This is a genomic window from Cupriavidus sp. 21MJTG02-4, from assembly GCF_057798975.1.
In genome coordinates this window covers 1-57,135 of the sequence record NZ_JBYOJP010000002.1, presented here as the reverse complement: position 1 = coordinate 57,135, position 57,135 = coordinate 1, and the positions used below count along the sequence as shown (strand labels likewise).

49 protein-coding genes, 1 tRNA gene and 1 rRNA gene (1 of these 51 only partly in view) are annotated in these 57,135 nt (G+C 66.1%); 16 read left to right on the top strand and 35 right to left on the bottom strand.

Going from position 1 to position 57,135, the window contains the following annotated elements; genetic code table 11:
• On the bottom strand, positions 1-205 hold the 5' portion of the coding sequence (locus tag AC3FKH_RS03490; protein WP_488672972.1) for a hypothetical protein. The gene continues 2 nt to the left of window position 1, outside the view; only the first 205 of its 207 coding nucleotides appear in the window; it begins with the start codon at positions 203-205; only part of the stop codon is in view: it crosses the left edge, with 1 base visible at position 1.
• Between the two features lie 49 nt (positions 206-254).
• On the opposite strand from AC3FKH_RS03490, the gene ispB reads away from it, so the two are divergent.
• The 8 genes from ispB to AC3FKH_RS03450 all read left to right on the top strand — a co-directional run bounded on the left by ispB (position 255) and on the right by AC3FKH_RS03450 (position 7,392).
• Positions 255-1,184 (top strand): octaprenyl diphosphate synthase, encoded by a 930-nt coding sequence (gene ispB / locus AC3FKH_RS03485; protein ID WP_483711544.1) that lies wholly within the window; start codon positions 255-257, stop codon positions 1,182-1,184.
• Between the two features lie 93 nt (positions 1,185-1,277).
• Positions 1,278-1,354 (top strand) — tRNA-Pro (locus AC3FKH_RS03480).
• 273 nt (positions 1,355-1,627) lie between these two features.
• Entirely contained in the window at positions 1,628-3,352 is a 1,725-nt protein-coding gene (pilB, locus tag AC3FKH_RS03475; RefSeq protein ID WP_488672970.1) for a type IV-A pilus assembly ATPase PilB, read from the top strand.
• Between the two features lie 30 nt (positions 3,353-3,382).
• A complete protein-coding gene (locus AC3FKH_RS03470; protein ID WP_483730435.1) occupies positions 3,383-4,648 on the top strand; it encodes a type II secretion system F family protein in 1,266 nt (421 codons plus the stop codon).
• Between the two features lie 3 nt (positions 4,649-4,651).
• Positions 4,652-5,536, top strand: a complete 885-nt coding sequence (locus AC3FKH_RS03465; RefSeq protein ID WP_488672968.1) for a prepilin peptidase — start codon at positions 4,652-4,654, stop codon at positions 5,534-5,536.
• A gap of 60 nt (positions 5,537-5,596) precedes the next feature.
• On the top strand, positions 5,597-6,223 hold the full coding sequence (gene coaE, locus AC3FKH_RS03460; protein WP_488672966.1) for a dephospho-CoA kinase: 627 nt from the start codon (positions 5,597-5,599) through the stop codon (positions 6,221-6,223).
• A 214-nt stretch (positions 6,224-6,437) separates the two neighbouring features.
• Positions 6,438-7,196, top strand: coding sequence for a cell division protein ZapD (gene zapD / locus AC3FKH_RS03455; RefSeq protein WP_488672963.1), 759 nt, complete (start codon positions 6,438-6,440; stop codon positions 7,194-7,196).
• Between the two features lie 4 nt (positions 7,197-7,200).
• Positions 7,201-7,392: a DNA gyrase inhibitor YacG gene (locus AC3FKH_RS03450; RefSeq protein ID WP_483709408.1), complete on the top strand. Its 192-nt coding sequence runs from the start codon at positions 7,201-7,203 to the stop codon at positions 7,390-7,392.
• Between the two features lie 29 nt (positions 7,393-7,421).
• Here the strand turns inward: AC3FKH_RS03450 and AC3FKH_RS03445 are convergent, their stop codons facing one another.
• The 5 genes from AC3FKH_RS03445 to secA form a co-directional block, all read right to left on the bottom strand.
• On the bottom strand, positions 7,422-9,458 hold the full coding sequence (locus tag AC3FKH_RS03445; protein ID WP_488672961.1) for an OPT family oligopeptide transporter: 2,037 nt from the start codon (positions 9,456-9,458) through the stop codon (positions 7,422-7,424).
• Positions 9,459-9,538: 80 nt separating this feature from the next.
• Complete coding sequence (locus AC3FKH_RS03440; RefSeq protein WP_488672959.1) at positions 9,539-9,973, bottom strand: NUDIX domain-containing protein; 435 nt, start codon at positions 9,971-9,973, stop codon at positions 9,539-9,541.
• Positions 9,970-10,866 carry an ATP-binding protein gene (locus tag AC3FKH_RS03435; RefSeq protein WP_488672958.1) on the bottom strand — a complete coding sequence of 299 codons (897 nt, stop codon included), beginning with the start codon at positions 10,864-10,866 and terminating at the stop codon, positions 9,970-9,972. The genes AC3FKH_RS03440 and AC3FKH_RS03435 overlap by 4 nt, the downstream gene beginning before the upstream one ends.
• Positions 10,867-10,901: 35 nt before the next feature.
• Entirely contained in the window at positions 10,902-12,128 is a 1,227-nt protein-coding gene (argJ, locus tag AC3FKH_RS03430) for a bifunctional glutamate N-acetyltransferase/amino-acid acetyltransferase ArgJ (protein WP_483709412.1), read from the bottom strand.
• A 145-nt stretch (positions 12,129-12,273) separates the two neighbouring features.
• Positions 12,274-15,051, bottom strand: coding sequence for a preprotein translocase subunit SecA (gene secA, locus AC3FKH_RS03425; protein WP_488672955.1), 2,778 nt, complete (start codon positions 15,049-15,051; stop codon positions 12,274-12,276).
• 306 nt (positions 15,052-15,357) lie between these two features.
• Here secA and AC3FKH_RS03420 point away from each other — a divergent pair, with 306 nt between their 5' ends.
• Positions 15,358-15,891 (top strand): DciA family protein, encoded by a 534-nt coding sequence (locus AC3FKH_RS03420; protein ID WP_488672953.1) that lies wholly within the window; start codon positions 15,358-15,360, stop codon positions 15,889-15,891.
• Between the two features lie 30 nt (positions 15,892-15,921).
• On the opposite strand, the gene lpxC is transcribed toward AC3FKH_RS03420, so the two are convergent.
• The 18 genes from lpxC to coq7 all read right to left on the bottom strand — a co-directional run bounded on the left by lpxC (position 15,922) and on the right by coq7 (position 36,448).
• The gene (gene lpxC / locus AC3FKH_RS03415) at positions 15,922-16,839 is read right to left on the bottom strand and encodes a UDP-3-O-acyl-N-acetylglucosamine deacetylase (RefSeq protein WP_488672951.1); all 918 of its coding nucleotides are present in this window, start codon (positions 16,837-16,839) and stop codon (positions 15,922-15,924) included.
• A gap of 153 nt (positions 16,840-16,992) precedes the next feature.
• Positions 16,993-17,499 carry a peroxiredoxin gene (locus AC3FKH_RS03410; RefSeq protein WP_488672949.1) on the bottom strand — a complete coding sequence of 169 codons (507 nt, stop codon included), beginning with the start codon at positions 17,497-17,499 and terminating at the stop codon, positions 16,993-16,995.
• A gap of 398 nt (positions 17,500-17,897) precedes the next feature.
• Positions 17,898-19,091 (bottom strand): cell division protein FtsZ, encoded by a 1,194-nt coding sequence (gene ftsZ, locus AC3FKH_RS03405; RefSeq protein WP_483709419.1) that lies wholly within the window; start codon positions 19,089-19,091, stop codon positions 17,898-17,900.
• 174 nt (positions 19,092-19,265) lie between these two features.
• Entirely contained in the window at positions 19,266-20,498 is a 1,233-nt protein-coding gene (gene ftsA / locus AC3FKH_RS03400; protein ID WP_483709421.1) for a cell division protein FtsA, read from the bottom strand.
• Entirely contained in the window at positions 20,495-21,376 is an 882-nt protein-coding gene (locus tag AC3FKH_RS03395) for a cell division protein FtsQ/DivIB (RefSeq protein ID WP_488672948.1), read from the bottom strand. The genes ftsA and AC3FKH_RS03395 overlap by 4 nt, the downstream gene beginning before the upstream one ends.
• A 33-nt stretch (positions 21,377-21,409) precedes the next feature.
• Positions 21,410-22,393 carry a D-alanine--D-alanine ligase gene (locus tag AC3FKH_RS03390; protein ID WP_488672946.1) on the bottom strand — a complete coding sequence of 328 codons (984 nt, stop codon included), beginning with the start codon at positions 22,391-22,393 and terminating at the stop codon, positions 21,410-21,412.
• The gene (gene murC / locus AC3FKH_RS03385) at positions 22,390-23,817 is read right to left on the bottom strand and encodes a UDP-N-acetylmuramate--L-alanine ligase (RefSeq protein WP_488672944.1); all 1,428 of its coding nucleotides are present in this window, start codon (positions 23,815-23,817) and stop codon (positions 22,390-22,392) included. The genes AC3FKH_RS03390 and murC overlap by 4 nt, the downstream gene beginning before the upstream one ends.
• Positions 23,818-23,840: 23 nt before the next feature.
• A complete protein-coding gene (gene murG / locus AC3FKH_RS03380) occupies positions 23,841-24,911 on the bottom strand; it encodes an undecaprenyldiphospho-muramoylpentapeptide beta-N-acetylglucosaminyltransferase (RefSeq protein ID WP_488672942.1) in 1,071 nt (356 codons plus the stop codon).
• Entirely contained in the window at positions 24,908-26,149 is a 1,242-nt protein-coding gene (gene ftsW / locus AC3FKH_RS03375; protein ID WP_488672941.1) for a putative lipid II flippase FtsW, read from the bottom strand. The genes murG and ftsW overlap by 4 nt, the downstream gene beginning before the upstream one ends.
• Positions 26,146-27,654 (bottom strand): UDP-N-acetylmuramoyl-L-alanine--D-glutamate ligase, encoded by a 1,509-nt coding sequence (gene murD, locus AC3FKH_RS03370; RefSeq protein ID WP_488672939.1) that lies wholly within the window; start codon positions 27,652-27,654, stop codon positions 26,146-26,148. Before murD ends, ftsW begins: the two co-directional genes overlap by 4 nt.
• Before the next feature lie 58 nt (positions 27,655-27,712).
• Complete coding sequence (gene mraY, locus AC3FKH_RS03365) at positions 27,713-28,882, bottom strand: phospho-N-acetylmuramoyl-pentapeptide-transferase (RefSeq protein WP_483709429.1); 1,170 nt, start codon at positions 28,880-28,882, stop codon at positions 27,713-27,715.
• A 13-nt stretch (positions 28,883-28,895) separates the two neighbouring features.
• On the bottom strand, positions 28,896-30,296 hold the full coding sequence (locus AC3FKH_RS03360; protein WP_488672937.1) for a UDP-N-acetylmuramoyl-tripeptide--D-alanyl-D-alanine ligase: 1,401 nt from the start codon (positions 30,294-30,296) through the stop codon (positions 28,896-28,898).
• Complete coding sequence (locus AC3FKH_RS03355; RefSeq protein ID WP_488673826.1) at positions 30,293-31,855, bottom strand: UDP-N-acetylmuramoyl-L-alanyl-D-glutamate--2,6-diaminopimelate ligase; 1,563 nt, start codon at positions 31,853-31,855, stop codon at positions 30,293-30,295. Before AC3FKH_RS03355 ends, AC3FKH_RS03360 begins: the two co-directional genes overlap by 4 nt.
• Positions 31,852-33,654, bottom strand: a complete 1,803-nt coding sequence (locus tag AC3FKH_RS03350) for a peptidoglycan D,D-transpeptidase FtsI family protein (RefSeq protein ID WP_488672936.1) — start codon at positions 33,652-33,654, stop codon at positions 31,852-31,854. The genes AC3FKH_RS03355 and AC3FKH_RS03350 overlap by 4 nt, the downstream gene beginning before the upstream one ends.
• Positions 33,651-33,980 carry a cell division protein FtsL gene (gene ftsL, locus AC3FKH_RS03345; protein ID WP_488672934.1) on the bottom strand — a complete coding sequence of 110 codons (330 nt, stop codon included), beginning with the start codon at positions 33,978-33,980 and terminating at the stop codon, positions 33,651-33,653. Before ftsL ends, AC3FKH_RS03350 begins: the two co-directional genes overlap by 4 nt.
• Positions 33,977-34,975: a 16S rRNA (cytosine(1402)-N(4))-methyltransferase RsmH gene (gene rsmH / locus AC3FKH_RS03340; protein ID WP_483730452.1), complete on the bottom strand. Its 999-nt coding sequence runs from the start codon at positions 34,973-34,975 to the stop codon at positions 33,977-33,979. Before rsmH ends, ftsL begins: the two co-directional genes overlap by 4 nt.
• 7 nt (positions 34,976-34,982) lie before the next feature.
• Positions 34,983-35,411, bottom strand: coding sequence for a division/cell wall cluster transcriptional repressor MraZ (gene mraZ, locus AC3FKH_RS03335; protein WP_483730453.1), 429 nt, complete (start codon positions 35,409-35,411; stop codon positions 34,983-34,985).
• Positions 35,412-35,824: 413 nt separating this feature from the next.
• Positions 35,825-36,448 (bottom strand): 2-polyprenyl-3-methyl-6-methoxy-1,4-benzoquinone monooxygenase, encoded by a 624-nt coding sequence (coq7, locus tag AC3FKH_RS03330; RefSeq protein WP_488672932.1) that lies wholly within the window; start codon positions 36,446-36,448, stop codon positions 35,825-35,827.
• 354 nt (positions 36,449-36,802) lie between these two features.
• Here coq7 and AC3FKH_RS03325 point away from each other — a divergent pair, with 354 nt between their 5' ends.
• From AC3FKH_RS03325 to AC3FKH_RS03310, 4 genes are all read left to right on the top strand, one after another.
• Positions 36,803-37,966, top strand: coding sequence for a porin (locus AC3FKH_RS03325; protein WP_488672930.1), 1,164 nt, complete (start codon positions 36,803-36,805; stop codon positions 37,964-37,966).
• A gap of 159 nt (positions 37,967-38,125) precedes the next feature.
• Positions 38,126-39,127 (top strand): Bug family tripartite tricarboxylate transporter substrate binding protein, encoded by a 1,002-nt coding sequence (locus tag AC3FKH_RS03320; protein ID WP_488672929.1) that lies wholly within the window; start codon positions 38,126-38,128, stop codon positions 39,125-39,127.
• Positions 39,128-39,226: 99 nt separating this feature from the next.
• On the top strand, positions 39,227-39,730 hold the full coding sequence (locus AC3FKH_RS03315) for a MarR family winged helix-turn-helix transcriptional regulator (protein WP_483709441.1): 504 nt from the start codon (positions 39,227-39,229) through the stop codon (positions 39,728-39,730).
• Positions 39,727-40,176, top strand: a complete 450-nt coding sequence (locus tag AC3FKH_RS03310) for a hypothetical protein (RefSeq protein ID WP_488672927.1) — start codon at positions 39,727-39,729, stop codon at positions 40,174-40,176. Before AC3FKH_RS03315 ends, AC3FKH_RS03310 begins: the two co-directional genes overlap by 4 nt.
• Positions 40,177-40,250: 74 nt before the next feature.
• Here the strand turns inward: AC3FKH_RS03310 and AC3FKH_RS03305 are convergent, their stop codons facing one another.
• From AC3FKH_RS03305 to AC3FKH_RS03290, 4 genes are all read right to left on the bottom strand, one after another.
• On the bottom strand, positions 40,251-41,936 hold the full coding sequence (locus AC3FKH_RS03305) for a long-chain fatty acid--CoA ligase (protein ID WP_488672925.1): 1,686 nt from the start codon (positions 41,934-41,936) through the stop codon (positions 40,251-40,253).
• A gap of 168 nt (positions 41,937-42,104) precedes the next feature.
• Positions 42,105-42,740, bottom strand: coding sequence for a TetR/AcrR family transcriptional regulator (locus AC3FKH_RS03300; protein WP_488672924.1), 636 nt, complete (start codon positions 42,738-42,740; stop codon positions 42,105-42,107).
• 116 nt (positions 42,741-42,856) lie between these two features.
• Complete coding sequence (locus AC3FKH_RS03295; RefSeq protein ID WP_488672922.1) at positions 42,857-43,996, bottom strand: aminopeptidase; 1,140 nt, start codon at positions 43,994-43,996, stop codon at positions 42,857-42,859.
• A 7-nt stretch (positions 43,997-44,003) separates the two neighbouring features.
• Positions 44,004-46,115 (bottom strand): molybdopterin-containing oxidoreductase family protein, encoded by a 2,112-nt coding sequence (locus AC3FKH_RS03290; protein ID WP_488672920.1) that lies wholly within the window; start codon positions 46,113-46,115, stop codon positions 44,004-44,006.
• Positions 46,116-46,438: 323 nt separating this feature from the next.
• Between AC3FKH_RS03290 and AC3FKH_RS03285 the strand changes: the two genes are divergently transcribed.
• On the top strand, positions 46,439-47,617 hold the full coding sequence (locus AC3FKH_RS03285) for an ABC transporter substrate-binding protein (RefSeq protein ID WP_488672918.1): 1,179 nt from the start codon (positions 46,439-46,441) through the stop codon (positions 47,615-47,617).
• Positions 47,618-47,629: 12 nt separating this feature from the next.
• Here the strand turns inward: AC3FKH_RS03285 and AC3FKH_RS03280 are convergent, their stop codons facing one another.
• From AC3FKH_RS03280 to AC3FKH_RS03260, 5 genes are all read right to left on the bottom strand, one after another.
• Complete coding sequence (locus AC3FKH_RS03280; protein ID WP_488672917.1) at positions 47,630-48,688, bottom strand: ABC transporter ATP-binding protein; 1,059 nt, start codon at positions 48,686-48,688, stop codon at positions 47,630-47,632.
• Positions 48,685-49,683, bottom strand: coding sequence for an ABC transporter ATP-binding protein (locus tag AC3FKH_RS03275; protein ID WP_488672916.1), 999 nt, complete (start codon positions 49,681-49,683; stop codon positions 48,685-48,687). The genes AC3FKH_RS03280 and AC3FKH_RS03275 overlap by 4 nt, the downstream gene beginning before the upstream one ends.
• Before the next feature lie 15 nt (positions 49,684-49,698).
• Entirely contained in the window at positions 49,699-50,613 is a 915-nt protein-coding gene (locus tag AC3FKH_RS03270; RefSeq protein WP_488672914.1) for an ABC transporter permease, read from the bottom strand.
• Between the two features lie 3 nt (positions 50,614-50,616).
• Positions 50,617-51,594 (bottom strand): ABC transporter permease, encoded by a 978-nt coding sequence (locus AC3FKH_RS03265; RefSeq protein ID WP_483709454.1) that lies wholly within the window; start codon positions 51,592-51,594, stop codon positions 50,617-50,619.
• A gap of 110 nt (positions 51,595-51,704) precedes the next feature.
• The gene (locus AC3FKH_RS03260; RefSeq protein WP_488672913.1) at positions 51,705-53,291 is read right to left on the bottom strand and encodes an ABC transporter substrate-binding protein; all 1,587 of its coding nucleotides are present in this window, start codon (positions 53,289-53,291) and stop codon (positions 51,705-51,707) included.
• A 315-nt stretch (positions 53,292-53,606) separates the two neighbouring features.
• Here AC3FKH_RS03260 and AC3FKH_RS03255 point away from each other — a divergent pair, with 315 nt between their 5' ends.
• Positions 53,607-54,800, top strand: coding sequence for a M20 aminoacylase family protein (locus tag AC3FKH_RS03255; RefSeq protein WP_488672912.1), 1,194 nt, complete (start codon positions 53,607-53,609; stop codon positions 54,798-54,800).
• A 15-nt stretch (positions 54,801-54,815) separates the two neighbouring features.
• The gene (locus tag AC3FKH_RS03250; RefSeq protein ID WP_488672910.1) at positions 54,816-55,844 is read left to right on the top strand and encodes a DUF2891 domain-containing protein; all 1,029 of its coding nucleotides are present in this window, start codon (positions 54,816-54,818) and stop codon (positions 55,842-55,844) included.
• 4 nt (positions 55,845-55,848) lie between these two features.
• Here AC3FKH_RS03250 and AC3FKH_RS03245 read toward each other — a convergent pair whose 3' ends face one another.
• The gene (locus tag AC3FKH_RS03245) at positions 55,849-56,766 is read right to left on the bottom strand and encodes a DUF3047 domain-containing protein (RefSeq protein ID WP_488672909.1); all 918 of its coding nucleotides are present in this window, start codon (positions 56,764-56,766) and stop codon (positions 55,849-55,851) included.
• A gap of 269 nt (positions 56,767-57,035) precedes the next feature.
• Positions 57,036-57,135, bottom strand: a 5S ribosomal RNA gene (gene rrf, locus AC3FKH_RS03240); the annotation flags it as partial.

Genomic DNA, 57,135 nt, shown 5'->3' with positions numbered 1-57,135 from the left:
AGGTCAGATCGGCCAGCAGGAAGCCCGCCAGTGCGGCAAATGCCACCCACCAGGCCGTGCGGCGGGCACTGCGGCGGGACGTGGACTTGTTCATGCCGGAATTATAGACCCCGGCAGCCGCGCCTCCCCCGAACGGGGACTGGACACTGGCGTGAACCACGATGGCATCGCATATAATCGTCCGGTTTTGCGTAACGGTGATCATCTTGACCCAGCCTTCCGCCACTGCCTTGCTTGCCCCGGTCGCTGCAGACATGCGCGCGGTCGATGCAGTCATCCGTCAACGGCTGTCTTCCGAAGTTCCTCTGATCGAGCAGATCGGTGAATACATCATCAGCGCCGGCGGCAAGCGCCTGCGCCCGGTAATCCTGCTGCTGTCGGCCCGCGCCTTCGGCTATGACGGCCACCGCCACCATGAGCTGGCCGCCGTCGTGGAATTCATCCACACCGCCACGCTGCTGCATGACGACGTGGTCGATGAGTCCGAACTGCGCCGGGGCCGCGAGACCGCCAATGCGGTGTTCGGCAACGCCGCCAGCGTGCTGGTGGGCGACTTCCTCTATTCGCGTGCGTTCCAGATGATGGTCGATGCCGGCAGCATGCGCATCATGGAAATCCTGTCGAATGCGACCAACGTGATCGCCGAGGGCGAAGTGCTGCAACTGCTGAACATGCACGATCCCGACGTCACGGTGGAGCGCTACCTGCAGGTGATCCGCTACAAGACCGCAAAGCTGTTCGAGGCCGCGGCACAGCTCGGCGCCGTGCTCGCGGGTGCGGACGCCACCATGGAAGAAGCCGCAGCCGAGTACGGTCGCCGCATCGGTACTGCGTTCCAGCTGATCGACGACATGCTGGACTACACCGCCAGCGCCGAGCAGATGGGCAAGAATGCCGGCGACGACCTGCGCGAAGGCAAGCCCACGCTGCCGCTGCTGCATCTGCTGGAGCACGGCACGCCGGAGCAGCGCGCCCTGGCGCGCGAAGCCATCGTGCAGGGCGGCACCGAGCATTTCGACGCGGTGTTCTCGGCCATCCATGCGAGCGGCGCGCTCGATGTCACCTTCGAAGCCGCGCGCCGCGAGGCCGAGGCCGCAGAAAAGGCCGCCCAGCAGTTTCCGCCTTCGGAACTGAAGGACACGCTGATTGCGCTGTGCGCGTTCTCGCTGCAGCGCCAATCCTGAAACCGCTGAAGCCCTCTTCCCATTTGGGAGAAACGCTGCTAGACTTACGTTCTTTGCTGCTGACCGGCAACGGTGAGCGACAAAGACAAAATTCGGGGTGTAGCTTAGCCTGGTAGAGCGCTACGTTCGGGACGTAGAGGCCGGAGGTTCGAATCCTCTCACCCCGACCAGAATTCACGGCCACGCAGTTTGGGGCCAGCAAAAAGCCGCACAGCAATGTGCGGCTTTTTTGTTTTGGCGCCGGCATCTCACGGCCCCGATCCGTCTTCCTTTCCTTCTCCTCCATACTCCCCGCGCCAGTAGGGTTGCATCCGTGTCGCACAAATGCCGACATGGCCCTTTGTCGCCTTTACAAAAAGTGACCCCAGCGGCAAACTGCGCCGATCCGGGGGCCCATGGCCCCAACGGGCGCTCGCGGGCGCCTGCACCACCTGGTTCCTGCCATGACACTTGGTCTCGCCCTAGCACAGAGCCGTCGCATCGCGCCCGCACTGCTCGCCCAACTCGAACAGTCGGCGCGCGAAAAGAAGACGCAGCTGATCGACGAGATCGTTGGCAGCGGCACGATGACTGCGCATGACGTTGCGCTGTTCGCGGCGGACAAATACCAGTTGCCGCTGCTCGACCTGGCGCAGTACAACCTGAACAAGGTTCCGCCAGCGCTGGCGGGCAACCGCGAATTCCACGCCCATCGGCTGCTGCCGCTTGGCCGTCGCGAGAACCGCCTGGTGGTGGGCATCTCCGACCCATCCAACCAGGCCGGCCTCGACGCGATCAAGCAGAAGTACAACCTGCCGCTCGACACCGTGGTGGTGGAGCACGACAAGCTGATGAAGCACGTGCGCTCCGCCGGGGAAGCCGCGGGGACGCTCAAGGACATCGCGCCCGGGACGTCCAACGAGCGCAAGCTGATCGAGTACGACCCGGTGGCCGCCGCCGCGCAGCGCAACCGCACCGCCACCAGCGACATCGACGACGCGCCGGTCGTGCGCTTCCTGCAGAAGCTGCTGACCGAGGCCTTCCACCGTGGCGCATCGGACCTTCACTTCGAGCCGTTCGAGACCTTCTACCGCGTGCGCTTCCGCGTGGACGGGGTGCTGCAGGAGGTGGCACGCCCGCCGCTCGATATCCGCGACAAGATCGCCACGCGCATCAAGGTGCTGTCGCGCCTGGACATCTCTGAAAAGCGCGTGCCGCAGGACGGCCGCATGAAGCTGCTGATTCCGCTGCCGCAAGGCAAGGACGCCAAGGAAATCGTCGAGAAGGCGGTGGACTTCCGCGTGTCGACGCTGCCCACGCTCTTCGGCGAGAAGATCGTGATGCGTATCCTGGAGTCGTCGAGCGACAAGCTGGACATCGACCAGCTTGGCTACGAGCCCCAGCAGAAGGCGCTGCTGATGGACACCATCAAGCGCCCCTACGGCATGATCCTGGTCACCGGTCCGACCGGCAGCGGCAAGACCGTTTCGCTTTATACGTTCCTGAACCTGCTGAACCAGGGCGACATCAATATCTCGACGGCCGAAGACCCGGCCGAAATCCAGTTGCCCGGCATCAACCAGGTCAACGTCAACGACAAGGCCGGCCTGACCTTCGCCGCGGCGCTGCGCTCGTTCCTGCGCCAGGATCCGGACATCATCATGGTCGGCGAAATCCGCGACCTGGAAACCGCCGACATCTCGATCAAGGCCGCGCAGACCGGCCACCTGGTGCTGTCCACGCTGCACACCAACGATGCGCCGACCACGCTGACGCGCCTGATGAACATGGGCGTGGCGCCGTTCAATATCGCCTCGAGCGTGCTGCTGATCACGGCGCAGCGGCTGGCGCGGCGGCTGTGCACGTGCAAGCGCGCGGGTTCGATCCCGAACGAGGCGTTGCTCGAGGCCGGCTTCAAGGAAAGCCAGATCGACGGCAGCTGGCAGCCTTACCATCCGGTCGGGTGCGAGCGCTGCAATGGCAGCGGCTACAAGGGACGCTGCGGCATCTACCAGGTCATGCCGATCACCGAGGCGATGCAGCAGATCATCCTGTCGCACGGCACGGCGCTGCAGATTGCCGAACAGGCGCGTCGCGACGGCGTGCTATCTTTGCGGGAAGCCGGCTTGCTGAAGGTCAAGCAGGGGGTCACGTCACTCGAAGAAGTGCTGGCCACAACGAATACGTAAAACAACAGACGTTCATGTCGGGGGTCAATCATGGCAACGCGCGCACCAGCTGCGGGCGCACGGGCGGCAGCGCCGTCACGCGCGAAAGCAGGACGTAAGGCACCCACGCAGTACATCTTCGAGTGGGAAGGCAAGGACCGCAAAGGCAAGACGTTCACCGGGGAACAGCGGGCCGAAAACCAGGCCGAGGTCACGGCGACCCTGCGCAAGCAGGGCCTCACCGTGGTCAAGATGAAAAAGCGCAAGGCAGCGCGCGGCAAGAAGATTACCCAGAAAGACATTGCGTATTTCACGCGCCAGCTTTCCACCATGCTCAAGGCCGGCATTCCGCTGCTGCAGTCGATCGACATCATCGCGCGCGGCCACGCCAACCCGAATTTCACGCAACTGCTGTCGGACATCCGTTTCGACATCGAATCCGGCAGCAGCATGGCGCAGGCCTTCCGCCGTCACCCGCGCTATTTCGACACGCTGTACTGCAACCTGATCGACGCTGGTGAACAGGGCGGTATCCTCGATTCCCTGCTGGAGCGCCTGTCGCTCTACATGGAAAAGACCATCGCGCTGAAGAGCCAGATCAAGTCCGCGATGATCTACCCGATCGCGGTGCTGACCGTGGCCTTTGCCGTCACGGTGATCCTGATGCTGTTCGTGATCCCGGCCTTCAAGGGCGTGTTCTCGAGCTTCGGCGCCAACCTGCCGGCGCCCACGCTGGTGGTGATCGCGATCTCTGACTTCTTCGTCTCGTACTGGTACATCGTCATTGGCATACCGGTGGGCGGCGTTGCGCTCTATATACGCGCCCTGAAGAAGTCGGAGAAAGTCCAGCGCAGCACCGACCGCATGATGCTGAAGCTGCCCATCTTCGGCAGCCTGTTCCGCAAGGCCGTGATCGCACGCTGGACGCGTACGCTCGCCACCATGTTCGCGGCCGGCACGCCGCTGGTGGAATCGATGGAATCCGTGGCTGGCGCCGCCGGCAACTGGGTCTACTACGACGCCACGCGCGAGATCGAACAGGCGGTGCGCATCGGTACCAGCCTGACCAACGCCATGCAGGCCACGCACGTGTTCGACAACATGGTGCTGCAGATGACCCAGATCGGCGAGGAGTCGGGCGCGCTCGACAACATGCTGCTCAAGGTGGCCGAATTCTACGAACGCGAGGTCGACGATGCCGTGGCGGCCATTTCGAGCCTGATCGAGCCGCTGATCATCGTGGTGCTGGGCGTGCTCATCGGCGGCATGGTGGTGGCGATGTACCTGCCGATCTTCAAGCTGGGACAGGTGGTGTAATCGATGAATCCGGTATTCCCCGCCGGCGGCTCCGCTGTGCTGCCGGCGCTGGCCGCGCTGCCGCCGTCGTTCCTGCTCGCCGCAGCGGCCATCCTTGGCTTGCTGGTGGGCAGCTTCCTGAACGTGGTGATCCACCGGATGCCGCGCATGATGGAGTATGACGAAGCCAACTACATCGCCGAGCTGCGCGGCGATCCCCTGCCCTACCCCGAACGCTACAACCTGATGGTGCCGAGGTCGGCGTGCCCGCATTGCGGCCACGCCATCGCCGCCTGGGAGAACATTCCCGTCATCAGCTATCTCTTCCTGCGCGGGCGCTGCGCGTCCTGCAAGGCGCCGATCGGCGTGCGCTATCCGCTGGTGGAACTGGCTTGCGGCGTGCTCAGTGCGCTGGCCGCCTGGCACTTCGGACCGACCTGGCAAGGCGTGGCCGCCCTGGTGCTGCTGTGGTCGCTGCTGGCGCTGACGATGATCGATGCCGACACGCAACTGCTGCCCGACCAGATCACGCTGCCGCTGGTGTGGCTGGGGCTGCTGCTCAACCTGGGCGGGCTGTTCGTGCCGCTGGCCGATGCGGTGATCGGTGCCGTGGCGGGCTACCTGCTGCTGTGGTCCGCCTACTGGGCGTTCAAGCTGGTGCGCGGCAAGGAAGGCATGGGCTATGGCGACTTCAAGCTGATGGCGGCGCTGGGCGCCTGGTTCGGCTGGCAGGCGCTGCCGACGCTGGTCTTGCTGTCTTCGGTGGTCGGCGTGGTGTTTGGCGTGGCCAGCATCGCGCTGCGCCGCCAGGGCCGCGACACGCCGTTCCCGTTCGGCCCGTTCATTGCCGGCGCCGGCGTGCTGGTGCTGTTCTTCGGGCCGGGCGTGCTGCCGCTGCCGACGCCGTGAGGGACGGCCCGCGCCGCGCCAAGCTGGTATCGTTCGGCCATTGGAACCACGGAACCTGACATGCTGGAGATCGGACTGACAGGCGGCATCGGCAGCGGCAAGACGCGCGTGGCCGACATGTTCGCCGCGCGCGGCGCCGCCTTGATCGACACCGACCTGCTTGCCCACGAGATCACCGCGCCGGGCGGGCAGGCCATTCCCGCGCTGGTCGAGGCCTTCGGCCCGCAGTGCCTGCGCGCGGACGGCGCCATGAACCGCGATGCCATGCGCGCGCTGGTCTTTGCCGACCCTGCCGCCAAGGCCCGGCTCGAAGGCATCACCCATCCGCTGATCCGAGAACTGACCACGGCCCGCGCCAAGAGCATTGCCGATGCCGGCGAGCATCCGTACCTGATCTACGTCGTGCCGCTGCTGGTCGAATCCGGCGCATGGGTCGAGCGCGTCGGGCGCGTGCTGGTAGTGGATTGCAGCGAGGAGACGCAGATCGCGCGCGTCATGGCGCGCAATGGCTTCAGCCGCGAGCAGGTGCTGGCCATCATGGCGAAACAGGCGACGCGGGCGCAGCGGCTGGCCGTGGCCAACGATGTGGTCGACAACGACGGGCCGGTCGAGGCACTCACCGCACAGGTTGACCTGCTGGACCAGACCTATCGCGCGTTGTCAGCCGCCGGCGTCACGCGCACCTGATCCAGGGCACAAGCAGGCACCGCTCTGCTCGCTGGCTCGGCGCATGATGCACATTGCATTGTCCTCGCAGCCCGTCTCGCATAGAATGCGCTGGATCATAACGCGAAATGCGTGGACGGCCGCGGCTGCCACGCATTCCTGACGTTCCCCGGGCCACGCCCGCACCGGGACGCTCCCACGGGAGCGCCGCCTCAGCGCTGCACGGACATAGCACTTGATCCTGTACGAATATCCTTTCAACGAACGCATCAGGATGCTGCTGCGCCTGGAGGACCTGTTCGATCGGCTGGATTACTTCCTCGGCCAGGAACACGCTCTGCAGCACCATGTCGCACTGACCACGCTGTTCGAGATCATCGACGTGGCCGGCCGCGCCGATCTCAAGACCGACCTGATCAAGGAACTGGAACGCCAGCGCCAGGCGCTGACCGCTTTGCGCGTCAATCCCCAGATCGACCAGGAAGCGCTGGACGCCGTTATCGGCGAGATCGAGCAAGGCATAGGCATGCTCAACCAGACCGTGGGAAAGGCGGGCCAGCTGCTGGCCGACAACGAGTGGCTGACCAGCATCCGCAGCCGCGCGATCATTCCGGGCGGCACCTGCGAGTTCGACCTGCCGGCCTACTATGCCTGGCAGCATCGTCCGGCCGAAGAACGCCGCGCCGATATCCTGAAATGGGCCAGGCCGCTGGTGGCGCTGCGCGCCGGGACTTCGACGGTATTGCGCCTGCTGCGCGAATCGGGCCAGAGCGGCAAGGTGATCGCCACGGGCGGCAGCTACCAGCAGATGCTATCGGGCCGCAGCTACCAGCTGATGCAGGTGCACCTCGATGACTCGCTGCTGGCCTTTATCCCCGAGATGAGCGCCAACAAGTACATGCTGTGGGTCCGCTTTACGCAGCAGGACGGCGACCTGCGCCCGCGCTCGGTCGACGCCGACATCCCGTTCCTGCTCAAGCTCTGCAATTTCTGAAGTCATGCCTGCCGTCGTCAAATGTCCCACCTGCGGCACCAAGGTGGAATGGATTCCCGAAAACAAGTTCCGCCCGTTCTGCTCCGAGCGCTGCAGGCAGATCGACCTGGGCGCCTGGGCGTCCGAGAAGTACGTGATCGGCAGCAAACCCGACGAAACCCCGTCGCCGGACCTGCCGGAAGACGAAGACGACTGAGCCGGGACGACCGGAGTCGGCCCGTCCGCTCAGTGCGCCGCGGCCAGCACGCGGCGGTAGAACCCCACGCACACCAGCACGAACACCGCCAGGCCGAGCCATTCGGCCGTCACGGCAAAGCCCTCGCCCACCACGGCCAGCGGCGCGTCCTTGCCTGACAGGCCGATCACGGCCGCCAGCAGCACCCCGATCAGGCTTTCCCCGACGATCAGGCCCGAGGCCAGCAGCGTACCGCGGCGTTCGGCATGTTCCAGCGCCAGCTTGACGTCATCGCCACGTGCGACCGCGCGGCGGCGCTCGGCGCGCAGCAGCAGCCACGCCAGCACGGCGCCCACCACCAGCGCCGAACTGATCGTCGGCGGCAGGTAGATGCCGATGCCCACGGCCAGCACCGGCAGGCGTGCGGTACCGCCCCGGCGGCGCAGCATCTCGTCGATCGCGATCAGCACCACGCCGAGCGCAATGCCGGTCAGGATCATGTTCCAGTTGAGCTTGTGCGTGAAGATGCCGGTGGCAATCGCCGTCATCAGCGTGGCCTGCGGGGCGGCCAGCGCTTGCCCCGGGTCCATGCCCGCGCGCGGCAGCGCACCGGCAAAGCCGTAGGCGTTGTAGAGCAGGTCGAGCACCGGCGGGATCACTGCCGCGCCCACCGCGCAACCGATCAGCAGCGCCACCTGCTGGCGCCACGGCGTGGCGCCTACGAGCCAGCCGGTCTTCAGGTCCTGGAGGTTATCGTTGGAGATGGTGGCTACGGCCAGCACGGCGGCGGTCGTGAAGATGGCCAGCGCAATCGCGAACTTGCCGCCTTCCGGCGTATCGAGCAGGCCGTCGGCGGTGCCGATCGCCAGGATCAGCAGCGACACCAGGATCACCGCGATGATGCCGATGCCCGAGATCGGGCTGGCCGACGAACCGACCAGGCCAGCCATGTAGCCGCAGGCCGCGGCCACCAGGAATCCGAACACGAAGGCAAACAGCACCGCGCAGGCCACCAACTGCCAGCGCGCCCCAGCATCCACCGGTGCCGGCATCATGAAATAGGCGAACGTGGCCGCCAGGACCAGGGCCAGGACGACGGCCAGGATGCCGATCCAGCGCACCGGCATGTCCTTCTGCGTGCGCGGCATGTCCGCACCGCCCGCTCCGGCGCCCTTGATCGCGCCGAGCGACGCACGGATGCCATCGAGCATCGGCTGCGCCAGCGTGATCAGCGTCCAGATCGCGGCGATGCCGATGGTGCCCGCGCCGATGAAGCGCACCTGCGTGCTCCACACCATCGTGCCGAACGCCTGCAACGTGGCGCCTTCCGGGCGCGGCGTGATGGCGGTCAGCCAGGGCACCGCAATGCCCCAGGTCAGCAGCAGCCCGAGCAGCATGGCCAGCCCTCCTACGATGCCGACCAGGTAGCCGGCGCCGACCAGCGCCAGCGAGAACCCCATCGAGAAGCGCACCACCGATGCCCCGGCGGCAAGCCACAGATTGGCGCCTTCGGCCAGCAGTCGCAGGCCGCCCGCGGCAAAGCTGAACACACCCGCGACGAGGCCTCCAGCCATCAGGTCGGCCAGTCCGGTGCCCTGCTGCTTCGCGCCCGGCGCCGTGTCCTGCCCCGCGCTGCCCACGCGCAGGATCTCGGCGGCGGCCACGCCTTCCGGATAAGGCAGTTCGCTCTGCACCACCATCGCATGGCGCAGCGGGATGCTGAACAGCACGCCGAGCATGCCGCCGGCCGCGCAGATCGACAGCGTCTGCCAGAATGGAAAGCCCTGCCAGTAGCCGAGCATCACCAGGCCCGGCAGCACAAAGATGATCGACGACAGGGTGCCCGCGGCCGAGGCCTGCGTCTGCACCATGTTGTTTTCGAGGATATTGGCGCCCGGGAACAGCCGCAGCACCGCCATCGAGATGACGGCCGCGGGAATCGCCGAGGAGAAGGTCAGCCCGACCTTGAGGCCGAGGTAGATATTGGAGGCGGTGAACACCACCGTGATCAGCGCCCCCAGGATGATGCCGCGCAGGGTCAGCTCAGGCAGGGAAATATCGTCGGCAACGCGATCTGCACGCAGCATACGGGCTCCTTTCTTGCTGTTTTTGTGTCGGCGCAATCACGGGCGCCGCGACCGCAGGGGCGCGGGTACTGCTCAGATTGTCAGGCGGGCCGGGATTCCTCGCCGAGCCATTCGACCACCGGGATGGTAGCCGGCAGCAGCGGTTCGACCGTCACCGGCACGGTCTGCCACGAAAACGCCTGGCCTTCGCGTCCGACGGGATCGCCGCGCCAGGCCGTGACCTTGCAGAAATGCAGCCGCACGTAGGCGTGCGGGTAGTCGTGTTCGAGCACGTGCCAGCGCACGCAGGCGGTGATATCGAGGCCCAGTTCCTCATGGAGCTCCCGCGCGAGCGCGGCTTCCACGGTCTCGCCCGGTTCAAGCTTGCCGCCCGGGAATTCCCAGTAGCCCTCGTACGGCTTGCCGGCCGGGCGCTGCGCCAGCAGGAAGCGGCCGTCAGGCTGCACCAGCACGCCCACGGCCACCTCGGTGACCTTGCGCGGCGTGGCCGTGTCTTGCGCCTGCGCTTGCGTCATGCGCCCTCCACGTCGGCGATGAACGGCTTGCCATGCTTGCCGCCCCAGTCGCGCGCAAACTGCCAGGCCACGCGGCCCGAGCGCGAGCCGCGCTCCAGCGCCCACACCAGCGCATCGCCGCGCGCGGCGGCAATGTCCTCGTCCGTGCAGCCAAAATGCTTGAGCCAGTGACCGACGATGGACAGGTACTCGTCCTGCTTGGGCGGGTAGAACGACAACCACAGGCCGAAGCGCTCGGACAGCGAGATCTTTTCCTCCACCACTTCGCCGGGATGGATTTCGCCGTCTTCCGTGTGGCGATAGGACTCGTTGTCCTTCATATACTCGGGCAGCAGGTGGCGGCGGTTGGACGTGGCGTACACCAGCACATTGTCCGACTGCGCGGCCACCGAGCCGTCCAGCGCCGACTTGAGCGCCTTGTAGCCCGATTCGCCATCCTCGAACGACAGGTCGTCGCAGAAGATCACGAAGCGCTCCGGACGCTGCGCGACCTGCTCGACGATATCGCCAAGGTCGCCCAGGTCGCTCTTGTCCACTTCCACCAGCCGCAGGCCATCCTTGCCGAAGGCATTGAGGCAGGCCTTGATCAGCGACGACTTGCCGGTGCCGCGCGCACCGGTCAGCAGCACGTTGTTGGCCGGCAGCCGGTTCACGAACTGGCGCGTGTTGCCGACGATGGCGTCCTTCTGGCGCTCGATGTTCTTGAGGTCATCGAGGTGGATCGGCGGCAGCTGGCGCACCGGCTGCAGGTAGCCGATATTGCCGAACAGGCTCTGCCGCTTGCGCCAGCGGAACGCTACCGCCTCCTGCCAGTCCGCTTCCGTCAGTTGCGGCGGCAGCCACTGTTCGAGTCGGGAGAGGAAGTTGTCGAGGCGGGAGGCGAGGTCAGACATGGCAGCAGCGGAGCGTCGTTGAACAGGGGGGATGATCAGGAACGGTAGTCGGCGTTGATCGACACGTAGTCGTGCGAGAGGTCGCAGGTCCACACCGTGGCTTCGGCATTGCCGCGGCCCAGCGCGATGCGCACGGTGATCTCGGCCTGCTTCATCACGCGCTGGCCATCCTCTTCGCGATAGTCGGGGTTGCGGCCGCCGTCGCGGGCCACCCAGACGTCGTCGAGCCACAGGTTGACGCGGTCGACATCGAGATCGTCCACGCCGGCATAACCGACGGCAGCCAGGATACGGCCCAGGTTGGGGTCCGAGGCAAAGAACGCCGTCTTGACCAGCGGCGAGTGGGCCACGGCATAGGCGATCTGGCGGCACTCGGCCACGTCCTTGCCGCCTTCCACGCGGATGGTCATGAGCTTGGTGGCGCCCTCGCCGTCGCGCACGATCATCTGCGCGAGTTCCTGCGCCAGGCTGGTGACAGCGTCGCGCAGCGCCTCGAAGGCCGCGCCTTCGGCGCGCTCGATGGCGGCGCCCGACTTGCCCGTGGCGATCAGCACGAAGGAATCGTTGGTCGAGGTATCGCCGTCGATCGTGATGCTGTTGAACGAGTGGTCGGCAGCATGCGACACCAGCGCCTGCAGCACCGGCTGGGCTACGCCCGCGTCGGTGGCGATAAAGCCGAGCATGGTCGCCATGTTCGGGCGGATCATGCCGGCGCCCTTGCTGATGCCGCTCAGCGTGACCGTCTTGCCGTCGATCTGCACCGTGCGCGACGCCGCCTTGGGCTGCGTGTCGGTGGTCATGATCGATTCGGCGGCGGCCAGCCAGTTGTCGGCCTTCGCGTTGGCCACAGCGGGTGCCAGGCCTGCCAGCAGGCGGTCCATCGGCAACTGCTCGAGAATCACGCCGGTTGAGAACGGCAGCACCTGCTGCGCGGCGATACCCAGCTGGCCGGCCAGCGCATCGCAGGTGGCGCGGGCGTTGGCCAGGCCGGTCTCACCGGTGCCGGCATTGGCGTTACCGGTATTGATCACCAGCGCGCGGATGCCCTTGCCACCGGCCAGGTGCTCGCGGCATACCTGTACGGGGGCCGCGCAGAAGCGGTTGCGCGTGAACACGCCGGCCACGGTGCTGCCTTCCGCCACGCGCACGACCAGCACGTCCTTGCGGTTGGCCTTGCGGATACCGGCCTCGGCCCAGCCGAGTTCGACGCCGGCAACGGGTTTCAGGTTTTCTGCCTGCGGCAGCGGAAGATTCACGGGCATATCGGTTCCTGTCCTGTAGTCCTGCTTGATCTGTCTGTTCAGTCGTCAGACGAACATGCCCGCTTGGCGCGGGCATGTCGTTACCTCTTCGCCCCTTGCGCCGTGGCGGCAAGGGCTGTCGTGCTTGGTCCGGCTGGCGCCAGGCTCAGCTCAGCTTGCCGTGGCACTGCTTGAACTTCTTGCCCGAACCACACGGGCAAGGATCGTTGCGGCCCACCTTGGCCATCCCGGCCGCCGCCATTTCCGCAGCAGCCACGGCGGCGCCGGTGCGCGGCGACGGCGCGTCTTCCACGGGCTCGCGGCCCTCGGCGAACTCGTCGTGCTTGTACTGCACGTTCTCCAGGTGCGACAGGCCTTCCTCGATCTGCTCCGAAGCCTGTTCCAGCTCTTCCGGCGACTGGATCTGCACGTTGAAGGTCACGCGCGTGACTTCGTTCTTGATCACGTCGAGCAGGCGCGCGAACAGTTCGAACGACTCGCGCTTGTACTCCTGCTTCGGGTCCTTTTGCGCATAGCCGCGCAGGTGGATGCCCTGGCGCAGGTGGTCCAGCGCGGCCAGGTGCTCGCGCCAGTGCGTGTCGATGCTCTGCAGCATGACCGAGCGCTCGAAACCGGCAAACGATTCGCGGCCCACGATGGCGACCTTGCCTTCGTAGCGCTCCTCGGCGGCTTTCAGGGTCATGTCGAGGAGTTGTTCGTCCTCGATGCTCTGGGCGCCTTCGATGGTCTGTGCCAGCGGCAGCTCCAGGCCCCAGTCGTCGCGCAGGCGCGCTTCCAGGCCAGTGATGTCCCACTGCTCTTCCATGGTCTCGGCCGGCACGTGCTCGCGGAACAGCTCGATCAGCACGCTTTCGCGCAGGTTCTTGACCATTTCGCCGACGTCATTGGCTTCCAGCACGTCGTTGCGCAGCTTGTAGATTTCCTTGCGCTGGTCGTTGGCGACGTCGTCGTACTGCAGCAGCTGCTTGCGGATGTCGAAGTTGCGGCCTTCCACCTTGCGCTGCGCCGATTCGATCGAGCGCGTGACGATGCCGGCTTCGATCGGCTCGCCCTCGGGCATCTTCAGGCGTTCCATGATGGCGCGCACGCGGTCGCCCGCGAAGATGCGCAGCAGCTGGTCGTCCAGCGACAGGTAGAAGCGCGACGAACCCGGGTCGCCCTGGCGGCCGGCGCGGCCGCGCAGCTGGTTGTCGATACGGCGCGATTCATGGCGCTCGGTGCCGACGATATGCAGGCCGCCCGCGGACTTGACCTGTTCGTGCAGCGACTGCCATTCGTCTTTCAGCTGCTGGATGCGCGCAGCCTTGTCGGCGTCGGACAGGTTGGCGTCGACCTCGATGAACCCGGCCTGCTTCTCCACATTGCCGCCGAGCACGATGTCGGTGCCCCGGCCCGCCATGTTGGTGGCGATGGTGATCATCTTCGGGCGGCCGGCCTGGGCGACGATCTCGGCCTCGCGCTCGTGCTGCTTGGCGTTGAGCACCTGGTGCGGCAGCTTTTCCTTGTTGAGCAGGTCCGACAGGTATTCGGAGGTCTCGATCGAGGTCGTGCCGACCAGCACCGGCTGGCCACGCTCGAAGCAGTCGCGGATGTCGCGCACGACGGCGGCGTAGCGCTCCGTCGAGGTCTTGTAGATCTGGTCCTGCAGGTCCTTGCGCTGGGCCTGGCGGTTGGTCGGGATCACCACCACTTCCAGGCCATAGATCTCCTGGAATTCGTAGGCTTCCGTATCGGCCGTGCCGGTCATGCCGGCCAGCTTGGTGTACATGCGGAAGTAGTTCTGGAAGGTGATGGTCGCCAGCGTCTGGTTTTCCTGCTGGACGGACACGCCTTCCTTGGCTTCCACGGCCTGGTGCAGGCCGTCGGACCAGCGGCGCCCGGTCATCAGACGGCCGGTGAATTCGTCGACGATGACGACTTCGTCGTTCTGCACCACGTAATGCTGGTCACGGTGGAACAGGCTGTGCGCGCGCAGGGCGGCGTACAGGTGGTGCATCAGCGTGATGTTCTGCGGTGCGTAGAGCGACTCGCCCTCGCCGATCAGGCCCTGCTGCGCCAGGATCTCTTCCGCTTTTTCGTGTCCGGCCTCGGTCAGGTAGACCTGGTGGCCCTTCTCGTCCACGAAGTAGTCGCCCGGCTTTTCCACGCCCGTGCCGTCGGCCTTTTCCTCGCCGATCTGGCGCTCGAGCAGCCTGGGGATGCCGTTCATGCGCTGGTAGAGGTCGGTCTGGTTCTCGGCCTGGCCCGAGATGATCAGCGGGGTGCGGGCCTCGTCGATCAGGATCGAGTCCACCTCGTCGACGATCGCGTAGTTCAGCGGACGTTGCACGCGCTGCGACGGGTCATAGACCATGTTGTCGCGCAGGTAGTCGAAGCCGAACTCATTGTTGGTGCCGTAGGTGATGTCCGCGTTGTACGCGGCCTGCTTCTGGTCGTGCGCCATCTGCGACAGGTTCACGCCCACCGACAGGCCCAGGAAGTTGTACAGGCGGCCCATCCACTCGGCGTCGCGCTGGGCCAGGTAGTCGTTGACGGTCACCACGTGCACGCCCTTGCCGGTGATGGCATTGAGGTACACGGCCAGCGTCGCGGTCAGCGTCTTGCCCTCGCCGGTGCGCATTTCGGCGATCTTGTTGTCATTGAGCACCATGCCGCCGATCATCTGCACGTCGAAGTGGCGCATCTTCATGACGCGCTTGCTCGCTTCGCGGCACACGGCAAACGCCTCTGGCAGCAGCGCCTCGAGCGATTCGCCGCCGGCGTGGCGCTGCCGGAAGGTCTCCGTCATGCCGCGCAGGTCGTCGTCGGAGAGCTGCTCGAACTTGGGCTCCAGCGCGTTGATCTGCTCCACCGTGCGGCGGTATTGTTTGATCAGCCGCTCGTTGCGGCTGCCGAAGACTTTCTTGAGAAGGCCCGTGATCATCGAGTGCTTTCACCTGCGCGGACCGGTCCGGCGACCCGCGTACGGGCGGCCCCGGCCGTGCCAGGCATGGATAGATTGGCGCGAAACGCCGAGTTTATCATGTGCCGGGGTCGCGGCCGGGACGGGACGTGCCGTCTTGCCAAAGCCGCGCGGGTCCCGGCGGGACGTTGATTTATCTGCAGATCGGGATGGATCGGCAAGGTTCAATCGGAGGCCCCCGGAAGTGCGCTTCCGCGGGCGTGGCCGGCCCTCCACATGGGCCAGCAATCCGGGGCGCGCCAGGGGCCAGCTTGCTAGAATGCCCGCATGCGCCTGTTCACCCACCACGCCCTGCAGACACCGGCGGCCAAGCCCCTGAACGACTGGCTGGCCAAGGCCGGCCCGGTTTCCGCGCTGATGCAGGCCGCGCGGGAACTCGCGTCGCTGGAAGCGCAGGTGCTGTCGCTGCTGCCGCCGACCATGCGCAACGGCATTGCCGTCGCCGGGGTCAAGCGCGATGGCCGCGGACCGCAACAGGAACAGGTCCTGCTGTTGCTGGCCGCGCACGGCGCGGCGGCCGCGCGGGTGCGCCAGGTCGTGCCGACATTGCTGACCCGCCTGCAGGAGCGGGGTTCGCAGGTGACAGCAATCCGGGTACGGGTACAACCCGAAGCGACGCGCCACAGCGACTGGGACACCGGCCCCGTGGTGCGGCCGCGGACCAACGGACAGATGTCGGCGGTCGGGCTCGCCAGCCTGGACGATCTGGCGCGCAGCTTGCCGCCGTCGCCGCTGCAGGATGCGTTGAAGACCCTGCTGTCGCACCATCGGCAGGATCACAGAAACAAAAAACCGGCCTAGGCCGGTTTTTTGTTTCCACGCGTGCCGCGATCAGGCAAACGCGGGCTGGACCTGCGGCAGGAACGCGGCGGGTGCGTCCTCGACACGGTCGAATGTGACCAGTTCATAGGCTTCCTGGTCCGCCAGCAGCGCGCGCAGCAACTGGTTGTTCAGGCCGTGGCCCGACTTGTGCGCGACATAGGAAGCGATCAGCGGATGGCCGACCACGTACAGGTCACCGATCGCGTCCAGGATCTTGTGGCGCACGAACTCGTCGCCGTAGCGCAGCTCTTCGTTGTTGAGCATGCGGTGCTCGTCCAGCACGATCGCGTTGTCCAGGCTGCCGCCACGGGCCAGGCCCATTTCGCGCAGCGCCTCGACCTCATGCGCAAAGCCGAAGGTCCGGGCACGGGCGATCTCGCGCACGTAGCTGGTGTCGGCAAAGTCGATCGCGAAGTTCTGGCCGGTCTTGTCGACTGCCGGATGGCGGAAATCGATCGTGAACGACAGCTTGAAGCCGAAGAACGGTTCCAGGCGCGCCAGCTTGTCGCCCTCGCGCACTTCCACGGCCTTCTTCACCTTGATGAAACGCTTGGCGGCGTTCTGCTCTTCAATGCCGGCCGATTGCAGCAGGAACACGAACGATGCCGCGCTGCCGTCCATGATCGGAATTTCCTCGGCGTCGACGTCGACATAGAGGTTGTCGATGCCCAGGCCGGCGCAAGCGGACATCAGATGCTCGACCGTGGAAACGCGCGCCCCATCCTTCTGCAGGACCGAGGCCAGGCGCGTGTCGCCGATGGCGCTGGCGGCCACGGGAATTTCCACGGCTTCGGGCAGGTCCACGCGGGTGAACACAATACCGGTGCCAGCCAGGGCCGGCCGCAGGGTCAGCGTCACTTTGCGACCCGAGTGCAGACCGATACCGACCGTCTTCACCAGGGACTTGATAGTGCGCTGTTTGAGCATGGCGGCCTCAATATTATTAAAACCTATCAGGTTTTCTTAGTCGATTAAGTGATTTTACCACTGCTAGGGAAATCCCGCTAAGCCTCTTTGTTTCGGTGTGTTAATCCATGCACATGAAGTTGCAGATACCGCACACCTAGTTGAGGATTTGTGTCAGGCGCGCAACGTCTCCAGCATGGATTCCGCACTGCTGACCTTGAATTCGCCTGGCGCTTCGACTTGCAGGTGGGTCACCACGCCATCGTCCAGCACCATCGCGTACCGCTTTGAGCGCACGCCCATGCCGCGCGCCGAGAGGTCCTGGTCCAGGCCAAGCGCACGGGTCCATTCTGCGCTTCCGTCGGCCATCATGCGCACCTTGCCTTCGGTGTGCTGCTCGCGGCCCCAGGCGCCCATCACGAAGGCGTCATTGACCGACACGCACCAGACCTCATCCACGCCCGCGTCGCGCAGCGACTGCGACTCGGCGACATAGCCAGGCACGTGCTTGGCCGAGCAGGTCGGCGTGAATGCCCCGGGCAAGGCAAAGACCACGATCTTGCGGCCCTTGACCAGGTCCGACACGCGGAAGGCATTGGGACCCAGCGAGCAGCCTTCGCTCTGGGTATCGAAGAATTCTTGCAGCGTGGCGTCCGGGACGCGTTGTCCGACAGCGATCATGGTGATTGGCAACCTCAGGAAGGGAGAAAGCGGGGAAAGCCTGCCGGCAATCATAGGCTCCCGGGCGCGCTCGTCCAAGACCGATGACATCCGGTGGCAATTCGATACAGCTTGCTACAAAAACGTCCGCGCGACGCGCCTTGCAGCGCGCCGCGCGGACGACGGCACATCCCGACCGGGAGGGCGGGAACCAGTCCGGGGAGGCGGCCAGCGGCCGCCCGTCCCGGCGACAGGATGTGAACGGAGGCGGTTCAGCGCGGACGCGGCATCACCGGCAGCCCGGGCGGTTTACACGGTCCATGCAAGGCACGCGCGGATAGGGAGCGCTCGTGCTTCGCGACAAGGACGCGCAAGCCGTCAGGGATCGGCCCTGCGATGCTGGATCCGGCCGTCCCGGCTCAGTCTGCCTGCTTGCGCAGGAAGGCCGGGATGTCGTACGTATCGACACCCTTCTCCTGCAGCGCAGCCACGTGGGCCGACGCCGATTCACGCGAGCTGCGCCACACGGCCGGCGTATCCAGGCCGCTGTAGTCCGGCGAGCTGTGCTGCACGGCGGCTGCAGCCATGCCGGCCATCATCTGCACCGGGATGTTGTCGGTGCCGGTCTTGAGCAACGTCATCGGCTGCTGCTTCTTGGCCGAACGGCCCAGGCCCGTCGCCACCACGGTCACGCGCAGGGCATCGCCCATGGCGTCGTCATACACCGTACCGAAGATCACGGTCGCGTCTTCCGCGGCGTAGCTGCGGATGGTGTTCATGACTTCCTTGGTTTCCGACAGCTTGAGCGAACGGCTGGCGGTGATGTTGACCAGCACGCCGCGCGCGCCGGACAGGTCCACGCCTTCCAGCAGCGGGCTGGCCACGGCCTGCTCGGCTGCCAGGCGGGCACGATCCACGCCCGACACGGTCGCCGTGCCCATCATGGCCTTGCCCTGCTCGCCCATCACCGTCTTCACGTCTTCGAAGTCGACGTTCACCAGGCCGTCCACGTTGATGATTTCGGCAATGCCGGCCACGGCGTTGTGCAGCACGTCGTCCGCGCACTGGAAGCACTTGTCCATCTCGGCGTCATCGCCCATGACTTCGAAGAGCTTCTCGTTGAGCACCACGATCAGCGAATCGACCGAGCTTTCCAGCTCGCTCGAACCGTGTTCGGCCACCTTGGCGCGGCGTGCGCCTTCGAAGTCGAACGGCTTGCTGACCACGCCCACGGTCAGGATGCCCATTTCCTTGGCCACCTGCGCCACGATCGGCGCGGCGCCGGTACCGGTGCCGCCGCCCATGCCGGCAGTGATGAAGACCATGTGGGCGCCGCGCAGTGCATCCGCGATCTGCTCGCGGGCCTGCTCGGCGCAGTTGCGACCGACTTCCGGCTTGGCACCAGCGCCCAGGCCGGAATTGCCCAGTTGCAGCACGCGCGAAGCGGTCGAACGCTTCAGTGCCTGCGCGTCGGTGTTCATGCAGATGAATTCCACACCCTGCACGCCGCGGCTGATCATGTGCTGCACGGCATTGCCGCCCGCGCCGCCCACGCCCACCACTTTGATGATGGTGCCGTCCATCACTTCCGTTTCGATCATGTCAAAGTCCATCACTGCCTCCGAGAAAAATCAGTCCCCAGACTTTGCAGCCTCCCCGCCGCAACCCCTGGTTCCTGAACAAGAAACCGATTAAATGAAATTGTTGCCATCAACGCGCCATCTCTGCCGTGGTAGACACGATCGTCAAGACAGCGCGACTTTCCTTTCCATCAGACAAGCTTCGCGTCAGAAGTTGCCGACAAACCATTCCTTCATGCGGCCCCATACCTGCTTGACCGAGCCGCTCTGCACCGCCACCTTTCGTCCGCGCATGCGTTGCACGCGCCCTTCGAGCAGCAGGCCCATCACCGTGGCATAGCGCGGGCTCTTCACGACCTCGTGCAGATTGCCGCGGTACTCCGGCACGCCCACGCGCACCGGCTTCAGGAAGATGTCCTCGCCAAGCTCCACCATGCCCGGCATCATCGCCGTGCCGCCGGTGATCACCACGCCCGACGACAGCAGCTCTTCGTAGCCCGATTCACGCACCACCTGGTGCACCAGCGAAAACAGTTCCTCGATGCGCGGCTCGATCACCGCCGCCAGCGCCTGGCGCGACAGCGTGCGCGTGCCGCGGTCGCCCACGCCGGGCACTTCGATCATGTCTTCCGGATCGGCAATGGCCTGCTTGGCAATGCCGTACTGCATCTTGATGTCCTCGGCATCGGGTGTCGGCGTGCGCAGCGCCATGGCGATGTCGTTGGTGATCTGGTCGCCGGCGATGGGGATCACGGCCGTATGGCGGATCGCGCCCTCGCTGAAGATGGCGATATCGGTGGTGCCGCCGCCGATGTCGACCAGCACCACGCCCAGTTCCTTCTCGTCCTCGGTCAGCACCGCCAGGCTCGAAGCCAGCGGCTGCAGGATCAGGTCATGCACTTCCAGGCCGCAGCGGCGCACGCACTTGACGATGTTCTGCGCCGCGCTGACCGCGCCGGTGACGATATGCACCTTCACTTCCAGCCGGATGCCGCTCATGCCGATCGGCTCGCGCACGTCTTCCTGGCCGTCGATGATGAATTCCTGCGTCAGGATGTGCAGGATCTGCTGGTCGGTCGGGATATTGACCGCCTTGGCGGTCTCGATCACGCGCGCCACGTCGGTCTGCGTGACCTCCTTGTCCTTGATGGCCACCATGCCGCTGGAGTTGAAGCTGCGGATATGGCTGCCGGCGATGCCGGTGAACACTTCGGCAATCTTGCAGTCGGCCATCAGCTCGGCCTCTTCGAGCGCCTTCTGGATCGACTGCACGGTGGCCTCGATATTGACCACGACCCCTTTTTTCAGACCCTTGGACTCCGACTGGCCCATCCCGATCACCTCGTAGCTGCCATCGGGGCGCAGTTCCGCCACCACGGCCGCCACCTTCGAGGTGCCGATATCGAGACCGACCAACAGGTCCTTGTATTCCTTGCTCATCGGGTTTTCTCCGCCTTGCTCTTCAGTCGCGTCGGATTGTTGTTGGAAGTACCTATTGCCGTGGTGCCCGTGCCTGCTGCCCTGGCCTTCGCCGCGGCCGCGGCCTGCGCGTCGGTCAGGAACCTGGCGCTGGCTGTGCGGATCGAGAACCCGTTCGGGTAGCGCAGGTCCGCGTAGTCGATCTGCTTGCCCCACTGCTCGGTGACCTGCGGCCACGCGGCAACGAAACGCTTCACGCGCTGCTCCATCGCGGCGCGCTCTTCGTCGTTCTGCTCGCGGCCCAGCTCCACGACCATGCCGTTCGACAGCTTCGTGCGCCAGGCATAGCGGCCGGACAGTGCCACCGCCATCGGCTCGGCCTTGAGCGGCTTGAACCATTCGCGCATGACCTCGAGCTTCTCGATCACGTCGCCTTCGCTGTCGGGCGGACCATCGAGCGCCAGCAGCTGTGCGTCTTCCTCGGCCTCGGCCGTGTTGGCGACGAACACTTCGCCATAGGTGTTGACCAGCCTGCCGCTGTCGGCCGGGCCCCAGGTGCCCAGCGCTTCGTGTTCTTCGACTTCCACGGTCAGCCCGTTGGGCCATTCGCGCCGCACGCTCGCGCGCCGCACCCAGGGCACGGATTCAAACACCTGCCGCGCCGCGTTCAGGTCCAGCGTGAAGAAGTTGCCGGTCAGCTTGCCCACTGCATTCGACCGCACGCTGGGCGCGTTGACGTGGCGCAGCGCGCCGCCGTCCATCGGCGCCACCTCGACATGGGTGATGGCGAACACGGGCCGCTGCGCCAGCCACAGCAGACCGGCCGCGAGCGCCATCAGCGCCACCAGCGCGTAGAGCGCGGAGGCGATCAGGTTGAGCAGGCGAGCGTTATGCCACATGGTGCGAGTTCGTCCGGTACAGTCTTGCCAGGGTTATTCGGGTTTCCAGTGTTCGTTCGGATGCAGGTCCAGCGTTGCGGCGGCCACCACCTGCATGACGAAATCCTCGTAGCTGATGCCAGCCGCGCGCGCGGCCATCGGCACCAGCGAATGGCCGGTCATGCCCGGCGAGGTATTCATTTCAAGCAGGAAAGGCTTGCCGTCGGCGCGCAGCATCACGTCCGCGCGCGCCCAGCCACGGCAACCCAGCACGCGGTAGGCCTGCACCGCCAGTTGCTGCACCTCGCGCTCGACCTCAGCGCTCAGGCCTGACGGACACAGATATTGGGTATCGTCAGTAAAGTACTTATTTTGATAGTCATAGTTCGAATCCGGCGCAACGATGCGGATCACCGGCAGCGCTTCGGCCGTGGCGCCCTCCCCCACCAGCGGGCAAGTCAGCTCGGCCCCGTCGACAAAGGTCTCGGCAATGACGTCGTTGTCCAGCGCGGCCGCCTTCTCGAATGCCTCACGCATTTGCGACGCGTCGGTGACCTTGCTCAGGCCGATCGACGAGCCTTCACGCGCCGGCTTGACGATCAGCGGCAGGCCCAGGTCGGCCACCACGGCATTGAAGTCGGTGTCGGCGTGCAGCATGGCAAAGCGCGGCGTCGGCAGGTCATGCGTCATCCACAGGCGCTTGGTCGCTTCCTTGTCCATGGCCAGCGCCGAGGCCAGCACGCCGCTGCCGGTGTACGGCACGCCGAGCTGTTCCAGCAGGCCTTGCATGGTGCCGTCTTCGCCGTAGCGGCCGTGCAGCGCGATAAAGACGCGGTCGAAGCCGGCCGCGGCCAGTTCGGCGACGCCCTGCGTGGCCGGATCGAAGCCATGTGCATCTACGCCGCGCGATTGCAGCGCGGCCAGCACGCCGCTGCCGGACATCAGCGAAATCTCGCGTTCCGCCGAGCGGCCGCCGAACAGCACGCCGACCTTGCCGAGCGCCTTCGGGTCGATCTTGGGATTGGCAACGAAGCTCATGCCACACCTCCCGCCTGCAGCGGCTGCTGGTGCGAGACCACTTGTCCCGGCACCGCGCCGATCGTGCCGGCCCCCATGGTCACGACCACATCGCCGGGCCGGGCGGCACTCATGATGGCCTGCGGCATCTCTTCCATCTGCTCCACGAATACAGGTTCGACCTTGCCTGCCACACGCAGGGCACGGGTCAGCGCGCGGCCATCGGCCGCGACGATCGGCGCTTCGCCGGCGGCATAGACCTCGGCCAGCAGCAGCGCGTCAACGGTGCCGAGCACCTTGACGAAATCCTCGAAACAATCGCGCGTCCGCGTGAACCGGTGCGGCTGGAACGCCAGCACCAGGCGGCGGTCCGGGAACGCGCCACGCGCGGCGGCGAGCGTGGCGGCCATTTCCACCGGGTGGTGGCCGTAGTCGTCCACCAGCGTGAACGTACCGGTGCCGTCGGCCGTGGCGACTTCGCCGTAGCGCTGGAAGCGGCGGCCGACGCCGTGGAATTCGCGCAGCGCCTTGACGATGGCGGCATCGGGCACTTCGAGTTCGGTGGCGATGGCGATCGCGGCCAGCGCGTTCTGCACGTTGTGCAGGCCCGGCAGGTTCAGCACCACGTCCAGCGGCGGCTCCGAATGGCCGTTGAGATAGCGCAGCACGGTGAAATGCATCTGGCCGTCGACGGCGCGCGCGTTGACCGCGCGGATCTGCGCATCTTCGGCAAAACCGTAGCGCACCACGGGCTTGGACACGAACGGCAGGATCTCGCGCACGTTCGGGTCATCCACGCACAGCACGGCGATGCCGTAGAACGGCAGGCGCTGCGTGAATTCGATGAACGCCTGCTTGAGCCGCGCAAAGTCGTGCCCGTAGGTGTCCATGTGGTCGGCATCGATATTGGTGATGACCTCGATGACCGGGAACAGGTTGAGGAACGATGCGTCGGATTCGTCCGCCTCGGCCACGATGAAGTCGCCGGTGCCCAGGCGCGCGTTGGCGCCCGCGGAATTCAGCCGGCCGCCGATCACGAAGGTCGGGTCCAGCCCGCCCTCGGCCAGCACCGAGGCCACCAGGCTCGTGGTGGTGGTCTTGCCGTGCGTGCCGGCAATGGCCACGCCCTGCTTCAGGCGCATCAGTTCGGCCAGCATCACCGCGCGCGGCACCACCGGGATGCGCCTGGCGCGGGCGGCCAGCACTTCGGGGTTGTCGCCGCTCACGGCGGTGGAAACCACCACGGCATTGGCGCCGGCGATATGGGCCGCGTCATGACCGTGCATGACCGTGGCGCCGAGCGAGGCCAGGCGCCGCGTGGCGGCATTGCTGCCCAGGTCGGAACCCGAGACCTTGTAGCCCAGGTTCAGCAGGACCTCCGCGATGCCGCTCATGCCGGCGCCGCCGATGCCTACGAAGTGGATGTTCTTGACGATATGCTTCATTGAGTCACTACATGTATGGGGCTTCAGTCCCTGGCCATCTGACTGCATACCTCGGCTACGCGCCGGGTTGCCTCAGGCTTGGCCAGTCCGCGCGCCAGGCGCGCCATGTCTTTCAGTTGCGGCCGGTTCAGGCTGGCGATGGTTTGCGCCAGCCCGTCCGCCGTCAGTTCTTTTTGCTGCACGAGCAGGGCTGCGCCCTGCTTCGCCAGGAATTCCGCGTTGGTCGTCTGGTGATCGTCCACCGCATGCGGGAACGGCACGAACAGCGCCGCCACGCCGGCGGCGGCCACTTCCGAAACCGTCATTGCACCCGCGCGGCAGATCACCAGGTCGGCGTCGGCATATGCCTTCGCCATGTCTTCGATAAAAGGCACGGTCTGTGCAGACACCTGCGCGGCGGCATAGTTCGCGCGCAATGTGTCGATCTGCTTCGCACCGGCCTGATGCGTGACCACCGGACGCTGCGCTTCAGGCAGCATGGCGATGGCCTTCGGCACGACGTCGTTGAGCGCCGCGGCGCCCAGGCTTCCACCCACCACCAGTACGTTGAGCGGACCGGTGCGCTGGTCATAGCGTGCCTCCGGCCCGGCCATGTGGGCGACTTCGTCGCGCACCGGATTGCCGGTCCACTCGCTGCCGGGCAGCGTGTCCGGGAACGCGCACAGCACGCGGTCTGCCACCTTGGCCAGCACCTTGTTGGCCAGGCCGGCGATGGAGTTCTGCTCGTGCAGCACCAGCGGGCGCCCGAGCAGCGAGGCCATCATGCCCGCCGGGAACGTGATATAGCCGCCCATGCCCAGGACCACGCTCGGCCGCACGCGGCGCAGCGCGCCGAGGCTTTGCCAGAACGCGCGCAGCAGGTTCAGCGGCAGCAGGAACTTGGTCACCAGGCCCTTGCCACGCAACCCGCCGAACTGGATGAACTCCATCGGGATATCGTGCTTCGGCACCAGCGTGGCTTCCATGCCCGTGCGGTTGCCCAGCCAGACCACCTTCCAGCCCTGCTCGCGCAGCGCGTGCGCGACCGCCAGCCCCGGGAACACGTGTCCCCCGGTGCCGCCGGCCATCACGAGCAGGGTGCGCTGCTGCGTCATACCTTCCCTCCACGCATCAGCACGCGGTTTTCATAGTCGATGCGCAGCAGGATCGCCAGCGCCACGCAATTCATCAGGATGCCCGAGCCGCCATAGCTGACCAGCGGCAGCGTCAGCCCCTTGGTCGGCAGCAGGCCCAGGTTCACGCCCATATTGATAAAGGTCTGCCAGCCGATCCACACGCCGATGCCCTTGGCCACCAGGCCGGCAAAGGTGCGATCGAGCTGCAGCGCGATGCGGCCGATGCCGAACGCGCGGCGCACCAGCCAGTAGAACAGGATGATCACGACCAGCACGCCCACGAAGCCGAATTCCTCGCCGATCACGGCGAGGATGAAGTCGGTGTGCGCCTCGGGCAGGTAGTGCAGCTTCTCGATGCTGCCGCCCAGGCCGACGCCGGTCCACTCCCCGCGCCCGAAGGCGATCAGCGAGTGCGTGAGCTGGTAGGCCTTGCCGAGCGCGTTGCTCTCTTCCCACGGGTTCAGGTACGCAAAGATCCGCTCGCGCCGCCATGGCGACGCCGTGATCAGCAGCGCGAACGCGCCGACTGCCACGCCGACCAGCCCCGCGAACAGCTTGCCGTTGATGCCGCCCAGGAACAGGATGCCCATGGCCACCGCGGCGATCACCAGGAACGCGCCCATGTCGGGCTCGAGCAGCAGCAGCATGCCGACCACCACCACGGCCACGCCCATCGGCAGGAAGCCCTTGGCCACGGTCTGCATCCATTCCTGCTTGCGCACGGTGTAGTTGGCCGCGTACAGCACCACCGCGAGCTTCATCAGCTCCGACGGCTGGAAATTCATGATCCCCAGCGGAATCCAGCGGCGCGCGCCGTTCACGCCCTTGCCGACGAATGGCACCAGCACCACCACCAGCATCAGGAGCGCGATGATGAAGAGCTTGGGCGCGTAGCGGTCCCACACCTTGACCGGAATCTGGAACGCCGCGAGTCCGACCGACAGCCCGATCAGCAGCGCGAACAAGTGCCGGACCAGGAAGTGGCTTTCGCGATAGTTGGCGTAGCGCGGCGAGTCCGGCAGCGCGATCGACGCCGAGTAGACCATCACCAGGCCGAGCGCGAGCAGCACGATCGCCACCCACAGCAGGGGCTGGTCGTACTCCATCATGCGCGAACGGGTCGGCTTGACGCCGGATACCGCATCACGCAGGCCACCCCAGGCGTTGCCGATGGTGGCGCCGATGAAACCGCTGCGCTTGACCTGCGAGTCACTCATGGCATGATCCCCCGCGACAGGGCCAGTTCTTCCACCGCGGCGCGGAACACTTCGGCGCGGTGCACGTAGTTGCGGAACATGTCCAAGCTGGCACAGGCCGGCGACAGCAGCACGACATCGCCGCTCTCTGCCAGCTCGGCAGACTTGTTGACGGCTTCTTCGAGCGTGGCGGCATCCAGCAGTGAAGCGCCGCTACCCTGGAGTGCGTCGCGCAGCTCGCCGGCGGCACGGCCGATCAGCACCACCGCGCGCGCGTACTGCGCCACCGGCGCGGCCAGCGGCGAGAAGTCCTGGCCCTTGCCTTCGCCGCCGGCGATCAGCACGACGCGCTTGTCCAGGCCGGACAGCGCGGCCACCGTGGCACCCACGTTGGTGCCCTTGCTGTCGTCGAAATACTCGACGTCGTCGATGGTGGCGACCCACTCCACGCGGTGCGGCTCGCCACGGTATTCGCGCAGGCCATGGAGCAGCGCGTTGAGCGGCAGGTCGATGGCACGGCACAGCGCCAGCGCCGCCATGGCGTTGGTGGCGTTGTGCATGCCGCGGATATGCAGCGCATCGGCCGGCATCAGCCGCTTGTGGCGCACCGGCACGGCTTCCTGCTCGGCGGCGGCCTTGCGGCGGCGGGGCTTGTTCTCCGCTTCCGCTTCCGTATCGGTTTCGGCCAGCACCAGCCAGGGCATGCCGCCCTCGCGCAGCACGCCAAAGCTGCCTGGCGTCTCGGGCAGGTCGATGCCGAACGTCACCGGCGCCGTGCCCGGACGGGCCATGTCCATGGTCAGGCGGTCATTGCGGTTCAGCACCTGCACGCAGGCCGTGCCGGCCGGGCCGAAGATGCGCGCCTTGGACGCGGCATAGGCTTGCATCGAGCCATGCCAGTCCAGATGGTCTTGCGTGACGTTGAGCACGGTCGCCGCGTGCGGCGCCAGCGTGTGCGTGGTTTCGAGCTGGAAGCTCGACAGCTCCAGCACCCACACGTCCGGCAGCGTGACCGAGGCGATGCAGGCCGACAGCTTGTCCAGCGCCGACGGGCTGATATTGCCCGCTACCGCCACGCTCTTGCCGGCCCGCTCGACCAGCCGGCCGGTCAGCGCCGTGGTGGTGGTCTTGCCGTTGGTGCCGGTGATGGCCAGCACCTTCGGTGCGTAGCCCGACTCGGCCTGCAGGTGCGCGAGCGCGCGCGCGAACAGTTCGATCTCGCCCCACACGGGGATGCCGCGCGCACGCGCGGTATCCAGCAGCGCGCCGGTGTCGGCCTCGAGCGGCGGCAGGCCCGGGCTGATCGCCACCATGCCGATGCCGTCGAGCAGGCTTTCGGCAAATGCGCCGCCCACGAACTCGGCCGTCGTCAACTCGGCCTGCAGGAAGACAAGGTTGGCGGGGGCCTCGCGCGTGTCGGCCACGCGCACCGCGCAGCCGTTCAGGCCACACCAGCGCGCCATGGCCAGCCCCGATTCGCCGAGGCCCAGTACCAGCACATGAGGTTTTTGCAGCTCGCCAAACACTTCGTATTCCCGCCTTTTGAGTTCAGTAATCCAGTTGTCTAAATAACCCGCGCCCGCATCAGCGCAGCTTCAGCGTCGACAGCCCGATCAGCACCAGCAGCATGGTGATGATCCAGAAGCGCACGGTGACCTGCGTCTCCTTCCAGCCGCTCAGCTCGAAATGGTGGTGCAGCGGCGCCATGCGGAAGAGCCGTCGCCCTTCGCCATAGCGGCGCTTGGTGATCTTGAACCACGTGACCTGCAGCATCACCGACACGGTTTCCACGACGAAGATGCCGCCCATCACGAACAGCACGATCTCCTGCCGCACGATCACTGCCACCGTGCCAAGCGCGCCGCCCAGCGCCAGCGCGCCGACGTCGCCCATGAACACCTGCGCCGGGTGCGCGTTGAACCAGAGGAAAGCCAGCCCCGCACCGGCCAGTGCCGAGCAGAAGATCAGCAGTTCGCCCGCGCCGGGGATATGCGGGAACAGCAGGTACTTGCTGTAGACCGAGCTGCCCATCACGTAGGCAAACACGCCCAGGCCACCGCCGACCAGCACGACCGGCATGATCACCAGGCCGTCCAGGCCATCGGTCAGGTTGACCGCATTGCTCGACCCGACGATCACCAGGTACGTCAGCACGATGAAACCGGCCACGCCCAGCGGGTAGCTGATTTCCTTGAAGAAGGGCACGATCAGGTTCGACTTGTACGGCATGTCCAGCGACAGCCCGCCCTCGACCCAGTTCAGGAACAGTTCCCAGACGCGAACGTTGCTGCTTTCCGAGACCGAGAAGGCCAGGTAGACCGCGGCCACCAGCCCGATCAAGGTCTGCCAGAAGAACTTCTCGCGGCTCGACATGCCGCGCGGGTCGCGATAGACCACCTTGCGGTAGTCGTCGACCCAGCCGATGGCGCCATAGCCGAAGGTGACCAGCATCACCACCCAGATAAAGCGGTTGCCCCAGTCGCACCACAGCAGCGTCGAGATGGCGATGGAGACGAGCACCAGCACGCCGCCCATGGTCGGGGTGCCGGACTTGACCAGGTGTGTCTGCGGGCCGATCGTGCGCACGGCCTGGCCGACCTTCAGTTCTGTCAGCTTGCGAATGACCCACGGACCGGCCGCCAGGCCGATCACCAGCGCGGTGAGGTTGGCCATCACCGCGCGGAAGGTCAGGTAGTTGACGACCCGAAGGAAGCTGTAATCGTTTTGCAGCCACTGGGCCAGAGCCAATAACATCGTGTCTTCTTACTTAGTTTGCGGAAGTGTTTGCGACCAGCGCATCCACCATCCGTTCCATGCGCATAAAGCGCGATCCCTTCACCAGCACGGCGCCAGCCCCGGCCACCATGCCCCCTGCGTCTTCCTCCAGCGCCCGGACGAGATCCTCCGCCCGGCCGAAATGCCTGCCCTGCGCGCCGAATGCCTGCACGGCGTGCGGCGCCAGTTCGCCGATCGCCCACAGCGCCTCGATGCCGCACGCGTGCGCGTAGGCGCCGATCTCCGTGTGGAAGGCCGGTCCCTGATCGCCCACTTCGCCCATGTCGCCCAGCACCAGCAGGCGCGGCGCGGCAAACCCGGCCAGCACGTCGATGGCGGCGCGCATGGAATCGGGGTTGGCGTTGTAGGTGTCGTCGATGACCACGGTGCCGCCCGGCGTGTGCTTGACCTGCAGGCGGCCCTTGACGGGCTTGAACGCCGCCAGGCCTTCCTGGATCGCCGGGACCTGCACGCCGGCCGCCAGCGCACAGGCCGTTGCGGCCAGTGCATTGCGCACGTTGTGCGTGCCGAGCAGTCCGAGGCGGACCTCGAAGGCATGGCCCGGCGCGCGGACCTGCATCACCTGGACGCCGTCGACCAGCGCCACGGTGGCATGCACGTCCGCCTTGGGCGTGGTGCCGAAGCTCAGCACGCGGCGCGCTCCGGCAGCGTTGCGCCACACCGCGGCGTGCTGGCCACCGCTTTCCTCGTCGAGCGGAAACACGGCCACGCCGTCGGCAGGCAGCGCGGCAATCGCCGCTGCGTGCTCGTGGGCCACCGCTTCCACGCTGACCATGAATTCCTGGTGCTCGCGCTGGGCGTTCGTGACCACGGCGACGGTCGGCTGGGCGATGCCAGCCAGGTAGACCGTCTCGCCCGGATGGTTCATGCCGAGTTCGAGCACGGCGAGACGGTGCGACGCGCGCAGGCGCAGCACCGTCAGGGGCAGGCCGATGTCGTTGTTCAGGTTGCCGCCGGTCGCCAGGCGCTGGTCTTCGCCCACGGCCGCGGCGAAGATGGCCGCGATCATTTCCTTGACCGTGGTCTTGCCATTGCTGCCCGTCACCGCTACCGCCGGCAGTGTGAACTGGCGGCGCCACCCGGCGCCGAGTTCGCCGAGCGCGATGCGCGTGTCCGGTGCGACGATCGCCGGCACGCCGGCATCGACCTCGCGGCTCACCAGCACGGCGACAGCGCCGCGCGCGACCACGTCGGCAATGAAATCATGCGCGTCGAAACGCTCGCCCTTGAGCGCGACAAACAGGTCGCCCGGCTCGACCGTGCGGCTGTCGGTGTGCACGCGGGCAAAGCCCTGCGCGCCATCGCCCAAAACACGCGCGCCGGCAATCCAGCCGGCGGCTTCCTGCAAACTGGTCATTACTGGATGGCTCATGCCGATACCCCCCGCGCGGCGAGGGCCAGACGTACGTGCTCGCGGTCCGAGAACGGCCGCTTGCGGCCATGGCTCTCCTGCGTGGCTTCATGGCCCTTGCCGGCCACCAGCACCACGTCGGCACCGGCCGCGTGCTTGATTGCATAAAGAATGGCGGCGGCGCGATCTTCGATCTGGCGCCCGCGCGCGCGGTCGGCCATGCCGTCGGCAATGGCGTCGAGGATGTCCTGCGGCTCCTCGCTGCGGGGGTTGTCGCTGGTCAGCACGATCTCGTCGGCGAGGCGTTCCGCCACCGCGCCCATCAGCGGACGCTTGATCGGATCGCGGTCGCCGCCGCAGCCGAACACGCACCACAGGCGCCCATTGCGCGCCTGGGCCACCGGGCGCAACGCTTCGAGCGTCTTTTCAAGCGCGTCGGGCGTGTGCGCGTAGTCGACCACGGCCAGCGGGCTGTCCTGGCCGCCGTGGACGCCGAACAACTCCATGCGGCCGTCCACAGGCGCGAGTGCGCGCAATGCGGCCAGCGCGGCATCCCAGGCCACTCCATTGGCCAGCGCCGCCCCCAGCACCGCCAGCAGGTTGCTGACATTGAACGCGCCGATCATCGGCGTCGCCACGTCGGCACTGCCGAAGCTGCCATCGATATGGAAAGCGGTGCCGGTTGCCGTCGCACGGACGCCGGTGGCGCGCAACCAGCGCCCACGCGTGCCGCTGACCGACGCGCCCGCCGGTCCGTCGATGCCGTACTCGATCACGTGCGGCGCGCGGATGGCCGCGCCATTGGACGCCAGCAACCGCCGGCCCATGCCGTCATCGCGATTGATCACGGCGGTGCGCAGGCCGTCCCAGCCGAACAGGCGCGCCTTGGCGGCCTCGTACTCGGCCATGGTGCCGTGGTAGTCGAGGTGATCCTGGGTCAGGTTGGTCAGGACCGCAACCGAGAAATGCGTGCCGGCCACGCGCTCCTGCTCGAGTCCGTGCGAGGAGACCTCCATCGCCACCGCGCGTGCACCGGCATCGTGCAGGCTGGCCAGGCTCGCCTGCAATTGCACGGCGTCGGGCGTGGTGAAGCCGGTCGGCTGCAGCGCATCCGGGAAACCGGTGCCGAGCGTGCCGATGGTCGCGCACGGCGTGCCGGTGGCCTGCAGCACCCGCGCCAGCCACTGGCTGCACGAGGTCTTGCCGTTGGTGCCAGTCATGCCGGTCACCGCGAGCCCCCGCGCAGGATTGCCGTGCCAGCCGGCTGCGATCGGACCGGCCAGCTGATGCAGGTTCTCCAGCGCCAGGTGCGGGACCGTGTCACCGAAGGTCCAGTCGTAGCCATCGGCCTCATAGACGATGGCGCCAGCGCCGGCGGCGATGGCTTGGGCGATATGCGGGCGGCCGTCGGTGGACAGACGTTCATTGCCTAGCACGTAGGCGAAGAAGACATCGCCGCGCGCCAGCCGGCGCGTGTCGCCGGTCAGCTGCGCATTGGCCGGCACCTTGGTACGCAGCCAGGCCAGCGCGTCGCTGGCCTGTGCGGCGATCTCGAGCGGGAGCAGCGGCTTGGCCGTCATTGCGTCGAGCTCCACGGTTCGCTTTCCTGCACCTTGTCGCTGACCACCAGCTGGCGGATCGGCGAATCGGGCTGGACGTTCAGGGCGCGCAGCGTGCCGCCGGTGATGGCGGCGAAGACCGGGCCGGCCACGGCGCCGCCGTAGTGGCTGCCGGCGGTCGGCTCGTCCACGCTGACGGCCACGATCACACGCGGGTTGGACATCGGCGCCAGGCCGATGAACGAGGCGCGGTACTTGCTGCGGTTGTAGCCGCGGCCTTCGTGCTTGTACGCGGTACCGGTCTTGCCGCCGACGCGGTAGCCCATCACCTGCGCTTCCGGCGCGGTGCCGCCCGGCGCGGTCACGGTTTCGAGCATGCCGCGCACGTCGCGGGCAACCTGCGGCGACAGGATGCGCTCGCCGGTGACGGGACCGTTGGTGCGGAACATCGACACGGGAATGATCTCGCCGTCATGGGCGAAGATCGTGTAGGCATGCGCCATCTGGAACAGCGACACCGACAGGCCGTAGCCGTAGGACATCGTGGCCTGCTCGATCGGGCGCCAGCTCTTGTACGGCCGCACGCGGCCCGCCACGGCGCCCGGGAAGCCGATCTTCGGCGCCTGGCCCAGGCCCACGCTGGTGAACATGTCCCACATTTCCTGGGGCTTCATCATCATCGCGATCTTGGTCGTGCCGATATTGCTCGACTTCTGGATCACGCCGCCCACGGTCAGCGCGCCGTAGTTGTGGGTGTCGCTGATGGTGGCACCTTCGAAGTTGTACTTGCCGGTGGTGATGATCACCGTCGACGGGGTCACGCGCTTGAGCTGCAGGGCCAGGCCGATCGAGATCGGCTTCATCATCGAGCCCGGCTCGAAGGTGTCGGTCAGCACGCGGTTGCGCAGCTGCTCGCCCGACAGCCGGGTGCGGTCGTTCGGGTTGTAGGTCGGCCAGTTGGCCAGCGCCAGCACCTCGCCGGTCTGGGCGTCGAGCACCACCGCGCTGGCGGCCTTGGCCTTGCTGCGCTCGACCACCGCCTTCAGTTCGTTGTAGGCCAGGTACTGGATCTTGGCGTCGATCGACAGCTGCATGTCGGCGCCGTCGCGCGGCGTCTTGATGATGCCGACGTCCTCGACCACGCGGCCCAGGCGGTCCTTGATCACCTGGCGCGCGCCGGCGCGCCCGGCCAGGCCGGCTTCGCGCGCGAGCTCCACGCCTTCCTGGCCGCGGTCCTCGACATTGGTGAAGCCGACGATGTGCGCCATGGCCTCGCCTTCGGGGTAGAAGCGCTTGTATTCGCGAGTCTGGTGGACGCCTTCGATCTTGAGCGCGGCAATCTTCTCCGCCACGTCCGGCTGCACCTGGCGCTTCAGGTAGACAAAGCTCTTGTCTTCCGACAGCTTGCGCCCCAGGTCCTTCTCGGACATGTCGAGCAGCTTCGCAAGCTGGCGGATCTTGGCGGCTTCGACCTGGTTCGGCACGTCTTCGGGCACGGCCCAGATCGCCTTGACCGGCAGGCTGGTGGCCAGCACCAGGCCGTTGCGGTCCAGGATCTTGCCGCGCGTGGCGGGCAGCTCGAGCGTGCGCTGGAAGCGCTTCTTGCCTTCCGCTTCGTAGAACTGGTTGCCCGGGCCCTGGATCCACAGCGCGCGCACGGCCAGCGCCACGAACGCCGCGAACATCAGGAACACGACGAACTTGGAGCGCCACATCGGCAGGCGCAGGCCCAGCACGGGGCTGGCCGAGAACTGGCCGGTGCGCGGACGGGAGTTATTCGGGCGGTTGCGCGAGGGGGCGCCGTTGCGGGGCATGTTCATGGACGTTCCTCCCCGGCGGGAACCGATGCGGCCGCCGCGGGTGCCGGCGCCGCCTGCGGCAGCACGATACCCGAGAGGTACTGGGTCCTGCCCGCCATGACCGGCGCCATGTGCAGCTGGGTACGCGCGGCCTCCGCAATGCGCGCGCTCTTGCCCAGCGCGCTTTGCTGGTATTGCAGCCGCGACCAGTCGACGTCGAGCTGCTTCTCCTCGGACTGTGCGCGTTCCATCGCCACAAACAGCGTGCGCGCCTGGTGCTGCGCGCTCACCAGCGAGAGCGCGCAGAAGATCAGCGCGGCGAGCAGGAAGAAGGTCAGGCGATTCATGCCGGCCGGCCTCCCTGGCCCGGTACGGCCGGCGCCAGCTTCTCGGCCACGCGCATCACGGCCGAGCGCGCACGCGGGTTGTCGGCAACCTCCTGCGCGCCGGGCTTGACGCGGCCCAGCAGGCGCAGCGTCGGCTGCGGCAGGTCGGCCGCGCGCAGCGGCGCGCGGCGCAGCGCCGGATCGGCATCCTGCTGGGGACGGGCGTGCGCCGCCATGAACCGCTTGACGATGCGGTCCTCCAGCGAATGGAAGCTGATCACCACGAGGCGGCCCCCTACCTGCAGCAGGTCATAGGCGGCCTTCAGCCCTCTTTCGAGGTCCTCAAGCTCTTGATTGATGTGAATCCGTAGAGCCTGAAAGGTGCGGGTCGCAGGGTCCTGACCCTTCTCGCGTGTTTTGACGGCTTTCGCCACGAGCGCGGCAAGGTCGGCAGTAGTGGCGAGAGGTCCGCCATCGCCGGGTTCGCGCCGGCGAGCAACAATCGCCTTTGCAATCTGTACAGCAAACCGTTCTTCCCCATAGTCTCGTATCACCCTGGCAATGTCGTGCTCTTCCGCCTGCGCCAGCCACTGGGCGGCAGTGATGCCGCGCGTGGTGTCCATGCGCATGTCCAGCGGGCCCTCGAAACGAAAGGAAAACCCCCTCGCCGCCTCGTCGATCTGGGGCGAGCTGATCCCCAGGTCGAGGAGCACGCCAGCCACATGGCCACGCCCGGCCAGGCGCTCGCCCATGGCTGCAAAGCTCTCGTGCTCAATGGAGAAGCGGGCATCCTGGATGGTGCCCGCTTCTGCGATTGCTGCTGGGTCCTTGTCGAATGCGACGAGCGCCCCGTCTGGCCCCAGCCGGGCCAGAACCGCCCGGCTGTGCCCTCCCCTGCCGAAGGTGCCGTCCACGTAGGCGCCGTCCGGGCGCCAGACCAGCGCCTCGACGGCCTCGTCCAGCAGCACGGTGCGATGGCGCAGGGCGGGGGTTGCCGGCGATCCGGTAGGACTCATGACCTTGTCAGAAAGAGAAATTCTTCAATGCTTCCGGCATGCCCTGCGCCATCGCCTGCTGTTCCTTGGCGGCGTATGTCGCGGCATCCCAGACTTCGAAATGGCTGCCCATGCCGAGCAGCATGACTTCCTTGTCGAGCATGGCGGCACCGCGCAGCTCCGGTGCAATCAGCACGCGGCCTGCGCCGTCCATCTCCACGTCGGCAGCGTTGCCCAGGAAGATGCGCTTCCACCAGTGCGCATCCATCGGCAGCGCCGCAATCCGTTCCCGGAAAACTTCCCACTCGGGCCTGGGAAACAGCAGCAGGCAGCCGTCCGGGTGCTTGGTCAGCGTCACCCGGCCCTCGGCCTGCTGTTGCAGCGCTTCCCGGTGCCGCGACGGAATGGACATCCGCCCCTTGGCATCCAGCGAGAGCGCCGATGCTCCCTGAAACAAGCTCGCCCCCCGGTCCCGACCGGCTTCTGCCTAGCCGGCACGTGCGTGAATCGCTCAGTTCCCGACCCTGTGGATCATCCCACGGGAAGGGCTCAATTTCACACAAAAATACACTTCCTCACACTATTTCCCACTTTAGAGGAAGCAATTTCGCGGGTCAAGGCTCGTTGCAGGGCAACAAACCGGGATTCTCGAATCAGAACAAAGACTTAGCGCGCAAACCGACACGCACGCAGAAGCGAATCCTTAATGAAATGAAGATCTTAGGGAGGAAAGCAGAGAAACCACCTGAGAACTACCGGGGGAGGAACTGCCGACGGTGCGGGAAAGACCGGCCCGCGACCGTGGGGAAGGATACAACATTCGCCAGACATGGCCGCCGAAAAGGGGCCGGCATCGGGCTCTTGCGAGAGTCAGATCCGGTAGGCGGCCGTGGTCATCACGCGCGACGCACCGCGCATCAGCGCGCGCACCGGGGCGGGCAACGGCACGCCACCGGCAGCGCGGGCGGCATCGCCATGGCGGATCTCGTCGTCGCGCATCTGCTCAAGGATGACGCGCGAGCGGCCGTCCGCGTCAGGCAGGCGTTCAAGGTGGCCGCTCAGGTGCTGCTCGACCTGGTGTTCGGTCTCGGCCACGAAGCCCAGGCTGACGCGGTCGCCGGCGCGTCCGGCCAGGAAGCCGATGGCAAACGCGCCGGCATACCAGAGCGGGTTCAGCAAGCTCGGCCGCGAGTCCAGTTCGCGCAGACGCTCGGCGCACCAGGCGAGATGGTCTTCTTCCTCGCGCGCGGCGGCGTCCATCTGGGCCCGCACGTCACCGTTGCGCGCGGTGAGTTTCTGCGCCTGGTACAGGGCCTGCGCGCAGACCTCGCCAACATGGTTGATGCGCATCAGGCCAGCCACGTGGCGGCGCTCGTCGGCACTGAGTTGGCCGTCGTCCGGCGCCAGCCGGTCTGCCGGGTTGGAACGGCCCGAACGCGTGGCGCCGGAGATGGCGCGCAGTGCCATGTCGAATTCGCGGATGAAGGTGTCCATGCGGGAAAGCGAATAGAGCAGAGAAATCAAAAGAAAGGCAGGCAAATGGGCCCGAAATTTCCTCACAGCCAGCGCGAACATGCCGCCGCACAACCGGCGCAAGCATCGGGATTACCCGCATTGTAGCAAGCCTCTAACTCCCGCCAACCCATGCCAGGCCTCGCTATTTACCCAAAAGTACACAAAAACCCTGAGTTGTTAAAAGAAGACAAAGGGCATTGGCACCAGATAGTGAATTTAGGGTTGTTTGTTACAGTACTTCGCAACTTCTTACGAAGTTTGGCAATAGGGAATGGAGACCGTAGGAGGTTTCCCCGTTGACCACATAACAATCATTAGTGGAGATCCTGGAGCATGAAAAAATCGCTTATCGCGATGGCGGCATTGGGTGCCTTTGCTGGTGCGGCACAAGCACAATCGAGCGTGACGCTGTACGGCGTGGTGGACGCCAATATCGAGTACGTTAATAACGTTGGCGTCGTGCCCACTGCAGCCAACGGCTTCAATCGTGGTCCGTCCCATTCCGTTACCCGCATGGACCCTGGCGGCCTGTCCGGGTCGCGCTGGGGCTTGCGCGGCACGGAGGACCTCGGCGCCGGCCTGAAGGCTGTGTTCGTGCTTGAGAGCGGCTTCAGCAGCGACACGGGCGGCCTCCAGCAAAGCGGCCGCCTCTTTGGCCGCCAGTCTTTCGTGGGTCTGCAAAGCGACAGCATCGGGCAGTTCACCTTCGGTCGCCAGTACGTCGCGATGTTCGACGCCCTGGCTAACTTCTCGCCGACCGCCTATGCCACCCAGTACGAGCCAGTCGTACTGCAGCAAGGTCCGAACTACCGCGAGGACAACACCATCAAGTACACGGGCAAGTTCGGCCCGTTCACCGCCGGAGCCCACTGGTCGTTCGGCACGGGCGTAGCCTTGCCGGCAACCGTCGGCGTGGCAACGCCGATCGGTGGCAACGGTGAAGTCCCGGGCGCGTTCCGTCGCGATACCGGCTACGGTGCGGCTGTCACCTACCTTGGAGGCTCGTTCGGCGCAACCATTGGCTACGACCAGTGGAATCCGACCATCGGTACCGGCAACGGCACCGTCAAGAAGGCTTCGGTCGCTGGCAGCTATTCGTGGGGTCCGGCCAAGATCATGGGCGGTTACCGTTGGGGCCAGCAGAAGAACAACGCAGACGTGCTGATCCAGCGTGACGACTTCTTCTGGGTCGGCGCCAACTACCAAGTCACCCCGTCTGTCGGCCTGACGCTCGAATACAACTACGACAACATCAAGAGCCTGTTCGGCGACACGCACGTTGCCAACCCGTGGCAAATCGCCTTCGTTGCGAATTACGCCTTCTCCAAGCGCACCGATGTCTACCTGAGCACCGCCTACGCCAGGAACGCTGGCCTCACGATGGAATCCCTGGCCACTACGTACGCCACGAGCCTTTCCCTTGGCCAAAGCTATGCGCTGGCCAATGGTCAGAGCTCGATGTTCGGCGCCGCAGTCGGTATTCGCCACAAGTTCTGATCCAGGACTTCCATGGCATGGCAAAGGCACCTCTTCGGGTGCCTTTTTTCATGAGTGCGTGGGCGACGCATAGGGCATTTCCTCATCGGCGTGGTCACGGGCAGTAACTAGAATGCCCTCACAAGCCAACCAGTCCGCCGGACACGAGAGGAGACAACCATGCAACGCAATCGCCGGCGCCTGATGGCGCTGCTGCTGTCCGGCTGCCTGGCCGGACTGGTCGGCCAGGCGGCCGTGGCGGCCGATCCCTATCCAAACAAGCCGATCCGGCTCGTGGTGCCCTTCGCGGCGGGCGGGACGACCGACATCCTGGCGCGCGCCGTGGCGGCCGAGCTGGCGAAGCTGCCCGGCTGGAACGTGGTGGTGGACAACAAGCCCGGAGCCGGCGGCAATATCGGCGCCGACATCGTGGCCAAGTCCGCGCCCGACGGCTACACGCTGCTGATGGGCACGGTCGGCACGCACGGCATCAATCAGTCGCTGTACAGCAAGTTGCCGTTCGATCCGATCAAGGACTTCGCGCCGATCACGGAAGTGGCCGCGGTGCCCAACGTGCTGGTCATCAACCCGGCCTTCGCCCAGCAGAACAAGATCAACAATGTGCGCGACCTGATCGCCTACGCGCGCGCCAATCCGGGCAAGCTGAACATGGCGTCGAGCGGCAACGGCACGTCCATCCACCTGGCTGGCGAACTGTTCAAGACGCAGACGCGCACCTACATGGTCCACTTCCCGTACAAGGGCAGCGGCCCCGCGCTGACGGACCTCGCCGGGGGCACCATGCAGGTCATGTTCGACAACCTGCCGTCCTCGATGGCGCTGATCAAGGCCGGCAAGCTCAAGGCGCTGGCCGTGACCAGCGCAAAGCCATCGCCGGCCCTGCCCGACGTGCCGACCATCGCCGCCGCCGCGAACCTTCCTGCCTTCGAGGCCAGCTCCTGGTTCGGCCTGCTGGCGCCGGCCGGCACGTCGCACGAGATCATCAGCCGGCTGCAGCATGAGGTGGCCAAGGCGCTGGGCTCGCCGGCCGTGCGCGAGCGCCTGCAGGCCCAGGGCGCGGAGCCGGTCGGCAACACACCCGAGCAGTTCGCGGCGCTGATCAAGGCCGAAACCGCCAAGTGGGCCCAGGTGGTCAAGGCGTCCGGGGCCAAGGTGGACTGAGATAGCGGTTCGAACAGTCCAACCGGCATATACTTGAGGCATCAAATTTCTGGGCAGCCCGCCGGAGCGGGCCGCCCGGTCGCACAACCTGCCATAGAGATGCCCAATCCCTCCACCGCCGGCAATGCCGATGCCGCCCCGGTCGACCTGGAAACCCGCGCCGGCGACACCGTGCATGAAGCGCTGCGCCTGTGGTTGCGCCTGCTGACCTGCACCAACCTGGTGGAAGCCGACATCCGCAGCCGGCTGCGCCAGGACTTCGCCTGCACCCTGCCCCGCTTCGACCTGATGGCCCAGCTCGATCGCCATCCGGAAGGCCTGAAGATGGGCGAGCTGTCGCGCCGCATGATGGTGACCGGGGGCAACGTCACCGGCATCACCGACCAGTTGCAGGAAGAAGGACTGGTCTCGCGCGAGGCCCTGCCTACCGACCGGCGCGCCTACCTGATCCGGCTCACGCCGGCCGGCCGCGAGGCGTTTTCCCGCATGGCGCGCGCGCATGAAGACTGGATCGAGCAACTGTTCGCGGGACTGGCCGATACCGACCGCCGCGCCCTGTTCCGCCTGCTTGGCCGGCTCAAGGCCGGCCTGACTTCGCCATGAAGACCCCACGCATACTGGTCCTGGCCGCCCTGCTGACCGTGCTGGCCGGCTGCAACACGGCGCCGCCCGCGCCGCAGGTCACGCCGCTCAATGCCACCATCAAGCTCGGCCGCGTCACCGAAAAGACTTTCCTGACCCGCATCGATGTCGCCGACAACGCCGGCTACGGCAACTATGGCGGCGTTGGCGTCGGTGCGGTGGGAGGCAGCGGTGGCGGCGGAGGCGGCGTGGGCGTCGGCTTCTCGTTTGACCTCTCGCGGCTGTTCAACCGGCCGCCGCCGCAGCAGCAGATCGACCTGTTCCAATACAAGGTGCGCACCCTCGATGGCACCATCGCCTCGGTCAATGCCCCGGCCGTTCCCGGGCTGGAGCCGGGTGCCTGCGTGCGGCTGATCTACCCGGACGGCAGCAGCGAACCCCGCATGGCGCCATCAAACGAGTGCTGAACCACGCGTGCAAAGCAATACGGCCTCCCTCAACAGCGTGAGGGAGGCCGTTCCGTTTATGCCTTGGGCCTGGGTCAGGCCGCCGCCTGGCGCGTATCGCGCAGTTCGCGGCGCAGGATCTTGCCCACGTTGGTCTTCGGCAGCTCCGTGCGGAATTCCACGTACTTGGGCCGCTTGTAGCCGGTCAGCCGTTCCTTGCAGAACTCGATCACGTCCGCCTCGGTAAGGGCCGGGTCCTTCTTCACCACGTAGAGCTTCACCACCTCGCCCGAGTGCGTGTCTGGCACGCCCACGGCCGCGACTTCCAGCACGCCGGGGCATTCGGCCGCCACGCCTTCGATCTCGTTCGGATAGACGTTGAATCCCGACACCAGGATCATGTCCTTCTTGCGGTCGACGATCTTCGTGTACCCGCGTTCGTCCATCACGCCGATATCGCCGGTCTTGAAGAAGCCGTCGGGCGTCATGACCTTGGCGGTCTCGTCCGGACGGTTCCAGTAGCCGGCCATCACCTGCGGGCCGCGGATGCAGATTTCCCCGGGCTGGCCGAGCGGCACGTCGCGGCCGTCATCATCGCGGATGGCGACATCGGTCGACGGCAGCGGCAGGCCGATGGTGCCGGAGAACGCCGTGCTGTCGGTCGGGTTGCAGGTCGCCGAAGGCGAGGTCTCGGACAGGCCGTAGCCCTCGATGATCGGGCAGCCGGTCTTGGCCAGCCACTGCTTGGCCACGGCTTCCTGCACCGCCATGCCGCCGCCATTGGCCACGCGCAGTCCCGAGAAATCGACCTTGCCGATTTCGGGGTTGTTGATCAGCGCGTTGTACAGCGTGTTGACCGCCGGGAACATGTGGAACTTGTATTTCTGCAGTTCCCTGATGAAACCCGGGATGTCGCGCGGGTTCGGGATCAGCACGCTCATGCCGCCATTGCGCATGCCCAGCAGGCAGCAGACCGTCAGCGCGAAGATGTGGTACAGCGGCAGCGCGGTGATCGTGACCACCTGCTCGATCGGCGCGCCCTTGTTCAATGCCGGCTGCATCCACGCTTCGGACTGCAGCACGTTGGCCACGACGTTCCGGTGCAGCAGCTCCGCGCCCTTGGAAACGCCAGTGGTACCGCCCGTGTATTGCAGGAACGCGACGTCGTCCGGGCCGGTCGTGGCAGGCTGCAGCGTGAGCTTGCGCCCTTCCGCCAGCACGGCGTTGAAGCGCGCGCAGTTGGGCAGTTCCCACTCCGGCACCATCTTCTTGACGTTGCGCACCACGAAATTGACGATCGCGCCCTTGAGGCCACCCAGCATGTCGCCCATGCTCGCGACCACCACGTGCTTGACCGGCGTGCGCGCCAGCACCTGCTGCAGCGTGGTGGCAAAGTTCTCGAGGATGACGATGGCTTCGGCGCCGCTGTCCTTGAGCTGGTGCTCCAGTTCGCGCGGGGTATAAAGCGGGTTGACGTTGACCACGACAAACCCGGCGCGCAGCACGGCGGCCAGCACCACCGGATACTGCAGCACGTTCGGCATCATGATCGCCACGCGCGCGCCCGGACGCAGGCCGCGCGACTGCAGCCACGCGGCGAAGTGCGTGGACATCCGGTCCAGCTCGCCGTAGGTGATGGCCTTGTCCATGCAGACGAAGGCGCGGCGGTTGGCATAGGTGCGGAAGGAATGCTCGAGCAGCTGCGCAAGCGAGGGAAACTGGCTGGCATCGATGTCGGCGGGTACGCCGGCCGGGTAGTGTTTGAGCCAAAACCTGTCCATGACACCGTCTCCTGATTTCTGAATGGTCGTTCGATTTTTCGGGAATGCTAAACGGCGCCCCGTATGAAAACAACACGTTAGATGAAGTCCTCAGGGGCCGGGCCAGCGCTCAGGAGGATTATGCGCCACCGCGACAGTGCCGGCCACGGGATAACCCTGAAACCGTACTCAGGCGGGCAGGACCAGCTTCATCATGTTGGAGGCCAGCTCCCTGGCCAGCGCGTCGGGGTCCATGCGGCCCGGCTGGTGCCAGGTGTACATGAAGCCGATCACGCTGCCGATCGAATGCGCTGTGACGCGTGCATCGCCGAACGCGAATACGCCCTCGCGCTTGCCTTCCTCGAGCAGCGTGTAGAGGCCCCGATAAAACTCGCGCGCCATGCTGTCGAGCCAGGCCACCGTCTCGGGCTTGAGGTACTGGTTGTCGCGGAAACTCAGCGTGGCGGCGACATGGCACGACACGCAGCGCCGCGCCATTTCGAGCAGGCAGGCATTCAGCCGTTCGCGGACCGGCAACGACGGATCGGCCGTCTCGCGGATCACCGGCAGGCAGGTCTGTGCCGATTCGCGGCACAGGATGTCGAAGATCTCGTACTTGTCCGTGAAATAGTAGTAGACCGCCGGCTTGGTCACGCCCAGCGAGCGACAGAGGTCGTTCATGGTCATGCCGGGATAGCCCTTGGTGTAGAAGAGCTGCGCCGCCGCGTCCAGGATCTGGCGGCGACGGGCTTCCTGGCGCTCGGCGATATGCGGGCGGGCCGGCGTGTCTTCGGCCGCCGCTGCGGGTTTCGGTGCAATCGACATGTTTCAATTCTCGCACGCCGCCAAGGCCGCGCCATCCCTCCAGACCGCGGGGTAGGCGCCTGCCGTCAGGACGACCACCCTCGGGCTTCGGCCGATTGGCGCCTGAGCGCGCCCGCTCAGTGGTCGGAACGGACGCTGCCGGGCGCACGCTCCTCGGCGTTCAGCGTCCCGGTATTCACGGCCGGCGGCGCGAGTTTGCGCAAGGCCTCGTGGCGCTTGTCCGGCGGCAGGTCGCCGATGCGGGCCGCCTCGGCATAGAAACGCGTCCAGTCGCCGCCCACGCTGTCGAGCAGCGCCGTGAAGGCCGGCACCCATTGCTGGTACGTGGCCACGGCGGCCAGCTGCGCGTTGGTCAGCGGCTGGTCGAACCAGCGGTCGTAGCCGCTGTAGCCGCCCCACTCCACGCGCAGCCTGGCGTACTGGCTGCGCAGGCTGTCGAAGATCTCGGCCTTGCCCTGGCGCTTGGCTTCGTCGCTGGCATTCGAGCGGTACAAGGCATCGAGCCGGTCGCGCGTGTCCAGCAGCAGCGAGCGGAACTGTCGGCGCCGGCTGTCGTACAGCCGATAGCTGGCACGCGCATCGTCCGACGCGTCGTCATGCAGCCAGTGCCCCACGCCGGCGATTTCCACCGCGGTCGCGAAGGATTCGTTGAACGCCGTGTCGTTGCGCACATAGACGACCTGGTGCGCGAGTTCATGGAAGATCATGCGGGCCAGTTCGCCTTCGGGCAGGTAGACGAAGGTGTTCAGCAGCGGATCATCGAAATAGCCCAGCGTGGAATAGGCCGGAATGCCGGCCACGTAGGCTTCCAGGCCTTCGCGGCGCAAGCCGGCGGCATAGTGCTCGGCATCGCCCTGTGCGTAGTAGCCGCGATAGCTGATGCAGCCGACGATGGGGAAACACCACTGGTGCAACGACATCGACAGCTCGGGCGTGGCGAACACGCTCCAGACCACGTAGGGACGGTGCAGGTTGGCGTAGCGGCGATAGCTGCCGTTGTCGGGCAGCTTCAGCTCGCGCGAGGCGTAGTCGCGGATGCGGCGCGCCAGCGCCAGGCGCTGGGCCAGGCGTGTGTCATTGGAAGCGTGTGCGCCGGCAATCGCCTCATCGAGCGACTGCGCCTGCGCCATCACGCCAAGGTGGCCGCCGATGGACTGGTAGTAGTAGCCGACCGTATCGCAGCCGGCCACCGCCAGCGCGAGCCCCGCCGCGACCAGGATGCCCGCCGCGCGCAGGCGGCCCCGCTTCCCGTCCATCACCGGATCAGGAGACCGCGGCCACCGCCTGGCTGGCTTCGTGGCACGCTTCGACCTCGACCAGGCAGTCATAGAACACCGGCGCGCGGCCCAGGTCGGTTAGCCGCTGGCTGGTCAGCTCGTTGGCGTTCTTGCCGTCGGGCGCCAGCTTCTTCCACCAGATCGACAATCCCACCACCAGCCCGCGCCGTGCGCGGTCGGTCACGCGCGCCCGCGCCAGCATGCTGCCGCGGTCATTGAAGGTGCGCACGCGGGCCCCGTTGACGATGCCGCGCGCGGCGGCATCGTCGGGATGGATGTCCAGGTGCGGCTCGCCCTCGGTCGCGCGCAGGCTGTCAATGTTGACGAAGGTGCTGTTCAGGAAATTGCGCGCGGGCGGCGAGATCATCGCCAGCGGATACCTGCCGGCAAGATCGGGCGCCGAAGACGGTGCCTCGTACGGCGCCACGTAGTCGGGCAGCGGATCAAGGCCCGCGCTGCGCATGGCCTCGGAATAGAACTCGCACTTGCCCGAGTCGGTCGGGAACCCGCCATGCGCGAACGGCGCCGCCGGCAGCGACAGCTTCTGCCAGCCTTGCGCCTTCAGCGATTCCCACGTAATGCCCTGCGCACGGGCGTCGCCGGGGACGATGGCCTGCGCGGCGATCTGTTCATCGCTGTCGGCAAAGCATGGATCGTCGAACCCCATGCGCTGCGCCAGCCGGCGGAAGATCTCGGTGTTCGGCAGTGCCTGCCCCATCGGCTCGATGGCGGCGTTGTTCGCCAGGAAGTAGGTATGCCCGTAGGCCTTGTGCACGTCCACGTGCTCCAGCTGCGTGGTCGCGGGCAGCAGGATGTCGGCATAGTCGGCCGTATCGGTGCGGAACTGCTCGAGCACCACCGTGAACAGGTCTTCGCGCGCGAAGCCTGCGGCCACCTTGCTCGATTGCGGCGCCACCGCCACCGGGTTGCTGTTGTAGACCACCAGCGCCTCGAGGCGCGGATGGCCAGGGCTCCCCGCATCGAGCAGCGCATCGCCGATCGTGCTCATGTTCACGGTGCGCGGCAGGCGCGGTCCGGGTAGCAAGTCTGGCCGCTGCAGGGCGCGCTCGTTGATCGGGAAGAATCCCGAGGTCGACAGCTGCAGCCCGCCCGCCGGATGGCGCCATGCGCCCACCAGCGACGGCAGGCACGCCACCGCGCGCACCGCCTGGCCGCCGCCGTGCACCCGCTGCATGCCGTAGTTCAGGCGAATGGCCACCGGCTGGCGCTCGCGCACGGCCAGCGTGCCGTAGAGGCCGGCCAGCCATTCGATGTCTTCCACCGCAATGCCGCAGATCTGCGCGGCACGGGCCGGCGAATAGGCCTGCGCGCGCTCGCGCACCGCGTCGAAGCCCAGCGTGTGCTGCGCGATGTAGTCGTGGTCGAGCAAGCCATCGCGGATCAGCACGTGCATGATGGCCAGCGCCAGCGCGCCATCGGTGCCCGGCATCGGCGCGATGTGGCGGTGGCACTTCTCGGCGGTCAGCGAGCGGTACGGGTCGATCGCGACCAGCGTCGCGCCGCGGCGCTTGGCTTCCTGCGCACGCGTCCAGAAATGCAGGTTCGAGGCGATCGGGTTGCCGCCCCAGATGATCACCAGCTTCGCGTCGACGACGTTTTCCATGTCCATGCCGACGCTCGCGCCATAGGTATAGCGCAGCGCCGTGGCGCCGGCGCTCGCGCAGATGGTGCGGTCCAGCAGCGAGGCGCCGAGCTTGTGGAAGAAGCGCGCCGCCATGCTCTCGCCCTGCACCAGTCCCATGGTGCCGGCGTAGCTGTACGGCACGATCGCCTGCGGGTCGCGTGCGGCAATGGCCTTGAGCCGCGTGGCCACCTCGTCCAGCGCCGCGTCCCAGGAAATCGGCTCGAACTTGCCTTCGCCCTTGCGCCCGACGCGGCGCATCGGCGTCAGCAGCCGGTCCGGGTGGTAAGTGCGCTCGGTGTAGCGCGACACCTTCGTGCACAGCACGCCCTGCGTGCCGGGGTGGTCCGGATCGCCGCTGACCTTGGTGGCGCGGCCGTCCTCGACCGTTACGAGCAAGGCACAGGTGTCGGGGCAGTCATGCGGACAGGCGGCGCGGACGATGCGGGAAGCCATGGAATCTCCGGGGCGGGGGGCGAGAAGGTGAAAGCCAGACTGGCGCTGGAATGGAGTCGGGGGCGATGGCCTTGAGGGGTGGGCCCGATGCCCGTCGATGCCGGGAGCCCCCCGGCCGACGAGGCAGTTTCTGGATCGGATTGTATTCGATTATGATGCAGCGGCGCGTTCCGGTCCTGGCCGGAAATGTCCCGAAGGCCACCCATCGCCACGCAGCCGGAAACGGCTTGCGCAGGCATGTGGAGAGTCCGGGAAGCCCGACGCCAGCGCAGACCGGCCCGGGTGGTGCATAGGTATCCAACCTGACTTTTTAACGGGGTTCCATGTCCGATCTGAACGGGGTCAAGGCCAGGCATTTCGCCGGCCTGCTGATGGCATGCGCCATTGGCTTTTGCGGCGCATCGGGCGCCGCCATCGCAGCGGAAGCCGGCGTGACGGCCGACACCATCGTGCTGGGCCAGTCAGCCGCACTGAGCGGGCAGACCGCGGCGCTGGGCAAGCAGATGGGCGCCGGCGCGCGCCTGTACTTCGAGTCCGTCAACCGCCAGGGCGGCATCTACGGCCGCCGCATCGCATTGCAAACGCTGGAGGACTACAACGAGCCGGAAACGGCGGCGGCCAACACGCGCAAGCTGATCGGCGAAAGCCACGTCTTTGCCCTGTTCGGCTATGTGGGCACCGACAATGCGGAGGCATCGCTGCCGGTCGCGGCCCAGGCCGGCGTACCGTTCTTCGCGCCCTACAGCGGCGCTCAGTCGCTGCGCGATCCGCGCGCGGGCAACATCTTCCATGTCCGTGCCGGCTTCAACGAGGAAACCGCCGCCATCGTCCGCCAGATCCGCACCACCGGGCTCAAGCGCGTGGCCGTGGTCTACAACGACGACGCCTACGGCAAGGCTGGCCTGGATGGGCTGGCGCGTGCGCTGCAGGCATCGCCCGACAGCAGCGTGCAGATCGTGGCGCGTGAAAACGTGGTGCGCAACACCGTCGAGATCGGCGATGCCATGCAGGGCACGATGAAGGCCAGGCCCGACGCAGTGGTGCTGATCAGTGCCTATCGCACCGCCGGGGCCTTCGTGAAGGAAGCACTGCGCCGCGGCTACACCGGCCAGTTCTACAACGTGTCCTATGTCGGCACGCAGGCGCTGGCGCGCGAACTCGGCCCGCAGGGCAGCGGCGTGATCATCTCGCAGGTCATGCCGCACCCGGGCAATGCCACGCTGCCGGTGGTGCGTGAATACCTGCGCCTGCTGCAGGCGACGGGCAAGCCGGATGAATTCGACTACGTCGGCATCGAGGGCTTCATCGCCGCCAAGGCGTTCACGGAAGGCCTGCGCCGCGCGGGCAAGGACCTGACGCGCGAACGGCTGGTGGCATCGCTCGAGGGCATGCGCAATGTCGACCTGGGCGGCTTCATCGTCAACTTCACGCCCGAGAACCACGTAGGGTCGAAGTTCGTGGAGATGACGATCATCAACTCGAAGGGGCAGGTGATTCGCTGAGGGTTGGGGAAGCTACGCCATGTCGTTCAAATGGCATGCCGAGAGCCGCCCCGGCGCAATCTCCTTCAGCAACGGCTGCTCCGCCGTGCACCGCGGCATCGCATGCGGACAGCGCGGATGGAAATGGCAGCCCGTGGGCGGATGCAGCGGCGAGGGAATCTCGCCGCGGATCGCCACATAGGTCTTCTTTCCGACTTCGAGCTTCGGCGCTTCCGCCAGCAATGCCTGCGTGTACGGATGGTTGGGGGCGGCGAAGACTTCCTCGGTCGGCGCCGATTCCACCACGCGGCCCAGGTACATGATCACCACGCGGTCGCTGATGTGCTTGACCACGCCGAGATCATGGCTGATGAAGAGGTAGGTCAGGTTCAGTTCCCGGCGCAGGCGCATGAACAGGTTCAGCACCTGCGCCTGGATCGATACATCGAGCGCCGCCACCGATTCATCGCACACCAGGAATTCCGGCTTCACCGCCAGCGCGCGGGCAATGCCGATGCGCGCGCGCTGCCCGCCCGAGAACTGATGCGGGAAGCGGCGCAGCACGGTCGGGTCCATCCCCACGCGCACCAGCATGTCTTCCACATAGGCCTTCTGCTCGCCGCGCGCAACCATGCCATGCACGACCGGCGCCTCGCCGACGATATCGATCACGCGCAAGCGCGGATTGAGCGACGCATACGGGTCCTGGAAGATCATCTGGATCGCGAGTTGTTTCTCGCGGCGCTTCTCCGGCGGCAAGTGGTCAAGGTTGGTGCCACGCCACAGACGCTCGCCTTCGGTCAGCGTGTGCAGGCCGACCGCCATGCGGCCCAGCGTGGACTTGCCACAGCCGGACTCGCCGACGAGCCCCACCACCTCGCCCTCCCCGATGCTCAGGTCGACCCGGTCGACTGCGTGCACGACCTCTTCGCGCGCATGGGCGCCGAACAGGTTGGCGATACGCGCCGCGATATCCAGCGATTTGACGAAGCGCTTGGAAACGCCGCGCAGTTCCAGCAGCGGTGCCGGCGGCGTAGCGGGCTGCGATGGTCGGTCGGTCATGGCAAGGGTATCCAGGTCCGTTTCGCTCATGCGGCCTCCTGCCGGGACATCACCGGATGGAAGCACCGCAGCCGCCGGCCGTCGGCCGCGGTCTCCAGCAGTGGCTCGGTCTTGCAGATTTCGGTGGCATAGGGGCATCGCTCGCGGAACGAGCAGCCCCCGGGCAGGTTCAGCAGCGACGGTGTCATGCCGGGGATCTGCTTCAGCGGCGCGCCACGCGGGTTGCGCGACGGTGCCGAGCCGATCAGCCCGTGCGTATAGGGATGCTCCGGATGTTCCAGCACCTGGCGCACATCTCCGGATTCGACGATCCTGCCGGCATACATCACGCACACCGAATCGGCCAGGCCCGCAACTACCGACAGGTCGTGGGTGATCCAGATCAGCGCCGTGCCCGATTCGCGGCATAGCGTCTGCATCTCGTAGAGGATCTGGCCCTGGATCGTCACGTCGAGCGCCGTGGTGGGTTCGTCGGCAATGATCAGGTCGGGCTTGTTCAGCAGCGCGATGGCAATCGCCACGCGCTGGCGCATGCCGCCGGAAAACTGGTGCGGATACGCCAGCAGCCGCTCGTCCGGCGAGGGGATGCCCACGCGCGCGAGCGCATTGCGGGCGCGCTCCCGAGCGGCCCCCTTGCTGATCCGGTCGTGCGCCATCACCGCCTCGATCATCTGCGTATCGATGCGCAGGACCGGGTTCAGCGTCATCATCGGGTCCTGGAAGATCATGGCGATGCGGTTGCCGCGCACGTCGCGCTGCTGGGCGGGTGTGAGCGCGCGCAGGTCGCGCGTGACGCCGTCGCGGCTGGTCAGCGCAATGCGGCCGTCGACCACTTTGCCCGGCGCGTCGATCAGGCCCATGATCGAATAGCCCGTCATCGACTTGCCCGAGCCGGATTCCCCGACCAGGCCCATGATCTCGCCACGGCCGACGGTGAACGACACGTCGTCCACCGCCTTGGCAATGCCGCCGCGCGTGAAGAACTGCGTCTTGAGGTGTTCCACCACCAGGGTTGGCTGTGCCATGTTGCGCTCCCTCCCCTATTGCGTCTGCAGGCGCGGGTTCAGCACGTCGCGCAATTGGTCGGCCACCAGGTTCATGGCCACGATGGTCACAACGAGCGCGATACCCGGGAAAAAGCTGATCCAGTACTTGCCCGACAGCATGTACTGCTGGCCATTGGCGATCAGGGAGCCCAGCGAAGGCTCGGTGATCGGCACCCCCAGCCCCAGGAACGACAGCGTCGCCTCGAGCGTGATGGCCGATGCCACCTGCAGCGCCGCGATCACGATCAGCGGCGGCAGGCAGTTGGGCAGCAGATGGCGGAACATGATGCGCCCCGGTGGCAGGCCCAGGCACGTGGCGGCCTCGATATATTCCTTGCGGCGTTCCACCAGTGCCGCGCTGCGCGTGGTGCGCGCGTAGTAAGCCCACTGGACCGCTACCAGCGCGATCACGATATTGCCGATGCCGGGGCGCAGGAACGCCAGCAGGATCAGCGCCAGCAGGATCGGCGGAAACGACAGCTGCAGGTCGGCCACGCGCATGATGAAGGCTTCGGTGCGTCCGCCCAGGAAGCCCGCAAGCAGGCCCAGCGTGGCGCCGAGCAACAGCGCGATGATCGTGCTGACCACGCCCACGCCGATGCTGATGCGCAGCCCGTACATGACCGCGGACAGGATGTCGCGGCCCTGCTCGTCCGAGCCGAGCAGGAAGGTCATGCCGTTGCCGGCCTGCTCTCCGGGCGCGAGGCGCGCATCGAGCACGTCCAGCGTGGCCAGGTCATACGGGTTCTGCGGCGCCAGCCATGGGGCAAAGATAGCGATCAGGATGATGACGATCAGCGTGATCAGGCCCGCGACGGCGATCTTGCTGGACAGGAATTCGGCGGCGAAGCGGCGCAGCGGCGTCTGCTCGCGCGCGGTCTTCGCTTTGTCTGCGGTGGCGGCAGTCATGGTTCAGCCCTTGTTGTCGGCAATGCGCACGCGCGGATCGAGCATGCTGTAGACAATGTCCACCGCCAGGTTGATCAGGATGAACAGCGTCACGATCACCATCAGGTACGCGACGATCACGGGCCGGTCGAGCAGCTGGATCGAATCGATGATCAGCTTGCCCATGCCGGGCCACGCAAAGATCGATTCGGTCACGATCGCGAACGCGATGATCGAGCCGAACTGCAGCGCAATCACGGTTACGATCGGGATCAGGATGTTCTTGAGCACGTGCACGCCGACGATGCGCGCGTTGGACAGGCCCTTGGCGCGCGCGAACTTCACGTAGTCCTGCAGCATGGCCTCTTGCGTGCCCGCACGCGTCAGGCGAATCACCATCGCGATATTGAGCAGCGACAGCGTCACTGCCGGCAGGATCAGGTGGCGGATGCCATCGACGGTCAGGAAGCTCAGCGGGATGCCAAGCACGCGCACGGTCTCGCCGCGGCCGTTCGAGGGCAGCCAGCCGAGCTGCACGGCAAACACCATGATCAGCATCAGCCCGACCCAGAAGGTGGGCAGCGAAAAGCCCAGGATTGATACCGTCATGATCGACTTGCCCGCGATGCCGTTGGGGCGCAGCCCCGCCCACAGGCCCAGCGGAATACCGAGCACGATGGCCAGCAGGATCGCGAACACTGCAAGCTCCATCGTTGCGGGCATGCGCTCGAAGATCAGCTTGAGCGCAGGCGTGCCGTGCGCGAACGAAGTGCCCAGGTTGCCGTGCAACGCATTCTGCAGGAAGACGAGATATTGCTCCCAGAGCGGCTTGTCGAGCCCGAGCGCAGCGATGGTGCGCCGGATATCTTCCTGGTCCGCCTGCGGATTGATCAGGATGTCGACGGGATTGCCGATGGCAAAGACGCCGAGAAAAACGAGCAGCGACATGATGAAGAGCACGACCACGCTCTGCATCAGTCGCCGGATGATAAAGACCAGCATGTCAGACCACTATCCTTTCGCACACCGTTGCAGGCCGCGCCCGTGCCTGGCGCAGCCTGCATGATGTGCGTTGCCGCGATGACTATCCGCAGGCGACCGGACGGCGCCGCTTATTGCGGCTTGAAGTTGTGCGCATAGGTACGTTCGTCGGTGCGCGGTACATAGACGATACCCTTCTGCGTGGCCCAGGTGGTCACCTGCTGGTGGATCGGGATGATACCGCCGTCGTGGATGGCGATGGCGGTGGCCTCCTGCAGAAGTTTGGAACGCTCGCCGTCATCGACGGTGGACAGCGCCTTCTCGAGCACGACGTCCATCTTCGGGTTGCAGTACTGGCCCCAGTTGGTCGTGCCGAAGCCCTTCTTGCTGTCCTCGCACGCCAGCAGCGCGCGCAACGGCGAGCTGACTTCGCCGGTCTGCGCGCCCCAGCCGAGCAGACCGAACGACCATTCGTGCTTGATGCCCTTGGACGAATACGTGGCCATCGGCATGCCTTCCACCTTCGTCACGATACCGATGCGCGTGAGGTTCTGTGCGATGGTCTGGGCGATCTTCTCGTCGTTGACGTAGCGATTGTTGGGCGTGTGCAGGGTCACGCCGAAGCCATTCGCGTAGCCGGCTTCGGCGAGCAGTTTCTTTGCGCCCTCCGGGTCGTACTTGACGGTCTTGAGGTTCGGGTTATAGCCGAACAGCGTGGGCGGCACGAGGTTGTCGGTTGGCTCGGACAGGCCCTCCATCAGCCGGTCCTTGATGCCCTGCCGGTTGATGGCCATGCTGATGGCATTGCGCACGCGCGCATCCTTCAGCGGGTTCTTGTCCATCGGCTGGCCGTCTTTCGTCGTGACGTAAGGCGACTTGTCGCGCTTGGCATCGAAGTACAGGTAGATCACGCGGTGCGAGATCTTCGAGAAGAACGACAGCTTGGGATCGCTGCGCACCTTCGGCAGGTCCGGCGTCGGCACGTTCTCGATCGCCTGCACGTCGCCGGACAGCAGCGCGGCCAGGCGCGTGGCGGGGTTGGGAATGAAGCGCAGCGTCACCTTGTCCCATGCGGGCTTCGGTCCCCAGTAATCGTTGTTGCGCACCAGTTCGACCCGATCGTCGCGTGCATAGCTGACAAACTTGAACGGGCCGGTGCCGACCATGCCCTTGCCTTGTGCAAAGTCATCCGAGCCGAGCCCCTGGGTCGCCTTCTTCTGCACGATGAAGATCGACGTCAGGTCATTCAGCATCAGCGGATACGGCTGGCTGGTGGTCAGCTGGATGGTGTACTTGTCGATGATCTTCTTGTTGATGATCGCCTTGGTGTAGACGTCGAATTTCCCCGGGCTGTTCTGGATGGTGGCCGGGCGATCGAGCGACCAGGCAATGTCTTCGGTAGTCAGCTCGGAGCCGTCGTGGAACTTCACGCCCTGGCGGATCTTGAACTCCCACGTCAGGTTGTTGACCATCTTCCAGGACTCCGCCAGGCCGGGAATGATGCGGCTGTCGGGGTCCATCTTGATCATCGAGTCGAAGACGTGCTCCGACACGTTGATGTTCGAGAACAGGTTGTAGAAGTGCGGATCCATCGAGGTTGGCGGCGAACTCATGGCAAGCTTGAGATCGGCGGCCTGCGCTGCGCCGGCCAGCGCAAGGCTCATGGCCCCGGCTACCGCGACAGCACCAAATGCCTTCTTGAATGTGCGAAGGGACATCGCGCAATTCTCCCAGGGACAAGTGAAGCAGACGTTAGGATCGGCAATGCGCGCGCGCAGCGATCCTCCACGGGCGCTGCATTCTGGTGCGGTCGGGCATCAGGTGACGACGGTATTGCCGGCCGGGCACTTCAAGCATGAACTGTTCCAGCAGCCAACGAAACGGGGCATTGGGGGAAACCCACCCACCTGTATTGCACTGCGCCATCGCAATGAGGCTTTGCGCCGACGGGAAACCGGCCTGTTTTGGCGCTTTGCGGGCGGGCATCGTATGATCGGGGTATTCAACCGCCCAGCCGCACCGGCTCCTGCACCATGAAGCTCATCCCTGAAATCCTGCAGGCGCAAGCCGAAATCCGCACGATCCGACGTGACATCCATGCGCATCCCGAGCTGTGCTTCCAGGAGCAGCGCACCGCCGATGTGGTCGCGCGCACGCTGGAATCCTGGGGCATCGAAGTCCACCGCGGACTGGGAAAGACCGGCCTCGTCGGCGTGATCCGCCAGGGCAACGGCCCGCGCAGCATCGGCCTGCGCGCCGACATGGATGCGCTGCCGCTGCAGGAGGCCAACACCTTCGGCCACCGCTCGCAGCATGACGGCCGCATGCATGCCTGCGGCCACGATGGCCATACGGCAATGCTGCTCGGCGCGGCGCGCTATCTGGCCGAGCACCGCAACTTCGACGGCACGGTCAACCTGATCTTCCAGCCGGCCGAGGAAGGCGGCGGCGGCGCGCGCGAGATGATCAAGGACGGCCTGTTCGAGCGGTTCCCGTGCGATGCCGTCTTCGGCATGCACAACTGGCCTGGCATGCCGGTCGGCGCATTCGGCACGCGCGCGGGTCCACTGATGGCGTCGAGCAACGAATTCCGCATCGTCGTGCGCGGCAAGGGTGCGCATGCGGCCATGCCGAACAACGGCAATGATCCCGTGTTCACCGCGGCGCAGATCGTCTCGGCGCTGCAAGGCATCATCACGCGCAACAAGCGGCCCATCGACACGGCGGTGATTTCCGTGACGCAGTTCCATGCCGGCGATGCAACCAACATCGTGCCGGACCAGGCGTGGATCGGCGGCACCGTGCGCACGTTTACGCTGCCGGTGCTTGACCTGATCGAGCGCCGCATGGAGGAAGTCTCGCGTGCCGTGGCGGCGGCCTTCGATTGCTCGGTCGAATACGAATTCCACCGCAACTATCCGCCGACCATCAACAGCGCGGCGGAAGCCGAGTTTGCTGCCGGCGTGGCCGCCGCGCTGGTCGGCCCCGAAAGCGTCGATGCGGACGTCGAGCCGACGATGGGCGCGGAGGATTTCTCCTTCATGCTGCAAGAGAAACCGGGCTGCTATCTGTTCATCGGCAATGGCGACGGCACGCATCGCGAATCCGGCCACGGCATGGGGCCCTGCATGCTGCACAACCCGAGCTATGACTTCAACGATGAGTTGCTGCCCGTCGGGTCTACCTTCTTCGTCAGGCTGGTGGAGAAGTGGCTGGCACCGGCCTGAGCGAGCACGACAGCCATGGCGCGCATCGCACTGGATCGAAATACGGCCGATGGTTTTGCCCGGGTGGCGCTGGAGAATATCGGGCGCCGCTATCCGTACAAGCTGGAGCACATGATGACGGGGGCGGGCGAGACGCTGGACCCTGGCGTCCTGCACCCGGTGTTCTGCGGGAGTTATGACTGGCACTCCAGTGTGCACATGCACTGGATGCTGGTCCGGCTTCTGGCGATCTGGCCCGACCTTGACGAGGCATCGCGGATCAGGGCTACGCTGGACCGTCAGTTTCGGCCCGAGGCAATGGAGGCAGAGCTGGCGTACTTCCATCGGCCGGCATCGCGCACGTTCGAACGGCCCTATGGCTGGGCCTGGCTGCTGCGGCTGCAGGCGGAACTGCAGTCCGCCGGCGCGCACGATGCGCAGGCAGCCCGATGGGCCGAATGCTGTGCGCCGCTGGCACGGCATCTGGCTCAGCAGCTTGTCGACTATCTCGATGTGGCGGATTTCCCGGTCCGTACCGGCACGCACTTCAACAGCGCGTTTGCGCTGATCATGGCGCTCTCCTACGCGCGCACGGACCAGCATCACGCTCTGCGCCGGGCCATTGTACGGCGCGCGCATCGCTGGTTTGGCCACGACCAGCACTATCCCGCCCGCTACGAACCTGGCGGCGATGAATTCCTGTCGGGCGGGTTGACTGAGGCCGTGCTGATGCACGCCGTCATGGACGGCTGCGCCTTTGCGGAATGGTGGGGGCTGTTCGCCCCGCCGCGCACGGAGCTGGCGAACTGGCTGACGCCAGTGGCCGTCGCCGATCGCAGCGATCCCAAGATGACGCACCTTGATGGTCTCAACCTGTCACGTGCGTGGTGCTGGCGCATGCTGGAGCCGGCCTTGCCCGAGGACTTGCGGCCGCTGGCGATACGCGCCTGGTCAGACCATATCGAAGCCTCGCTGCCGCAGGCCGTGGGGGGCGGCTACGTCGCGACGCACTGGCTCGCGTCCTTCGCCGTGCTGGCGCTCAGCGAGCCGGTCGGCGGCGCATGACCATCTAGTCCAGCGCGATATCGCCGTACCAGGATTCGGCCTTGCTGCGGGTGTTGTCGGTATCGGTCATGATGCCAACGGCAATGACCCGGCCAGGGTCGGTTCCAAAAGCCTTGCGATAGTCGGCACGCAGGTCGCGCTCGTGACAACGCCATTCATTGGCATGCTTCGTGCCGCTATCCACGACGATCATGCGCACGCGATCAGTATGGGGATTGGACAGGACCGAGCCTTCAGGGCGCTTGCCCCCCCAGATGTACATCAACGTCGCGTAGGGCATTTCGCGGCCCGTCGTCAGGCGCGCCATTTCGTACATGAGCTGATCCTTCAGTGACAGGCTGCCTTTGTCGCCGTCGAACGCGACAAACAGCCGCAGCGGAGAATCTTCGCGCTGGCCTTGGCCGTTGTCCGCGTTGCGGATAATGCCATGGGTTTTCCACGTCCAGCGCAGCATGCCGGCATCACGATCACGCAGAGGCACATAGAGGCCGGAGGCGGAACTGTCAGCCTGGGCGTGCACGACGACGCGCTGATCCACTTCGGCCAGGGTATAGCGAGTGGGCGTCTTGTTGCGATTGATCGTCCAGGGTTGCCAGCCAACTGGCAGCTGGTTCTGCAGGGATGCGGTGGAAAAACGGGGGAGGCGCGCCAGCAGCGGCGGCGGCGCGGCATCGCCATCATCGCCGGCTTCCGCCTCGACGGCTTGCTCGCTGGCTGCGGTCATTGCATCGGATGCCGGCGCATCGGCCGTGCCGTTCTCGGTTGTCGCGACGCGTGCCGCGAAGACCTTGCAGTCGATGGACGACGCGGCTGCCATCGATGCGGAGTCTGGAGGCGGACTGACCTGCGTCGATGCGCATCCCGCCAACGTCAGCGCGACCGCCACGCCAGTCAATACAAGCCGATACGTCCTGGCCGCCATGTGACCCCCTGCTTCCGGAAATCCGCCCGCACTGCTGCTTCGCAGCGGGCGTTGGTATTACGTACTGCTTGCCGCGTATTGCGCGCGGCAGACTGCTTCATCCCGGTTGGCCCGGGACTTGGGATGGACGTTATCAGAAGCCGTACACGCCCGGAATACTCCGGTACCCTCGAATCGTGGGCAAACAACAGCTGGCCGCGCGCTTATGTCGTCCACCAAAGCAAAAACCCCTCGCAGCACATGCTGTCGAGGGGTTTTGCATTGTAAGAGCCTGGCGATGACCTACTTTCACACGGGTAATCCGCACTATCATCGGCGCGGAGTCGTTTCACGGACCTGTTCGGGATGGGAAGGGGTGGTTCCAACTCG

Excerpts from the sequence above, each read along its gene's own strand:
- ispB (WP_483711544.1), top strand. The coding sequence starts at position 255 with ATGCGCGCGGTCGATGCAGTCATCCGTCAACGGCTGTCTTCCGAAGTT.
- pilB (WP_488672970.1), top strand. The coding sequence starts at position 1,628 with ATGACACTTGGTCTCGCCCTAGCACAGAGCCGTCGCATCGCGCCCGCA.
- AC3FKH_RS03470 (WP_483730435.1), top strand. The coding sequence starts at position 3,383 with ATGGCAACGCGCGCACCAGCTGCGGGCGCACGGGCGGCAGCGCCGTCA.
- AC3FKH_RS03465 (WP_488672968.1), top strand. The coding sequence starts at position 4,652 with ATGAATCCGGTATTCCCCGCCGGCGGCTCCGCTGTGCTGCCGGCGCTG.
- coaE (WP_488672966.1), top strand. The coding sequence starts at position 5,597 with ATGCTGGAGATCGGACTGACAGGCGGCATCGGCAGCGGCAAGACGCGC.
- AC3FKH_RS03450 (WP_483709408.1), top strand. The coding sequence starts at position 7,201 with ATGCCTGCCGTCGTCAAATGTCCCACCTGCGGCACCAAGGTGGAATGG.
- AC3FKH_RS03445 (WP_488672961.1), bottom strand. The coding sequence starts at position 9,458 with ATGCTGCGTGCAGATCGCGTTGCCGACGATATTTCCCTGCCTGAGCTG.
- AC3FKH_RS03440 (WP_488672959.1), bottom strand. The coding sequence starts at position 9,973 with ATGACGCAAGCGCAGGCGCAAGACACGGCCACGCCGCGCAAGGTCACC.
- AC3FKH_RS03435 (WP_488672958.1), bottom strand. The coding sequence starts at position 10,866 with ATGTCTGACCTCGCCTCCCGCCTCGACAACTTCCTCTCCCGACTCGAA.
- argJ (WP_483709412.1), bottom strand. The coding sequence starts at position 12,128 with ATGCCCGTGAATCTTCCGCTGCCGCAGGCAGAAAACCTGAAACCCGTT.
- secA (WP_488672955.1), bottom strand. The coding sequence starts at position 15,051 with ATGATCACGGGCCTTCTCAAGAAAGTCTTCGGCAGCCGCAACGAGCGG.
- AC3FKH_RS03420 (WP_488672953.1), top strand. The coding sequence starts at position 15,358 with ATGCGCCTGTTCACCCACCACGCCCTGCAGACACCGGCGGCCAAGCCC.
- lpxC (WP_488672951.1), bottom strand. The coding sequence starts at position 16,839 with ATGCTCAAACAGCGCACTATCAAGTCCCTGGTGAAGACGGTCGGTATC.
- AC3FKH_RS03410 (WP_488672949.1), bottom strand. The coding sequence starts at position 17,499 with ATGATCGCTGTCGGACAACGCGTCCCGGACGCCACGCTGCAAGAATTC.
- ftsZ (WP_483709419.1), bottom strand. The coding sequence starts at position 19,091 with ATGGACTTTGACATGATCGAAACGGAAGTGATGGACGGCACCATCATC.
- ftsA (WP_483709421.1), bottom strand. The coding sequence starts at position 20,498 with ATGAGCAAGGAATACAAGGACCTGTTGGTCGGTCTCGATATCGGCACC.
- AC3FKH_RS03395 (WP_488672948.1), bottom strand. The coding sequence starts at position 21,376 with ATGTGGCATAACGCTCGCCTGCTCAACCTGATCGCCTCCGCGCTCTAC.
- AC3FKH_RS03390 (WP_488672946.1), bottom strand. The coding sequence starts at position 22,393 with ATGAGCTTCGTTGCCAATCCCAAGATCGACCCGAAGGCGCTCGGCAAG.
- murC (WP_488672944.1), bottom strand. The coding sequence starts at position 23,817 with ATGAAGCATATCGTCAAGAACATCCACTTCGTAGGCATCGGCGGCGCC.
- murG (WP_488672942.1), bottom strand. The coding sequence starts at position 24,911 with ATGACGCAGCAGCGCACCCTGCTCGTGATGGCCGGCGGCACCGGGGGA.
- ftsW (WP_488672941.1), bottom strand. The coding sequence starts at position 26,149 with ATGAGTGACTCGCAGGTCAAGCGCAGCGGTTTCATCGGCGCCACCATC.
- mraY (WP_483709429.1), bottom strand. The coding sequence starts at position 28,882 with ATGTTATTGGCTCTGGCCCAGTGGCTGCAAAACGATTACAGCTTCCTT.
- AC3FKH_RS03360 (WP_488672937.1), bottom strand. The coding sequence starts at position 30,296 with ATGAGCCATCCAGTAATGACCAGTTTGCAGGAAGCCGCCGGCTGGATT.
- AC3FKH_RS03355 (WP_488673826.1), bottom strand. The coding sequence starts at position 31,855 with ATGACGGCCAAGCCGCTGCTCCCGCTCGAGATCGCCGCACAGGCCAGC.
- AC3FKH_RS03350 (WP_488672936.1), bottom strand. The coding sequence starts at position 33,654 with ATGAACATGCCCCGCAACGGCGCCCCCTCGCGCAACCGCCCGAATAAC.
- ftsL (WP_488672934.1), bottom strand. The coding sequence starts at position 33,980 with ATGAATCGCCTGACCTTCTTCCTGCTCGCCGCGCTGATCTTCTGCGCG.
- rsmH (WP_483730452.1), bottom strand. The coding sequence starts at position 34,975 with ATGAGTCCTACCGGATCGCCGGCAACCCCCGCCCTGCGCCATCGCACC.
- coq7 (WP_488672932.1), bottom strand. The coding sequence starts at position 36,448 with ATGGACACCTTCATCCGCGAATTCGACATGGCACTGCGCGCCATCTCC.
- AC3FKH_RS03325 (WP_488672930.1), top strand. The coding sequence starts at position 36,803 with ATGAAAAAATCGCTTATCGCGATGGCGGCATTGGGTGCCTTTGCTGGT.
- AC3FKH_RS03320 (WP_488672929.1), top strand. The coding sequence starts at position 38,126 with ATGCAACGCAATCGCCGGCGCCTGATGGCGCTGCTGCTGTCCGGCTGC.
- AC3FKH_RS03315 (WP_483709441.1), top strand. The coding sequence starts at position 39,227 with ATGCCCAATCCCTCCACCGCCGGCAATGCCGATGCCGCCCCGGTCGAC.
- AC3FKH_RS03310 (WP_488672927.1), top strand. The coding sequence starts at position 39,727 with ATGAAGACCCCACGCATACTGGTCCTGGCCGCCCTGCTGACCGTGCTG.
- AC3FKH_RS03305 (WP_488672925.1), bottom strand. The coding sequence starts at position 41,936 with ATGGACAGGTTTTGGCTCAAACACTACCCGGCCGGCGTACCCGCCGAC.
- AC3FKH_RS03300 (WP_488672924.1), bottom strand. The coding sequence starts at position 42,740 with ATGTCGATTGCACCGAAACCCGCAGCGGCGGCCGAAGACACGCCGGCC.
- AC3FKH_RS03295 (WP_488672922.1), bottom strand. The coding sequence starts at position 43,996 with ATGGACGGGAAGCGGGGCCGCCTGCGCGCGGCGGGCATCCTGGTCGCG.
- AC3FKH_RS03290 (WP_488672920.1), bottom strand. The coding sequence starts at position 46,115 with ATGGCTTCCCGCATCGTCCGCGCCGCCTGTCCGCATGACTGCCCCGAC.
- AC3FKH_RS03285 (WP_488672918.1), top strand. The coding sequence starts at position 46,439 with ATGTCCGATCTGAACGGGGTCAAGGCCAGGCATTTCGCCGGCCTGCTG.
- AC3FKH_RS03280 (WP_488672917.1), bottom strand. The coding sequence starts at position 48,688 with ATGAGCGAAACGGACCTGGATACCCTTGCCATGACCGACCGACCATCG.
- AC3FKH_RS03275 (WP_488672916.1), bottom strand. The coding sequence starts at position 49,683 with ATGGCACAGCCAACCCTGGTGGTGGAACACCTCAAGACGCAGTTCTTC.
- AC3FKH_RS03270 (WP_488672914.1), bottom strand. The coding sequence starts at position 50,613 with ATGACTGCCGCCACCGCAGACAAAGCGAAGACCGCGCGCGAGCAGACG.
- AC3FKH_RS03265 (WP_483709454.1), bottom strand. The coding sequence starts at position 51,594 with ATGCTGGTCTTTATCATCCGGCGACTGATGCAGAGCGTGGTCGTGCTC.
- AC3FKH_RS03260 (WP_488672913.1), bottom strand. The coding sequence starts at position 53,291 with ATGTCCCTTCGCACATTCAAGAAGGCATTTGGTGCTGTCGCGGTAGCC.
- AC3FKH_RS03255 (WP_488672912.1), top strand. The coding sequence starts at position 53,607 with ATGAAGCTCATCCCTGAAATCCTGCAGGCGCAAGCCGAAATCCGCACG.
- AC3FKH_RS03250 (WP_488672910.1), top strand. The coding sequence starts at position 54,816 with ATGGCGCGCATCGCACTGGATCGAAATACGGCCGATGGTTTTGCCCGG.
- AC3FKH_RS03245 (WP_488672909.1), bottom strand. The coding sequence starts at position 56,766 with ATGGCGGCCAGGACGTATCGGCTTGTATTGACTGGCGTGGCGGTCGCG.